The following is a 57,304-nucleotide window of genomic DNA, read 5'->3' on the forward strand; positions in this document are numbered from 1 at the left end:
TGAGGGTGTTGTTTGTCCAGTTGCCGGTGCCGTTGATGGCGTTGCCGATCAGGATCAGTTGCTCGACGTTGGCCCCGAGGGTGTAGTCGATGGAGGAGAACACCTGATCGATTGCGGTCAGCGACGTATCGGTCTCGATGACGACATCGCCGATGTTGTCGACGTAGTAGGTGTCGACGCCGTCGCCGCCGATCATGGTGTCAGCGCCGAGGCCGCCGTTGAGCGTGTTGGCTGCGGCGTTGCCGGTCAGCGTGTTGTTCAGTGTGTTGCCGTTACCGTTGATGGCCGTGCCGGTCAGCACCAGGTTTTCCAGATTGGCGCCCAGGGTCCAGTCCACCGAAGAACGCACGGTGTCGATTTCACTGATCAGGGTGCTGTTTTCACTCACGTTGTCGTAGATGTTGTCGACGATGTAGGTGTCGTTGCCCAGACCGCCGACCAAACTATCGGCACCCAGGCCACCGTCGAGGACGTTATCGCCATCGTTGCCGATGATGCCGTTGTTCACCGAGTTGCCTGTGCCGTTGAGGTTGGCATTGCCGGTCAGTGTGAGGTTTTCCAGGTTGGCGCCCAGGGTCCAGTCAATCGAGGCGCGTACGGTGTCGATTTCGCCCGCCAGTGTGCTGGTTTCAATCGTGCTGTCGTAGACGTTATCGACGATATAGGTGTCGTTGCCGAGACCGCCAATCATGGTGTCGCCACCAAGACGGCCGTCTAGCACGTTATCGCCGCCGTTACCGATGAGGGTGTTGTTTGTCCAGTTGCCGGTGCCGTTGATGGCGTTGCCGATCAGGATCAGTTGCTCGACGTTGGCCCCGAGGGTGTAGTCGATGGAGGAGAACACCTGATCGATTGCGGTCAGCGACGTATCGGTCTCGATGACGACATCGCCGATGTTGTCGACGTAGTAGGTGTCGATACCGCCGCCGCCGATCATGGTGTCAGCGCCGAGGCTCCCATTCAGCGTATTGTCCAGTGCGTTACCGGTCAGGATGTCGTTGAAGGCAGAGCCGACCGCATTCTCGATCTTGGCGCCATAGGCAATCGCCAGCCCGTCATTGATAGCTGTCTGGTTGTTGTAATCAATAAAGGCTTTGCCGATCTGGCTGTACGCGCCTTCGTTGAGGTTGATACTGACGGGCGCCAGTTGATTGCTGCCATCAATCGTGTCGTTGCCACCGGCGTCCCAGATGGTCTCGAAAACTGACTGATTAGCTCCCCAGTTGTAGACGGTGTCGCCTGCCTGCCACGCCATATTGGCGCCATACAGACTCTGGATTGCGATGATGTCCAGTACCATCGGCGTGGTCGGCTGATAGGAGTAGTTGCTGTTGTAACTCATCACCGTGAAATGAACATCGTCCAAAGCCGGTGTGAGCAGGGTTTTGTTGGTCGCACTAGTATCGAACGGGTGCTTGAGACCTAGCGCATGCCCGATTTCATGCACGAACGTCATGTAGTCGTAAGTGCCTTTGGCTGGGTTCGGATCATTGGTTTGCGGGCCGACCCACACATCTCCGGCGGTCGGCGTGTTGGCAGGGAAATACGCCCAGGCAGCGGTTTTGTCGTCCATCAACCGGTAGCCGCCGAAACGTAGATCACCCACGTTGGCGAGGTTATCTGTGGTCAGCGTGAAAGTCAGATTGGCGACGGCGCTCCATGAGGCTAGAGAGCTGGTGATGGCAAGCTTCTGTCCGGCAGTCAGCTCGTAAAGTGCGTTGTACTCGTTGTCGGGACTGTAATTAGTGATGAAGTAAGACGTCACCGGCGCCATGAAGCTGTAACTCAGGCTGGTCGGCCCAGACGAGTCCCAGTTTGCTCCCAGCCAGTAGGTTCCGGAAATAAGACTGTCGACCACGGCGTTGCCGGTCAGTGTGGCTGGGAGGCTAAACGAGTAAGTCTGGGGCATCGGCATGCGAAGTATCCTGAGTACGCTGCGGCCCTTCCTGGTGCGACCGCTACAAAAGTGAGATTTTGCAACAGAACATAAATATTTGACATCATTTGGCCACTATTTTTTTATTAGTGGCGTCAAATTACTGACCTGGCGTTCTGTATCGGCGAGTGCAGTAGAATCCTGAAGCAAAACAATCGCCGTCTGTCCAGGATTACTCATGACCGTTCCAAGCCCAGCGCTTATCCGCGAAACCTTCCCCGTCGGCCCATTGCAGTGCAACTGCACGATCATTGGCGACCCGATCTCCAAAAAAGCCATCGTTGTCGACCCGGGCGGCAATCCTGATCTGATAATGTCCCGCCTCGATGCGCTGGGCCTGAAAGTCGTCAGCATCATCCACACCCACGCCCATCTCGATCATTTCCTCGCTTCCGGGCAGATGAAGGAGAAGACCGGCGCGACGCTGCATTTGCACAAGGAAGATCAGTTCCTGTGGGACAACCTCGAGATGCAATGCCAGATGTTCGGTGTGCCCTACGTGCCGGTGCCATCACCGGATCGCTGGCTGTCCGACGATGAGGAACTTGCCTGCGGTTGCGGGGTGGCACTGCATACGCCGGGTCATACGCCCGGTTCCATGAGCTTTTGGTTTTCCGAGGCTAAGCTGTTGATTGCCGGCGACACGCTTTTTCGTCGCGGGGTAGGGCGCACGGATTTATGGGGTGGCGATCAGGCTACCATCGTGCGATCGATCAAGCAGCGGCTGTACACCCTCGACGAAGACGCAACGGTGGTTACCGGGCATGGTCCGGACACGCGTCTGGGTGACGAAATGCGCGAAAACCCTTTTGTGCGGGCGTAAATATTTTGTCATGGGTGTGCGGCGGAATTTTTCTCCATTGTCATGATCCAACGCCCGCAGAGGTTTATTGCCAACCGGCCGCTGCACCTCAGAATGCAGAAAAGTAGGAGCTCTTCATGTTCACCAAGCGTCGTTTGATTATTGTCGCTACTGCCGTGGCTTTGTTGTCCGGCTGCGCCTCGCCTAACCCTTATGACAATCAGGGCCAGGCCGACGGTGGCTCCCAAGGCATGAGCAAAACCGCCAAATACGGCGGCCTCGGCGCTCTGGCCGGTGCACTGGCTGGTGCTGCCATCGGTCACGATAACCGTGGCAAGGGCGCGCTGATCGGCGCTGCTGTGGTCGGTGCTTCCGCTGCCGGTTACGGTTACTACGCCGACCAGCAAGAGAAGAAACTGCGCGCGAGCATGGCCAATACCGGGGTTGAAGTGCAGCGTCAGGGCGATCAGATCAAGCTGATCATGCCGGGCAACATCACTTTCGCTACCGATTCGGCGAACATCGCTTCGAGCTTCTACCAGCCGCTGAACAACCTCGCTGGTTCGCTGAAAGAGTTCAGCCAGAACCAGATCGAAATCGTCGGCTACACCGACAGCACCGGCAGCCGCCAGCACAACATGGACCTGTCCCAGCGTCGTGCGCAGAGCGTGGCGACCTACCTGACGTCGCAAGGTGTCAGCGGCGCCAACCTGTCGGCCCGTGGCGCCGGTCCGGATAATCCGATTGCCAGCAACGGTGACGTCAATGGCCGCGCTCAGAACCGTCGGGTTGAGGTCAACCTGAAGGCGATTCCGGGTCAGCAGTATGGTGGTCAGCAACAGCCGGGCACGGTTCAGCAGTATCCGTAACTGATTGCCTGAATGAAAAAATGCCCGATCCTGTGATCGGGCATTTTTTTTGTGTGGCCGGTGCTGACTCCATCGCGGGCAAGCCCGCTCCCACAGGGTTATGTGTGGAACACTGATTTTGTGTACACCAAATAAACCTGTGGGAGCGGGCTTGCCCGCGATGGGGCCGGTGCATTCACCGTAAAATCATCAGATACAAAAAAGCCCCCGGACACTTCACTGTCCGGGGGCTTTTTGCTTGTCGCGACGACTGATTACTTCTTCAAACCATAATGCTCATCGAGCATGCCTGGTGCGTTTGGAGTCTTCGGCGCGTAATCGCGTGGCGGCTCCTGATCGCGTGGTGGCGTCAGACGCTCGCGTGGAGCCTGCACCGCTTCAGAGTGCAACGAGGCGAGCAAGCGCTGGCGAGTCTGCTCGTCCAGGGCCAGACGATTGGCGCCCTCGGCGAGATGATCCTGCACTTCCTGATAGCTTTGGGTCAGTTTCTTGACCAGCATCGCGGTGCTGTTGAAGTGGGTGACCACTTCGTTTTGATAACTGTCGAAACGCTCCTGGATATCATCCAGTTGACGCTGCGTACGGCTCGGCGCAGCGTTCGGCGCAACGCGCGCGATCAGGAATCCAATGGCGACACCCACAACCAGGGCAAGAGTCGGTAACAACCAAACTAAGAGCGAGTGTTCCACGAGTCCTTCCTCTATAAACGGCTTTGCTTTACGTTAACGGCTCGAACCTGCGCTGTATACCGCGATTCACTCGCAATAGATTGGCACAGACAATTTGCTAGACGAGTCGACCCGATTCGAGGTCACGGAGTTCCTTCCTTGCTGATGCGTGAAACCCCTGTAGTGATTGATGGCCCCGTCGGCCAAATTGAAGCTCTTCACCTGGATAACGAGCAGCCGCGCGGCATCGCGCTGATCTGCCATCCGAACCCGGTGCAGGGCGGCACCATGCTCAACAAGGTCGTCTCGACCCTGCAGCGCACGGCCCGCGACGCCGGTCTGATTACCCTGCGCTTCAACTATCGCGGCGTCGGCGCCAGCGAAGGTAGCCACGACATGGGCACCGGTGAAGTCGACGACGCTCAAGCCGCCGCCGCATGGCTACGGGAAAAACACCCGAATCTGCCGCTGACCCTGTTCGGTTTCTCCTTCGGCGGATTTGTTGCAGCAAGTCTCGGCGGTCGTCTCGAAGCCCAGGGCGTGCAGCTCAAGCACCTGTTCATGGTTGCGCCGGCGGTGATGCGTCTGGGCGAGCAGGATCAACTGCCGCAGCACGGCGAGCTGACCGTGATCCAGCCGGAAACCGACGAAGTCATCGATCCGCAACTGGTTTACCAATGGTCTGAAAAACTCCAGCGCCCCCATGAGCTGCTGAAAGTGGCAGAATGCGGACACTTTTTTCATGGCAAGTTGACCGATCTCAAGGATCTGATCCTGCCGCGTCTCTCGAATTGATTGCAGTCTGACAAGCGATTACCCATGACGAACCGTACCCGCATCCTCACCGGCATCACCACCACCGGCACGCCACACCTTGGCAACTACGCCGGCGCCATCCGTCCGGCGATCCTCGCCAGTCGTGACAGCAATGCCGATTCGTTCTACTTCCTGGCCGACTACCACGCCCTGATCAAATGCGATGACCCGCTGCGCATCCAGCGCTCGCGTCTGGAAATCGCTGCGACCTGGCTGGCCGGTGGCCTTGATGTCGACCGCGTGACCTTCTACCGTCAGTCGGACATCCCGGAAATCCCCGAGCTGACCTGGTTGCTGACCTGTGTCGCCGCCAAAGGCCTGCTCAACCGTGCGCACGCCTACAAGGCCTCGGTGGACAAGAACGTCGAAACCGGTGAGGACCCGGATGCCGGCATCACCATGGGCCTCTACAGCTATCCTGTGCTGATGGCCGCGGACATCCTGATGTTCAACGCGCACAAGGTGCCGGTCGGTCGTGACCAGATCCAGCACGTGGAAATGGCCCGCGACATCGGCCAGCGCTTCAACCACCTGTTTGGCCAAGGCAAAGAATTCTTCACCATGCCTGAAGCGCTGATCGAGGAAAGCGTGGCAACGTTGCCAGGCCTCGACGGTCGCAAGATGTCGAAAAGCTACGACAACACCATCCCGTTGTTCTCCAGCGCCAAAGAGATGAAGGACGCGATCTCGCGGATCGTCACCGACTCCAAAGCGCCAGGCGAAGCCAAGGACCCGGACAACTCGCACCTGTTCACTCTGTTTCAGGCCTTCGCTACGCCAGCACAGGCTGACGAATTCCGCAGTGAACTGCTCGGTGGCCTGGGTTGGGGCGAGGCGAAGAACCGCCTGTTCCAGTTGCTCGACAACGAACTGGGCGAAGCGCGTGACAAGTATCACCAGTTGATCGAGCGTCCGGCGGATCTCGAAGACATCCTGCAGATCGGTGCCAAAAAGGCCCGTGCCGTGGCAACGCCGTTCCTCAACGAACTGCGCGAAGCCGTTGGCCTGCGTTCGTTCGTCAATCAGGTGCAGGTGGCTGCCACCACCAAGAAGAAAGCCGCGAAAGCCGCGCGCTTCGTAAGTTTCCGCGAGGACGACGGCAGTTTCCGCTTCCGTCTGCTGGCGGCCGATGGCGAGCAATTGCTGTTGTCGCGCAACTTCGCCGATGGCAAAACCGCCGGCCAGGTGACCAAGCAACTGCAATCCGGTCAGCCTCTGGACGTGCGCAACGAAGACCTGAGCTTCAGCGTGTGGCTGGAAGGTGAGTGCATCGGCGACAGCCCGGCATTCGCTGACAGCACGGCGCGGGACGCGGCCATCGAGGCCTTGCGCATCGCGTTGACCCCGGTACAGGAATAATCAGCGGCTCGGCCCGACCAAGGGCTGATTGCCATTCCCATGGGCCGTCGCTACAGTGACGGCCCGTTTTTGTTGCCTTGCTAACGAATTATGACGCCCCTAGAACGATACCAAGCTGATCTGAAACGCCCGGACTTCTTCCATGACGCCGCGCAGGAAACTGCTGTGCGTCATTTGCAGCGCCTGTACGAAGATCTGATCGCCGCCGATCAGAACAAGCCGGGCCTGTTGAGCAAACTGTTTGGCAAAAAGGATCAGACGCCGGTCAAGGGTCTGTATTTCTGGGGCGGCGTGGGTCGCGGCAAGACTTACCTGGTCGACACCTTCTTCGAAGCGCTGCCGTTCAAGGAAAAGACCCGCACGCACTTCCACCGCTTCATGAAGCGTGTGCACGAAGAGATGAAAACCCTCGGCGGCGAGAAAAATCCGCTGACCATCATCGCCAAGCGTTTCGCGACTGAATCGCGGGTCATCTGCTTCGATGAGTTCTTTGTCTCTGACATCACCGACGCAATGATCCTCGGCACGCTGATGGAAGAGTTGTTCAAGAACGGCGTGACCCTGGTCGCGACCTCGAACATCGTTCCCGATGGTCTGTACAAGGACGGCCTGCAACGCGCGCGCTTCCTGCCGGCCATCGCGCTGATCAAGCAGCATACCGAAATCGTCAACGTCGACAGCGGCGTCGACTATCGTTTGCGTCACCTCGAGCAGGCGGAACTGTTCCACTATCCGCTCGACGAAGCCGCTCACGAAAGCCTGCGCAAGAGCTTCAAGGCACTGACACCGGAATGCACGGCGGCGGTGGAAAACGACGTGCTGATCATCGAAAATCGCGAGATCCGCGCCCTGCGCACTTGTGATGACGTTGCCTGGTTCGACTTCCGCGAACTGTGCGACGGCCCGCGCAGCCAGAACGACTACATCGAACTGGGCAAAATCTTCCACGCCGTGCTGCTCAGCGGTGTCGAGCAGATGAGCGTCACCACCGACGACATCGCTCGGCGCTTCATCAACATGGTCGACGAGTTCTACGACCGAAACGTGAAGCTGATCATTTCTGCTGAAGTCGAGTTGAAGGATCTTTACACCGGCGGTCGCCTGAACTTCGAGTTCCAGCGCACGCTGAGTCGCCTGCTGGAGATGCAGTCGCACGAATTCCTGTCGCGGGCGCATAAGCCTTAAACAGAATCGCCAATACAGAAAAAGGGCCTGCAATTGCAGGCCCTTTTTTTTGCGCGTTTTGGTCAGTTGATTTGATCGAGGTAAGACGCCAGATCCTTTTGCTGGTGGCACCCGACCAGCAGCCAGAGCAAAATCCTAGCTTTGCGGGGGCAGACAAACCCCGCCATCAAGGCCCCCTTACGCTGCAAATCGATTTCGCTGCCCTCAAAACCGTAGGTTGACCGTGCCGTGGAGCCGCAGCCGGTGCGTGTCGCGATGATTACCGGGATGTGTCGGGCGATGTTTTCGATGACTTTGGCCCAGTGTGCGGAAACATGACCAGCGCCGAATCCGGCAATCACCAGCCCTTCGTAACCCAGCTCGATGACATTTTCCAGCAGCAGGCTGTCCGCAGAGAGCGACGCTTCCAGTAAGGCGATCGTCTGGTGGGTGTTTTGCGGCAGGGGCAAGACTTGACGTGCAACAGGCGGCTGCAAATAGTGCACAACCCCTTCCATTAAAACGCCGGCAGGACCGGTCACAGGCGATGCGAACGCGTGCAGCGCCATGGAGTCGACTTTGCGCACAGCGCTCGCCCGGTGAATCTGCCCGTTGATCACCACTTGGGCGCCGCGCCCCCGACTGCATTGCGCCAGTGCGACGCGGCCGGCGTCCAACAGGTTTGCCGGACCATCGGCACCGGCCTGGGCTGCCGAGCGCATCGCACCAGTCAGCACCAGTGGCTCGTCGTGTTCCCACAGGTGGTCAAAAAAAGTAGCGGATTCTTCCAGCGTGTCCGTGCCTTGAACAATGATTACTCCTGCCGCACCTTGATTGATCTGAAAGTTCGCCCAGCACAACACGCTCAGCAGGTATTCGAAATCAAGTGAGGCGCCAGGCAATAGGCCGAGTGTCTCGACGGTCAACTGCGCGAGCGTTTTCAGTTCCGGCACCGTGTTCAGTAGCGTCTCGCCGGACACCGATGGAACGACACCTTCGCCGCTTTTTACCGATTGCATGCTGACAGTGCCGCCGAGTGCGGCAATGGCCAGTTTGGGCAAGTCCATGTGATACCTCGCAAAGGAAACCGGCGGCTCCTGAATCGGATTCAAGAGCCCGCCGGGGAGGGGGCGTCAGTGGGTTGCCAGCCAGCCGACGAGCGGAAGGATCAGCAGCGTGCTGATGGCCATCGACAACACATTCCCGATGAAACCGTGCATGTGCCCCGGCACTCGTTGCGCGAGGGCGCAAGCCAGCGGTGGCGCGATCAGGGCGCCGAGCAATGCGCTTGAGACAATCACTTGCCACTCGCCGCCGTAGGTCAAAATAGCTGCCGGAACGACTGATACCAGCGGTACATAGGTCGGGTACCAGCCCCGGACCATCCATTGTTTGCGCCAGATCAGCACGCCCAGTGCCGAGGTCAAAGCCTGGCCCGCCAGCAGTTGCGGCAGCAAACCTGTGCCGTAGACAGGGCTCATCGGGTTCAAGGTGAACGCCAGCAATGCGCCGACAATCAGCCCAAGACTGGCCCATTCGTTGCCGAAAAAAGGAGCTTCGGAGAAGTCCGCCAAGACCCGGCGAATGCTCCAGACCACACCATAATCCGGAGCCTTGGCGGTCACCGGGATGCGGGCCTCCTCGGCGACCTGTTCGGGCGCCGCGGATGTCACCAGACTCGGTATGTAGCGGCAGAGTACGAAGGCGCCGATGCTGGCGATTGCCATGCCCGATACATTGCCGATCACGACGGGCAGTCCGAGGGGATTGCAGACGTAATTCACTATCAGCATGCACATGGGCGTCACGAAAAGGGCTCCCATGATTGCGCCATTGACCGCGACCTTCCAGCCACCCCCAAACATCAGCACCATGGCCGCAGGCAACGACACGAACGCCGCAAACGTTGGCTGCCAGCTCGTGGCGGTGACCGTCCAGCCCCACACGAGATTGCTCAATACCAGGCCCAGTAGCGAACTGGTGACGAGCCACGGCCATAGTCCGCTGCCGTAACAAATGGTAAAGCCTTGCCAGGATTTTCCCGTTCGATTCGCCCAGTAACCCAGATACGCACCCGCCAGAAGGCCAATGGATGCGAACTCGTGTTTATAAAATGCCACCTCGCTGATATCTCCCAACACCCAGCGCAGCCAGGCGGTCGGCTCGGGAAGATTCGAGACCATGTGGCCGTAATCCGGCCAGCGTGCTGACCACAGTGAGTGATTGGTCATTGAGAGCCAGACAATCAGCGCAGTAGCACCCAGCAGCAATCCAATGATCATGCTGTCCAGCATTGTTCTGGCAGCGATTTGTTTCCGTGGTTTTGCGTGGATAGTTCCCATTGCATGGCCCCCCGGTTAGCGCGGAAGGCACGGATGCTGGGTATAACCGAGCATTCGGTCGTAGACATCGCAGCGACGATCCCGATGCAGGTCGTTCAAGTCGTTCCAGATAGGCGCACTGCGAGCGCTGGTCAGGTCAATATCGGCATAGAGGATTTCCTGTTGGTCGGCAGATGCCACGCGGCCGATCGGCCAGCCGTTGGTCCCAGCGATCAATGAACATCCAAGATATCGGGCACCGCGCTCCTCGCCGATTCGGCTCGCCGCCGCGATAAACACATTGTTGACGTGTGCGGCGGTCATGGTCAGATAGGATGCCATGCATTTGCCGGCGTCATCGAACAACGGTGGTGGAGTCCAGACCCAGTTGTTAAGGCTGCAAATGATGTCTGCGCCTTGCTGACTCAGAATCCTCGGGACTTCGGGAAACCAGATGTCCCAGCAGATCAGCAATCCAATGCGACCGATAGGCGTATCGAAGACCGGGAATCCCGAGTCGCCGGCAGTAAACCAGAGCTTTTCCAGGTTCCAGAGATGAGCCTTGCGATACTTGCCGATAAAACCGTCAGGCCCTACCAGTACGCCAGTGTTGTACAGCCTCGAACCTTCACGCTCGGTCAGCCCGGCTACCAGATAAACCTGATGATGACGGGCAAAATCTTCCCAGCTGCTGACACACGGCCCGTCGGGAACCGCTTCGGCATGATCAAACGCATCCTGCCGGTTCTGGAAGTAATAACCGGTACTGGTCAGCTCGGGCAAAACGATCAGATTTGCACCGTTATTAACCGCTTCCAGCGCCAACTCCAGGCTGGTACCCAGGTTTGCCGCGCGGTTCTGCGTCCCGACCTGTGGATCACATTGCACAACTGCGACACGAACGGGGCTTGTGGACTCACTCATTTTCATGACCTCTTATTATTGTTTTCACACCGTTGAATGGCGGGGTCATAAGAGTCGAGTCGAGAGCAAAGCGTAAGTCGGCGCTTTCCGGTTAAGTTGTAGTCCGTCTCCTAGGACGCGGATGCTGCGCCCGGACAATCAGGCATCGTGTTGATAATGCGGGTAGTCATTCATGGTGAAGCCACCGTTGAAACTGGCACCGGTCTTGTCGCAAATATGGATGACTGCATCGACGGCACCGCGAAAGCAGGGTTCTGTCCAGCCTGCATCAACCGAAAAAGACTCTCCAGACAAATACAGTCCAGAAGCCCTTGAGGAGTCTCGGTTGTATTTCAACAAGCGAACGGCATCGTGGTAAGCACCGGGACGATAGAGCTTGGCGCAGCCCAATGAATTCTTATCAGTCATCCAGCGCTGCACGATGGCTTGTTCGAGGCCAATGTACGGGGATATCCGTTGTTGGATATTGCTGGAGTTCATGAGGATTCGATCTAGTTCCTCTGCGCACTTTGCGACCAGTTCTTTGTCGCTGAAGCAGGAAAGTTTGGTTGCATCGTCCTCCCAGGTGTAACTCAAAAGAATGCAGTCGTAGCTGTAGTTCTCGTTGTAGCGGTAGGTATAAACGTCGTGGATAAAGCTGTCCGTGACGATCGCCTGGGGGATGGTGGTATTGCCGGATAAAAAGGATTTCTTCAGCGGCGCGAAGACTTTACAGCTGGTTTCCCAGTGCGCAGTTTTGTAGGCGTTAATCGTTTCAAACGGCAGCATCTGTGGCGTGAAGTTTTCCAGCTTGATTCTTGTCTCGATCAACCATGAGGGCAGCGTCATGATCACTGAATCAAAGTCGTTGAAGTGTTCCTGGGTTAACTCGGGCTTGCTCTGTTTCCAATTGAAGTAGACGCGGGTTCTTCCGCTGCCGAGTTTTTTCAATCTGTTGACGGAGCAGTCGGTCAGCAGGCCTTCGCTGCTTTGCTGGCAGTGCTCATAAAAAGATTGAGTGGACTCCTCGGGCTTCATGAACATCAGGCATTCACTCAGTGCCGCGAGCCCCAGATAGCGTGGTTTATCAAACTGCAGACCAGTCGAATCGAAAACAGCATTGCTGTTCAAAAGGGGCGAGTCAGCTAACGGGTCACCTTTTTCATCGACTCGGCCATGCACCAATTGCAGCTGGCTGCTGAAGCCAAATATTGCAGTGCGCAGTGGGTATAAAGCGCATACGTCGTAGAAGGCGCCCCAACTACCGTCACCAATCCCGATGGCATAGAAAATGGTCGACTCCTTTGTTGACATGCCCATCCCGCCAAAGTCGCCGGGACTGTCGCGATTCCAGCTCTGCAAGGCAGGCATGCCAACCAGTTCGCGGAAGGAAACGGCGTGGTATTTTTCGACGATTGCGGCCCACGCGTCCTCCCAGTCCTTACCCGCGTACATTTCGGCAATGTGCCGGGTCATGCGGTCGGCGAAAGCTCGCCACTTGGTATACACCGCTTGCAGTTCGCCACTGGGTGGAGGCGTCTGACTGTCGGCATTTTTCCAGATCAGCATTTGCGGTGTGGACTCGCCCGACAGGCTACCCTCGCGCAGGTAAATGCCGGTTGATTTGACCCATTGGCTGCCAGGGTTGGCGAAGTCCGAAAGCGCCAAGTCAAAGGTCTTTGCGTAATAGGCCATGAGCGACCGGCCTTCAGTCGGCAACTCGCCTTCGAGGTTGAACAGAGGCATGCGCATCGCGCCCATTTCAAAAGGGGTATGGCTCGCGCTGGATTGAGGGCTTCCCGGAACGGTCAGGTGCCTGCCGCCTATTCGGGAGGATTGCTCGATGAGCGTGATATGCCTGAAGCCGCAGCGCAGTAACTCTCTGGCGGCTGTGAGACCGGTGATGCCAGCGCCAATGATGCAGATTCGGTGGTGTGGGTCAGTGGCGCAAGCGATGCCGCCTTTTTGCTCGACCAGTGCGCGATAGTCAAAGCACAAGTCAGGAGGATTGGGAAAGCGGGCCTTCCATCTCGATGGCGTAGAGCGTTTTGTTCTTGCCTCAACGCCGGTGGCCTGTGATGGATAGTTGTAGCTGGATCCGATGGTCACTGTTCATCTTCCTTGATGCGATGTGCATGTGAAGGAGTCTGTACGGCGAATCAATGCATGGACAGTCGTAAAACAGGTCGAGAAGCTGATCTGTTTTCGCTGATTTTTGTGGGAAAAAACATGCCGGTTAGAGCAGTCCATGTGAAAGGACTACTCGCACATGGACGTCTGTCTGATGTGTTTATGCAGCCTGCTGAAACTGCTGCCGATACTGGTTCGGTGACAGTTCAGTGTGCTGACGGAACAGCCGCGCGAAGAAGCTCGCGTCGTCATAACCGACTTCATAACTGATGGTCTTGATGCTCTTGCGGCTGGCGGACAACAAGCCCTTGGCGGTTTCGATGCGCAGCCGTTGCAGATAGTGCAGGGGCTTGTCGCCGGTGGCGGTCTGGAAGCGGCGCATGAAATTGCGGATGCTCATGCCGTGCTCGCGCGCGACGTCCTCGAAGCGGAACTTGTCGGCGAAGTGCTCTTCGAGCCAGTGCTGGATCTGCAGGATGATCACGTCCTGATGCAGCTTCTGCCCGCCAAAACCGATGCGGCCCGGCGAGTAGCTGCGCTGCACTTCGTAGAGGATGTCGCGGGCTACAGCCTGCGCGACGTTGGCGCCGCAGAAGCGCTCGATCAAGTAGATGTAGAGGTCGCAGGCCGAGGTGGTGCCGCCGGCACAGTAGAGATTGTCTGCATCGGTCAGGTGTTTGTCCTGATTGAGGTAGACCTTCGGGAAACGCTCGGTGAAAGCGTTGAAAAAGCGCCAATAGGTCGTTGCTTCCTTGCCATCGAGCAGGCCGGCCTCGGCCAGCCAGAACACCCCGGTGGCTTCGCCGCACAGGACGGCGCCGCGAGCATGTTGCTCACGCAGCCACGGCAGGACTTGCGGGTAGCGGCTGCACAACGTGTCGAAATCGTCCCAGAACGCCGGGAGGATGATGATATCGGTATTTTCCAGGCCGCCGTCCACTGGCATGACCACATTACTGAAGCTTTTGACCGGCTTGCCATCGGGGCTGACCAGGCGGGTTTCGAACGCCGGGGTCAGGCCTTGGCCCAGTTGTTTACCGTAACGCAGGCTCGCCACATGGAAGAAGTCCTTGGCTTGCATAAGTGTGTAGGCGAAAACCTGGTCGATCGCCAGGATGCTGACGCGCCGCAAGGGCGTGGAGACGTGCTTGGACATAATTCAACTTTTGTTTTGTTTTTATAAGGGAAAGTGGTCACCAGACGGCTGGATCGTCTTATTTTTTGTCGGATGTGTCCAGTGTCCTCTATCGGAGGGGAGGCTTAGTCTCTGAAGGACACAGCCCTCCAACAAGAAAGAAAGGTGCCGCATGATCCCCAGAACCTTGTTCAGCTCCGAGCACGAATTGTTCCGCGACAGCGTACGAACCTTCCTCGAAAAAGAGGCCGTGCCGTTTCACGGGCAATGGGAGAAACAAGGCCACATCGACCGCAAACTCTGGAACAAGGCAGGGGAGGCGGGGATGCTCTGCTCGCATCTGCCGGAAGAGTACGGAGGCTTGGGGGCGGACTTTCTTTACAGCGCGGTGGTGATCGAAGAGGTTGGGCGATTGGGCCTGACCGGCATCGGTTTCTCGTTACATTCGGACATTGTTGCACCGTACATCCTGCATTACGGCAGCGAAGCGCTGAAGCATAAATACTTGCCGAAACTGGTGTCCGGCGAGATGGTCACGGCCATTGCCATGACTGAGCCCGGCGCGGGTTCCGATCTGCAGGGCGTCAAGACCACCGCCGTGCTGGACGGTGACGAGTACGTGATCAATGGTTCGAAAACCTTCATTACCAACGGCTTTCTCGCTGATCTGGTGATTGTCGTCGCCAAGACCGATCCAAAGGCCGGCGCCAAGGGCACCAGCCTGTTTCTGGTGGAAGCGAATACGCCGGGCTTCGAGAAGGGCAAGCGCCTGGAGAAGGTCGGAATGAAGGCGCAGGACACGTCGGAATTGTTCTTCCAGGACGTACGCGTGCCGAAGGAAAATTTACTGGGGCAGGCCGGGTCGGGGTTTGCTTACCTGATGCAGGAGTTGCCGCAAGAGCGTTTGACCGTGGCGATTGGTGGCCTGGCTTCCGCGGAAGCAGCGTTGCAATGGACGCTGGATTACACCCGTGATCGCAAGGCGTTCGGCAAGGCGATTGCCGATTTCCAGAACACCCGCTTCAAACTGGCGGAAATGGCCACGGAGATTCAGATTGGCCGGGTCTTCGTTGACCGCTGTCTTGAGCTGCATCTGCAAGGCAAGCTCGACGTGCCGACGGCGGCGATGGCCAAGTACTGGGGCACCGACCTGCAATGCAAGGTGCTCGACGAATGCGTGCAGTTGCACGGCGGTTACGGCTTCATGTGGGAATACCCGGTAGCCCGGGCGTGGGCGGATGCGCGCGTGCAGCGGATTTATGCCGGCACCAATGAAATCATGAAGGAGATCATTGCGCGGTCGCTTTGAATGGCTGAAAAGATCGCAGCCTGCGGCAGCTCATACGGGTGTTCACCTACCCTGTGTAGGAGCTGCCGAAGGCTGCGATCTTTTATTTACGGCGCAGGATTCGGATGATCCTTGTGAATCGCCTCGATCCCTTCCAGCACTTCGTCGGAAAGCTTCAGATCAAAACTGGCAATGTTGCTGTCCAGTTGCTCAAGCGTCGTCGCGCCAATGATGTTGCTGGTGACGAACGGCTGCTGAGTCACGAACGCCAAAGCCATTTGCGCCGGATCCAGTCCGTGTTCACGGGCCATTGCGACATAACGGCTGCACGCTGCTTCCGATTGCGCATTGAAATAGCGGCTGAAGCGGCTGTAGAGGCTCAGACGACCTTTTGGTGGGCGCGCGCCACCTTCGTACTTGCCCGAAAGGAAACCGAACGCCAGCGGCGAATAGGCGAGCAAGCCGCATTGTTCGCGGATGGCGATTTCTGCCAGGCCCACTTCAAAGCTGCGGTTGAGCAGGTTGTACGGGTTCTGGATCGACACGGCACGCGGCCAGCCCCTTGCTTCGGCCAGGGCGAGGAAGCGCATGGTGCCCCACGGCGTTTCGTTGGACAGGCCGATGTGGCGGATTTTGCCGGCCTTCACTTGCTCGTCGAGTGCTTCGAGGGTGTCTTCAAGTGGCGTCAGGTTGGCTTCGATCTTGTGTTTGTAGCCCAGTTGTCCGAAAAAGTTGGTGCTGCGCTCCGGCCAGTGCAGTTGGTAAAGATCGATGTAATCGGTCTGCAGGCGCTTGAGGCTGGCATCCACCGCTGCGGTGATGTGCTGGCGGTTGTGGCGCAGGTTTTTGTCGCGGATATAGTCGATGGTGTTGCCGGGACCGGCGATCTTGCTGGCCAGTATCCAGTCGGCACGATCGCCACGGCTTTTGAAGTAATTGCCGATATAACGCTCGGTGGTGGCATAGGTTTCGGCTTTCGGCGGTACCGGATACATCTCGGCGGTGTCGATGAAATTGATCCCGGCCTCTTTGGCCCGTTCGATCTGGGCGAAGGCTTCAGCTTCAGTGTTTTGCTCGCCCCAGGTCATGGTGCCGAGGCAGATTGCACTCACGTTCAGGTCGGTACGGCCTAGCTGGCGATAGTCCATCGGGTGCTCCTTGGGCAAAACAATCATAAAAGCAGGTTGAAATATTTTTCGCAATCTGCATAATTGCCGACCTCTTTCTGCAGTGGAAGTGATGCGCCGCCGCCGAAGAATCTTGCCGTTGAACGGACGCGCCGACCCGAGCCCCCGAAAGCGTCTGTATCCGGCTGCCTTTGACTTGTCAAAGTACGCACTATTCAGTAAGATCCGCCGTCTAATTTACAGGGCGGCCCCTGAGGCTATAAAGAATGAAAACTTTTACTGCTAAACCAGAAACAGTAAAGCGCGACTGGTTTGTCGTCGACGCTGCTGGTCAGACCCTGGGTCGTCTGGCCACCGAAATCGCGAGCCGTCTGCGTGGCAAGCACAAGCCTGAGTACACTCCTCACGTTGACACCGGCGACTACATCGTCGTAATCAATGCTGAGCAGATTCGTGTTACCGGTGCTAAAACCACTGACAAAATGTACTACTCCCACTCCGGTTTCCCGGGCGGCATCAAGTCGATCAACTTTGAAAAGCTGATCGCTAAAGCCCCTGAGCGCGTGATCGAGACCGCGGTTAAAGGCATGCTGCCTAAAAACCCACTGGGTCGCGACATGTACCGTAAGCTGAAAGTCTATGCGGGCGCTGCACACCCACATACTGCTCAGCAGCCCCAAGAACTGAAGTTTTAACGGAATAGTACATTATGTCGGCGACTCAAAATTACGGCACTGGCCGTCGCAAGACCGCAACCGCACGCGTTTTCCTGCGTCCGGGTACTGGTAATATCTCCATCAACAATCGTTCGCTGGAAAACTTCTTCGGCCGCGAAACTGCCCGCATGGTAGTTCGCCAGCCGCTGGAGCTGACTGAGACTGTCGAGAAGTTCGACATCTACGTCACCGTGATCGGTGGTGGTGTAAGTGGTCAGGCTGGCGCAATCCGCCACGGCATCACTCGCGCTCTGATGGACTACGACGAAACCCTGCGTGGCGCTCTGCGCAAAGCCGGCTTCGTTACTCGCGACGCCCGTGAAGTTGAACGTAAGAAAGTTGGTCTGCGTAAAGCGCGTAAGCGTCCGCAGTACTCGAAGCGTTAATTCCGCTTCCGCGTTCAAAAGAACGCCCGCCTCCTCACGGAAGCGGGCGTTTTTTTATGCCTGCGATTTATCAAAAGAATTGCGCTGTGACAACTTGCCTCATTCGTAGAACCCCTATACTGCAAGGCTTGAGGGGGAGAGCTCCGGGTAATTCCCTTGTCAGAACTGGGGCTTTTCATTACCATCTCGGCAAAATTTTTATAAGTAACATTGATTTATTTAGTAGACGCCTGATTTAACAGGCCACAAAAGCTGATGGGAGAGGACTGAATGAGCAATGACGGCGTGAATGCAGGCCGGCGTCGCTTCTTGGTAGCAGCCACATCCGTGGTGGGTGCTGCAGGAGCGGTGGGGGCTGCGGTCCCGTTCGTGGGGTCATGGTTTCCCAGTGCCAAGGCGAAAGCCGCTGGTGCACCGGTGAAAGTGAATGTCAGCAAAATCGAGCCAGGGCAGCAGATGATTGCTGAATGGCGCGGCCAGCCGGTGTTCATTGTCCGCCGTACCGAGGAAATCCTGGGGAATCTTAAGAAGATCGAGGGCCAGCTCTCTGATCCGACCTCCAAAAACTCCACGCAACCCACCTATGTCGACCCTGAAGTGCGTTCGATCAAGCCGGAAATTCTCCTGCTGATCGGGATTTGCACACACTTGGGTTGCTCACCGACCTTCCGTCCCGAAGTGGCACCTGCGGATCTGGGTAAAGACTGGGTAGGCGGTTATTTCTGCCCTTGCCACGGTTCCCACTACGATCTGGCTGGCCGCGTCTACAAGTCGCAACCTGCGCCTTTGAACCTGCCAGTTCCCCCGCATTCCTATGAGACCGATGACCTGATTGTCATTGGCGTCGATACGGAGAAAGCGTGATGAGCAAGTTCATGGATTGGGTTGATGCGCGCTTCCCCGCCACAAAAATGTGGGAAGACCATCTCAGCAAGTATTACGCTCCAAAGAACTTCAACTTCTTCTACTTTTTCGGCTCGCTGGCGCTGCTGGTTCTGGTCAACCAGATCGTCACCGGTGTCTGGCTGACGATGAGCTATACCCCGTCGGCAGAAGAGGCGTTTGCTTCCGTCGAATACATCATGCGCGACGTCGAGTACGGCTCGATCCTGCGTCTGCTGCACTCGACTGGCGCTTCGGCGTTCTTCATCGTGGTCTATCTGCACATGTTCCGTGGCTTGCTCTACGGTTCGTATCAGAAACCGCGTGAGCTGGTCTGGGTGTTCGGCATGCTGATCTACCTGGCGCTGATGGCCGAAGCCTTCATGGGTTATCTGCTGCCGTGGGGGCAGATGTCCTACTGGGGGGCGCAGGTGATCATCTCGCTGTTCGGTGCGATTCCGCTGATCGGCGACGACCTGACCCAGTGGATTCGTGGTGACTACCTGATCTCCGGGATCACCCTGAACCGCTTCTTCGCCTTGCACGTTGTGGCCTTGCCGATCGTGATCCTCGGTCTGGTGGTGCTGCACATTCTGGCGCTGCATGAAGTGGGTTCGAACAACCCTGACGGCGTTGATATCAAGAAGCACAAAGACGAAAACGGCATCCCGCTGGATGGCATTCCTTTCCATCCGTACTACACCGTGAAAGACATTGTCGGCGTAGTGGTGTTCCTGTTCATCTTCTGCTTTATCGTGTTCTTCTTCCCGGAAATGGGCGGCTATTTCCTCGAAAAGCCGAACTTTGAACCGGCCAACCCATTCAAGACACCAGAGCACATTGCACCGGTTTGGTACTTCACCCCGTTCTACGCGATCCTGCGGGCAATCCCGGACAAACTCATGGGCGTTATCGCCATGGGCGCGGCCATTGCAGTGCTGTTTGTCCTGCCGTGGCTTGATCGCAGTCCGGTCAAGTCGATGCGTTATAAAGGCTGGCTGAGCAAAATCTGGCTGGTGGTGTTCTGCATTTCGTTCGTGATCCTCGGCGTTCTAGGCGTTCTGGCGCCAACCCCGGGTCGCACGCTGCTGTCGCAGGTCTGCACCTTCCTGTACTTCGCCTACTTCATTCTGATGCCGTTCTACACCAGGCTCGAGAAGACCAAACCGGTTCCGGATAGGGTGACTGGCTGATGAAAAAGTTATTTTTTGCTCTGATTTTTGCTGCTTTGCCTGTCCTGTCTTTCGCCGCTGAACACGGCGGTCCGGAGCTGGAAAAAGTCGATATTGACGTCGGTGACAAGGCTGCCCTGCAAGATGGTGCGCGTACCTTTGCCAACTATTGCATGGGTTGCCACAGTGCCAAGTTCCAGCGTTACGAGCGGGTTGCCGATGATCTTGGCGTGCCCCACGAACTGATGCTGGAGAAGCTGGTGTTCACTGGCGCCAAGATCGGCGACCACATGAACATCGGCATGCAACCGGCCGATGCCAAGACCTGGTTCGGCGCAGCGCCGCCGGATCTGACCCTGGTGGCTCGCGTTCGTGGCACTGACTGGCTCTACGGTTACCTGAAGTCGTTCTACGAAGATCCTGCGCGTCCATGGGGCGTGAACAACAAGGTCTTCCCGAACGTCGGCATGCCTAACGTGCTGGTCGGCCTGCAAGGTCGTCAGGTCGTAGGCTGCAAACAGGTGCAGATCGTGGAGGACGGCAAGAAGCAATATGATCCGCTGACCGGTACGCCTCTGACTCATGAAGCGTGCGATCAACTGACCATCGTGCCGAAGTCCGGTGCTCTGAATGAAGAGCAGTTCGATGAGAAGGTCAAGAATCTGGTAACCTTCCTGGCTTACTCGGCTAACCCGGTTAAGCTGCAACATCAGCGCATCGGTACTTACGTTTTGCTGTACCTGGCGTTCTTCTTTGTGTTCGCCTATTTGCTCAAGCGTGAATACTGGAAAGACGTGCACTGATACGCTTCAAGCATTGCTGTTAATCGCGCGCGCCCAAGGGCGCCTCCGACAGCGTAGCGCCTGGTAAGCCAGGTGTTACGGGAGGCGCCCTCTGGGCGCGCGCGTTTTTCCGGTTCCGATAATTTCAACAAGCGAGGAGGATCGCCATGGGCGTGACCAATCGGTTGGCCTGTTACTCCGACCCCGCCGACCACTATTCCCACCGAGTGCGCATTGTGCTTGCAGAGAAGGGTGTCAGCGCCGAGATCATTTATGTGGAAGCTGGTCGCCAGCCGCCTAAACTGATTGAGGTGAACCCTTACGGAAGTCTGCCGACGCTGGTCGATCGTGACCTGGCGTTGTGGGAGTCGACCGTGGTGATGGAGTATCTGGATGAGCGTTACCCGCACCCGCCGTTGCTGCCGGTTTACCCGGTGGCACGTGCCAACAGCCGACTGCTGATTCATCGTATTCAGCGCGACTGGTGTGGTCTGGTGGATCTGATTCTGGATCCTAAAAGCAAGGAGGCCGCGCGCGTCGTGGCGCGCAAGGAATTGCGCGAAAGCCTGACCGGCGTGTCGCCGCTGTTTGCCGACAAGCCGTTTTTCCTCAGTGAGGAACAAAGTCTGGTGGATTGCTGCCTATTGCCAATACTCTGGCGTTTGCCGATTCTGGGTATTGAACTGCCGCGGCCTGCCAAGCCGTTGCTTGATTACATGGAGCGCTCTTTTGCGCGTGAGGCTTTCCAGGCGAGTCTGTCTGGTGTCGAACGCGACATGCGCTAAGGCTTAAGGAGCCGCTATGAACTCCAGTCGACCTTATCTGGTCCGCGCGCTCTACGAGTGGATTGTGGATAACGATTGCACCCCGCACATGCTGGTTAATTCCGAGTACCCAGCCGTGCAGGTGCCGCAGGGTTTTGCCAGTGACGGGCAGATTGTCCTGAACATTTCGCCGAGCGCTGTGCGTCATCTGCACATGGACAACGACGTGGTGACCTTTGAGGGTCGCTTCGGTGGTGTTCCGCACAGTCTCTACGTGCCGATCAGCGCCATCCTGGGTATTTATGCCCGGGAGAACGGTCAGGGCATGGTGTTCGATATCGAGTCGCCGATGGGTGACGAAGACGATATCGAGCAGGACGATGACCTGCCGCCCCCGGACAGCGAGCCACCGCGTCCAAGCGGCCGGCCAAGTCTGAAGGTTGTGAAGTAATAAAAAAGGCGATCCAGATGGATCGCCTTTTTTATGACCTGTTTTTCCCCTGTAGGAGCTGCCGAAGGCTGCGATCTTTTGATCTTGTTTTGAGAATCAAAAGATCGCAGCCTTCGGCAGCTCCTACAGAGGGAGGGTAAGTCAGTCGATGTACTCGAACAGCTTCACAATCTTCTGCACGCCCGATACGCCCTGCACCAGATTGGTCGCCTGAGCGGCTTCCTGCTTGGTCAGCAGGCCCAGCAGATAGACGATGCCATTCTCGGTCACGACCTTGATGCGCGAGCCGGGAATGCTGGCGTCGGTGAGCATCTGGGTCTTGATCTTGGTGGTCAGCCACGTGTCGTTCTGACGCGCCAGCAGGGAGGAGGGTGGCAGCACTTGCAGTTCGTTGTGCACCTTCTTCACGCGCTGAACGTTGGCAGCGGCCTGTTCGGCCTTGGCCTTGAGGTCTTCACGCGGTGTCTGGCCAGCCAGCAGCACGACGCCGTTGAAGCTGGTAACGACAACATGCGAATCGTTGTCCAGCGCCGGGTCGGCCTTGGCTACGTTAACGCCCACTTTGGTTTCGATCAGCGAGTCATCGATCTTGCTGCCGAAGGTGCGAGTGCCGCGGTCGTCATCAATCGGCGCTTCACGGCTGGCATTCACCACCGAGGTGCAGCCGCTGATGCCGAGGCACAGAGTCAAGGCCAGAAGGCCAAGGCGATTAGGGGTCATTCTTCACTCCCGAACAGTTGGCTGTCGATCAGATCGCAGAGGCAATGGATCGCCAGCAAGTGGACTTCTTGAATACGTGCAGTGACGTTGGCCGGTACGCGAATCTCGACGTCCTCGGGCAACAGCAATGACGCCATGCCGCCGCCGTCGCGTCCGGTCAAAGCTACGACAATCATTTCGCGATCATGTGCGGCCTGGATCGCTTGAATAATGTTCGCCGAGTTACCGCTGGTCGAAATCGCCAGCAAAACATCGCCTGGCTGACCGAGTGCGCGGATCTGCTTGGAGAACACTTCGTTGTAGCTGTAGTCGTTGGCGATCGAGGTGATCGTCGAGGTATCGGTGGTCAGGGCGATGGCCGGCAGGCTCGGGCGCTCGCGCTCGAAGCGGTTGAGCAGCTCCGAGGAGAAGTGCTGGGCGTCGCCGGCAGAGCCGCCATTGCCGCACGAAAGCATTTTGCCTTCGTTGAGCAGGGCGTTGACCATGATCTGGCTGGCTTGCTCGATGTGCGGTGCAAGTACGTCCATCGCCTGTTGCTTGGTGTCGATACTGGCCTGAAAAAGCTGGCGAATTCGCGATTGCATGTCCATCTGTGTGACCTTAAGTAGCGCGGCTGTTCGGCACATGAATGTGCAGCCCGCAAAGCAAAGAGCAAAAGTTGTCGGATGAAAAAGTCCGGGTTGGGTGCAGGTCAACTGTCGAAAGCATTCTGCAACCAGTTCAGCTGACTCGGATGGCTGTCGATGGCCACCACGTCGAAGCGGCAGGGGGAATTGGCCCAACGCGACTCGCGCTGAAGAAAATACTGCGCAGCGAAAATCAGTTTCTGCTGCTTGCGCCCATCGATGCTAGCGAGCGCGCCACCCCATTGAGTGTTTTTTCTGTAGCGAACTTCAACGAATACTACTGTATCGCCATCAAGCATGACCAGATCAAGCTCGCCGCGTTTACACAACCAGTTCTGCGCCAAGAGGCGCAGGCCCTGATTTTGTAGATGCTCGAGCGCTTGGCGCTCGGCATCCTTACCGCTTTGCGAGCGTGACCTGTCAGGCATTAGCGCTGGGTGTCCGGCAGGCGCTGAACCTGGCCGCTGACGAACTGAGCCCAAGGCAACTGGCGCACAATACGCTGGGTCTGGGTCATGCTGAGGCTGCCCGACTGACCTTCGATGCGGCTGTCCGGCAGGGCTTTGAGTTGGCCCAGGCGCGGTGCCAGACGATAAGCATCGACGCCCATGGCGTACAGGCGGCCAAGGCTGCCGGCGGCTTGTGGCCACTGCGCGGTGACTTGCTGGCGCAGCGGATCGCTGGTTTCCAGCAACCATGGCGTTTCGCAGAAGCGAATGCCGTTCATGTCGTTGTACTGGTTCACATCGCCACTGGCGCTATAGACGTGCGAGGTCGCGTAGACAGGAACGTCGCCGGCGTACTGGAAGTTCAGGGTCGGCTTGATCTGCTGCGCCTGTTGCGGGGTCGCGGCGAGGAAGATGAATTCGATGTCCTGACGGCGCGATGGCTGAGCGGCGACGTTGGTGCCTGCAGCGTTTTGCAGGCTCTTGGCGCGGGCTTCGCTCTGGCGCAGCTGGAACATGTCGGCAATTTGCTGGGCCAGTTGCACTGGCTGGTCGACACGCTCGGTGGCAACGATGCTGCCGCCATTGGCTTGCCAATCCTGGCTGAACGCACGCAGGACGCGGTCACCCCATTCGCCTTTCGGCACCATGATCGCGGCGCGGTGCAGACCGTCGGCGCGGGCGCGGCGGGATACTTCACGGGCTTCGTCTTCAGCGGCCAGACCAAACTGGAACAGCTGCGCCGGACCTTGATCGCCTTCGCTGTAGTTCAGCGCGAGGGTGGCGATCGGCAGTTGCGGGCGGGTGCTCAGTTGTTTGACCAGGGGCTTTTCCAGAGGGCCGACGACCAGTTGCACGCCGTCAGCCTGAGCCTTGCGGTAGAACTCGTCCATGGAGGTCAGTTTCGAGCTGTCATAGAACTCGATCGCTGGCGGATTCTGCCCGGCCTGTTGAGCCTGATAGTGCGCCGCCATGAAACCTTCGCGCAGTGCTTTGCCGACCGACGCCAGTTGGCCATCCTGTGGCAGCAGCAGGGCGATTTTGCTCAGCGGCTGGCTGGCCAGTTCCTTGAGCTTGGTCAACGGCAGCGGCAGGTTGATTGCAGCCGGGTGCTTTGGATTCTGGGTGCGCCAGGTGTCGATTGCGGCTTGTTGCTGTTCGAGCGTGCCGGCGGTTTTCACGGCCAGCGCCAGACTCATCCAGCCGCCAAGGTCGTCGGTGGTGTTGGGTTGCAGTTGATCGGTGGGCAGCGATGCGATCAGTGTCCAGATCGCTTCATGGTTCTTGCTCGCCGCTTCGTCTTTGAGCATCGGCGCAATGAAGATGCGCTCGCGGGCGGCAGGCAGCGTCTGGCCATCGGCTTCAAGGGCGCGGGCGTGAACGGTGCCAGTGCGGACCTGTTGCTCTTCCGGCATTTCGCCCAGCTTTTGCAGGCTTGGATGGCTCAGGGCGGTCAGTGCCGCTTTCGGCTGATTGCGCGTCATCGCCAGTTCAGCGGAGAGCGTGTTGGCAAAAATCTGCTGGCCCGGCTTGAGTTGCTCCACCGGCACTTGTTGCAGGATTTGCGCAGACTGCCCGGCATTGCCTTGGCGATAAGCCAGGTCTGCTGCGCTCAGGCGCAACAGGGCAGCTTTTTCCGGGGTTTTAGCCTGGGAAGCCTGTTCGAGCAGTTGCTCGATGCTGGCATCCGGAGTCCGTGGAAGTTCGCCAAGGCTGGAGGAAGGGGAGCTGGCGCAAGCCGCCAAAAGGGCAGCGAGGCAGAGGGCAGTGAACAGCCGCAGGCAAGCGATCATGTAAGTGTTCCTGATACTCGATCAAATTAGCGTGGAATTGTACCCAAGCACTGGCCGGGGCGCGATGTTGCTGGCGTTAATCGGTCAATTTAGCTGAAGTAAATGTTGCGGCGTCGCACAACTGCGCGCAAAAACCGCACGTTAGCAGAGGACGTCGCAAGCCTCGTGACGCGCTACAATGCCGGTTTTTACCGATCATGAGGTGTGCGCTTTGACTGCTCCAGGTTCCCTGAATTCCGCTGCCGGCTCGCTTTATGTGGTGGCGACGCCCATCGGCAACCTGGACGACATCAGCGCCCGGGCACTGAAAATCCTCCGTGAAGTGGCGCTGATTGCTGCCGAAGATACGCGTCACTCGCAGCGACTGATGCAGCACTTCGGTATTTCGACGCCGTTGGCCGCTTGTCACGAACATAACGAACGAGATGAAGGTAGCCGCTTTATCACCCGTCTGCTGGCTGGTGATAGTGTCGCGTTGATTTCCGACGCGGGCACGCCGCTGATTTCCGATCCGGGTTATCACCTGGTGCGTCAGGCCCGTGCTGTCGGGATCAATGTGGTGCCGGTGCCGGGTGCCTGCGCTTTGATCGCAGCATTGTCGGCAGCGGGCTTGCCGTCTGATCGATTCATCTTCGAAGGTTTTCTGCCGGCCAAGTCGGTAGGGCGCAAGGCGCGACTCGAAGCGGTCAAGGAAGAACCACGTACGCTGATTTTCTACGAAGCCCCACACCGCATTCTGGAATGTCTACAGGATATGGAAGCGGTGTTCGGTGGCGAGCGGCAGGCACTGCTGGCCCGTGAAATTACCAAGACCTTTGAAACGCTCAAGGGGCTGCCACTGGCTGAGTTGCGCGCATTCGTCGAGTCCGACAGCAACCAGCAGCGCGGTGAATGCGTGGTGTTGGTCGCCGGCTGGACTGCCCCTGAGAGCGAGGACGCGGTCAGCAGCGAAGCCATGCGCATCCTCAATCTGTTGCTCGAAGAGATGCCGCTCAAGCGTGCCGCCGCGCTGGCAGCGCAGATTACCGGTGAGCGCAAGAACGTCCTGTATCAGGTCGCGCTGGATAAGCAGAAAGACGTGTAAGCCGTCGCCCATAGCGGTCTTGAGGCTTTTAGCGCTTGTTCTTCGGCCGCTCTGCCGTTAACCTTCGCGGCGGAGAGTCGATCGGACAGTCGCTGCCCTCTATGAAAATTAGGGGGGGGAGGAAAGTCCGGGCTCCATAGGGCGAAGTGCCAGGTAATGCCTGGGAGGCGTGAGCCTACGGAAAGTGCCACAGAAAATAACCGCCTAAGCGCTTCGGCGCCGGTAAGGGTGAAAAGGTGCGGTAAGAGCGCACCGCACGTCTGGCAACAGTTCGTGGCTAGGTAAACCCCACTTGGAGCAAGACCAAATAGGGTCCCAAGGCGTGGCCCGCGCTGGGACCGGGTAGGTTGCTAAAGATGTCCAGTGATGGCCATCGTAGACGAATGACTGTTCAAGACAGAACCCGGCTTACAGATCGACTCTCCACCTTTTTCTTTCCCTGCTTGAATCAATGGCATCGGGGCTGTGTAATATCAGCAGGCCTGCTCTGAAAGTTCGGCAGCGGCAATTGCAGTAATAGCCTTTTCCCACCTTGCTTCAATCAACAGCAGAAGCGCTTTTGTAATACCGAAAAAATCTTACTCTTAACAAATTACTTTAACTTTCGAGCGCAGCTTTCAGTGCTGCATCAAGTTATGGGTCAAAAGTCTCCGCCAGATTCTCGTTACTCCTCCTTTTATGCTCCTAAATCTCCGTTCTGTAAGGCTTTTCCTTTAATCCGCGCCTTGACGGTGTGGTGGCCGCATTCCTATAGTGTGCACAAGTGGCGGAAAGTGGCATGAAGTGGGTTTTTTGAGCTCAAAACGATAAAAATTGGAGAAACGCAGACGTGTTTCGCGGAGCTAACGCTATCAGTCTCGATGCAAAGGGCCGTCTCGCTATGCCGAGCCGGTACCGTGACGAGCTCGATTCGCGTAGTTCCGGCCAATTGATCGTCACCATTGATGCCGTTGATCCGTGTCTTTGTGTCTACCCGCTCGACGAGTGGGAAATTATTGAAACCAAGTTGCGCGCGCTCCCTTCGCTTCGTGAAGAGAACCGCCGCTTGCAGCGTTTATTGATTGGTAATGCCGTCGACCTCGAGCTCGATGGCAGTGGTCGTTTTCTGGTTCCACCGCGTCTGCGCGAATACGCAAAGCTTGATAAGAAAGCGATGCTGGTGGGCCAACTGAACAAGTTCCAATTGTGGGACGAGGATGCATGGAATGCGGTATCTGCCGCTGACCTTGCTGCCATTCAACAACCGGGCGCGATGCCTGATGAACTGCGTGATTTGATCTTGTGACTATTGATAGCGGCTTTAACCACATCACCGTACTGCTTGACGAAGCCGTCGAGGCTCTCGCCGTACGTCCTGATGGCTGCTATCTGGACGGTACGTTCGGGCGCGGCGGACACAGTCGATTGATCCTCAGCCAGCTCGGGCCGGATGGTCGACTCATCGGATTCGACAAAGATCCACAAGCGATTGCCACCGGGCAAACGCTAGCGGCCGAAGACGGCCGCTTTGTCGTTGTGCAGCGCAGCTTTGCCGAGCTCGGTTCGGAAATCGCCGAACGCGGTCTGGCCGGCAAGGTCAGCGGCATTCTGCTCGATCTGGGCGTGTCCTCGCCGCAGCTCGATGACGCTGAGCGCGGTTTCAGTTTCCTCAACGACGGCCCGCTGGACATGCGCATGGATCCGTCCCGTGGCATCAGCGCCGCTGAATTCGTCAACACCGCGCCGGCTGAAGAAATCGCCCGGGTGTTCAAGGAATACGGTGAAGAACGTTTCTCCGGTCGCATGGCGCGTGCCGTCGCCGAACGTCGCGATATCAAACCTTTCGAGCGCACCGCCGATCTGGCCGAAGTGCTCAAGGTCGCCAACCCGGCATGGGAAAAGGGCAAGAACCCGGCCACCCGTGCGTTCCAGGGGCTGCGCATTCACGTCAATAACGAATTGGGCGATCTGGAAGCCGGCCTCGAAGCCGCGCTGGAAGCTCTGGAAGTGGGCGGCCGTCTGGTCGTGATCAGCTTCCATTCGCTGGAAGACCGCATCGTCAAGCTGTTCATGCGCAAGCTGGTGAAGGGCGAAGCCGATAACCTGCCGCGCAACCTGCCGGTTCGCCATGTGGCGTTCGAGCCGAAAATCAAAGTCCATGGCAAAGCGCAGACGGCCTCCGACGCCGAACTCAAAGCCAACCCACGTTCCCGTAGCGCCGTCATGCGCGTCGCGGAGAAATTGCGTTGAGCAAGCTTTTCGCCAAGCCACTGCCCGGCGGCAGCTTTTTCATGCTGCTGCTGTTTGTAGGCGTGCTCGTCTCGGCCATCGCTGTGTCGTACAGCGCGCACTGGAACCGCCAGTTGCTGAACAATCTTTATAACGAACTCAGCGTGCGCGACAAGGCGCAGGCCGAGTGGGGCCGCTTGATTCTCGAGCAAAGCACCTGGACCGCGCACAGCCGCATCGAAGTGCTGGCCACCGAACAACTGAAAATGCATATCCCTGGCGCGGCTGACGTGAAGATGGTGGCGCCATGATGAAACTTGAAGGCGCACTGTTCCCGTGGCGCTTCCGCCTGATGGTGGCCCTGCTCGGTTTGATGGTGGCTGCGATCTGCTGGCGCATCATTGACCTGCAAGTGGTTGACCGTGACTTCCTCAAAGGTCAGGGCGATGCGCGCAGTCTTCGTCACATCCCGATTCCTGCTCACCGTGGTCTGATCACCGACCGTAACGGCGAGCCTTTGGCCGTCAGTACCCCGGTGACCACCCTGTGGGCCAACGCCAAGGAAATGCAAACAGCCAAAGAGAAGTGGCCAGCACTGGCCGCCGCGCTGGGTCAGGACCCGAAAGCCCTGACCGAACGCCTTGAGGCGCAGGCCAACAAAGAATTCATTTATCTGGTGCGTGGGCTGACCCCCGAGCAAGGCCAGTCTGTGCTCGACCTGAAAGTGCCGGGCGTCTACGGCATCGAAGAATTCCGCCGGTTTTACCCGGCCGGTGAAGTCACCGCGCACATGGTCGGCTTTACCGACATCGATGATCACGGTCGCGAAGGCGTCGAACTGGCCTACGACGAATGGCTGGCCGGAGTGCCGGGCAAACGACAAGTCATCAAGGATCGGCGCGGTCGGCTGATCAAAGATGTTCAGGTCACCAAAAACGCCAAGGCCGGCAAGCCCTTGGCGTTGTCCATTGACCTGCGCCTGCAATATCTGGCCAACCGCGAGCTGCGTAACGCGATCATCGAGAACGGCGCCAAGGCTGGCAGCCTGGTGATCATGGACGTGAAGACTGGCGAGATCCTCGCCATGGTCAACCAGCCGACCTATAACCCGAACAACCGTCGCAACCTGCAACCGGCGATGATGCGTAACCGCGCGATGATCGACGTGTTCGAACCGGGTTCGACCATGAAAGCCATCTCGATGGCCGCCGCGATCGAAACCGGTCGCTGGAAACCGAGCGATACCGTCGAGGTTTATCCAGGCACGCTGCAGATCGGCAAATACACCATCAAGGACGTTTCCAGGTCCGAAGGTCCGGTGCTCGACCTGACCGGCATCCTGATCAATTCCAGTAACGTCGGCATGAGTAAGGTCGCGTTCGATATCGGCGGCGAAACGATTTTCCGCCTTGCGCAAAAAGTCGGTCTCGGCCAGGACACCGGCCTCGGCTTCCCGGGCGAACGTGTCGGCAACCTGCCGAACTACCGCGATTGGCGCAAGGCCGAAACCGCGACACTGTCCTACGGCTACGGTATTTCCGTAACCGCGATTCAACTGGTTCACGCCTTCTCGGCGCTGGCCAACAACGGTCGCCTCGCACCGTTGACGCTGATCAAAACCGACAAGATGCCGCAGACCACGCAAGTGCTGCCGGAAGCTGTCGCGAAAACCATGCAGGGCATGTTGACCCAGGTGATCGAAGCCCCGCGCGGTGTGTTCCGTGCGCAGGTGCCGGCGTATCACGTGGCGGGCAAGTCGGGTACTGCGCGCAAGACTTCGGTGGGCACCAAGGGCTACGCCGAAAACTCCTACCGTTCGCTGTTCGCCGGCTTCGGCCCGATGAGCGATCCGCGTTACGCCATCGTTGTGGTGATCGATGAGCCAAGCAAGGCCGGTTACTTCGGTGGTCTGGTTTCCGCGCCGGTGTTCAGTCGCGTGATGTCCGGCACCCTGCGCTTGATGAACGTGACCCCGGATAACCTGCCGACCACTCAACAGGCCAACGCCACCCCGGTCGTTCCGCTGAAAGCCAATGGAGGGCGCGGCTGATGTCATTAAGTCTGAACAAGATATTCCCCCACGCCGGCCACGATCTGTTGATCCGTGAATTGGCACTGGATAGCCGTAACGTACGCGCGGGCGACCTGTTTCTCGCGGTGCCGGGCGGCAAATTCGATGGCCGTGCGCACATTGCTGACGCGCTTGCCCGTGGCGCCGCGGCCGTTGCTTATGAAGTCGAAGGCGCCACCGTGCTGCCGATCACGGACGTGCCGCTGATCCCGGTCAAGGGGCTGGCGGCGCAGCTGTCGGACATCGCCGGACGTTTTTACGGTGAGCCGAGCCATCACCTGAATCTGGTGGGCGTAACGGGCACCAACGGTAAAACCAGCGTGACCCAACTGGTCGCGCAAGCGCTGGATCTGCTCGGCCAGCATTGCGGCATTGTCGGCACCCTCGGTTCCGGCTTCTATGGCGCATTGCAAAGTGGTCTGCACACCACGCCGAATCCGATCGCCGTGCAAGCGACTTTGGGCGACCTGAAAAAGGCCGGCGCCAAAGCCGTGGCCATGGAAGTGTCGTCCCACGGTCTGGATCAGGGCCGCGTTACCGCGCTGGCGTTCGACGTTGCCGTGATGACCAACCTGTCCCGCGATCATCTGGATTATCACGGCACGATGGAGGCTTACGCGCAGGCCAAGGCCAAGCTGTTCGCCTGGAATGATCTGAAATGCCGAGTGGTCAACCTCGACGACGATTTCGGCCGGCAACTGGCCGCCGAAAAACGTGAGTCGCGTTTGATCACCTATAGCCTGCTCGACAGCAGTGCTTATCTGTACTGCCGCGAAGCACAGTTCGACGATCACGGCGTACGCGCCACATTGGTCACGCCGCAGGGCGAGCATCATCTGCGCAGCACGCTGCTCGGCCGTTTTAACCTGAGCAACGTACTGGCAGCCGTCGGCGCCTTGCTCGGCCTGGATTACGCGCTCGACGAAATTCTCAAGGTACTGCCGAAACTCGAAGGCCCGGCCGGACGCATGCAGCGTCTTGGCGGCGGCACTCAGCCGTTGGTGGTGGTCGATTACGCCCACACCCCGGATGCGCTGGAAAAAGTCCTGACGGCTTTGCGCCCGCACGTCAAAGGCCAGTTGCTGTGCCTGTTCGGCTGCGGCGGTGACCGTGATCGTGGCAAGCGTCCGCTGATGGCCGAAGTGGTCGAGCGTCTGGCCGATCAAGTGGTTGTCACCGATGACAATCCGCGCACCGAAGACCCGGCAGTGATTTTCGATGACATCCGCGCCGGTTTCACGGTTGTGGATAAAGTCACCTTCGTCGCCGGCCGTGGTCAGGCGATTGCGCAATTGATTGCCGACGCTTCGGCGGATGACGTGATCGTTCTGGCCGGTAAAGGTCACGAGGACTATCAGGAAATCAACGGCGAGCGTCATGCCTTCTCTGACCTGGTCGAAGCAGATCACGCGCTGACCGCTTGGGAGGTGGCCCATGCTTAAGGCCCTGACACTCAGCGAGCTGAGCAACGCGCTCGACGCACGCCTGATCAGCTCCGATGCCAGTTTCGACGGCGTGAGCATCGACAGCCGTGGGATTAAACCCGGCCAACTGTTTATTGCCCTGACTGGCCCGCGTTTCGACGGTCATGATTATCTGAACGACGTCGCCGGCAAAGGCGCCGTTGCTGCACTGGTCGAGCGCGAAGTCGCCGACAGCACCCTGCCGCAATTGTTGGTCAAGGACACCCGTCAGGCCCTGGGCCAGTTGGGTGCCTTGAACCGTGCGGCGTTCACTCAGCCAGTGGCTGCCGTGACCGGTTCCAGCGGCAAGACCACGGTCAAGGAAATGCTCGCCAGCATCCTGCGCACGCGCGGTCCGGTGCTGGCAACACGCGGCAACCTGAACAACGACCTCGGCGTTCCGCTGACCCTGATCGAGCTCGCGCCGGAACACACCTCCGCCGTGATCGAACTGGGGGCCTCGCGTCTGGGCGAAATCGCCTACACCGTCGGGCTGACCAAGCCGCACGTAGCGATCCTCAACAACGCCGGTACCGCTCACGTTGGTGAGTTCGGTGGCCCGGAAAAAATCGTCGAAGCCAAAGGCGAAATCATCGAAGGGCTGGCGGCCGATGGCATCGCCGTGCTCAATCTCGACGACAAGGCCTTTGGTATCTGGAAGAGCCGCGCTGCCGGTCGCAAGGTGCTGACCTTCGCCCTGAGCAACACTCAAGCGGACTTCTACGCCAGCGACCTGAGCACTGATGCACGCGGTTGCCCGGCCTTCAATCTGCACACGCCTGAAGGTATGGAGCGCGTTCAACTGAACCTGCTCGGCACCCATAACGTTGCCAACTCCATGGCTGCCGCCGCTGCTGCCCACGCCTTGGGTGTGTCGCTGTTCGGCATCGCCACTGGCCTTGGCGCGGTGCAACCGGTCAAGGGCCGCACCGTCGCGCAATTGGCGAAAAACGGCATGCGCGTGATTGATGACACTTACAACGCAAACCCCACCTCGATGTGCGCGGCCGTTGATATACTCGCCGGCTTTTCCGGCCGCACCGTCCTGGTGCTCGGAGATATCGGCGAGTTGGGCGATTGGGCGGAGCAGGGGCACCGCGACGTGGGCGAGTACGCCCGGGGCAAGGTATCCGCGCTTTACGCAGTTGGACCGAACATGGTTCACGCCGTCAACGCATTCGGTGAGCAGGCGCATCACTTCGGCACACAAGCCGAACTGATCCAGGCCCTGGACGCCGAGCAGGACACAAACACCACCATTTTGATCAAGGGTTCGCGCAGTGCAGCGATGGAAAACATCGTTGCGGCTCTGTGCGGGTCCAGTCTGGAGAAACATTAATGCTGCTGCTGCTAGCGGAGTATCTGCAACAGTTCCACAAAGGCTTCGCGGTCTTTCAGTACCTGACCCTGCGCGGGATCCTCGGTGTGCTGACCGCGCTGGTTTTGTCGCTGTGCTATGGCCCGTGGATGATCCGCACTCTGCAGAACCGTCAGATCGGCCAGTCCGTTCGTAACGACGGTCCGCAATCGCACCTGTCGAAGTCGGGTACACCGACCATGGGCGGCGCGCTGATTCTGTCGTCCATCGGCGTCAGCACTTTGCTCTGGGCTGACCTGAGCAACCGCTATGTCTGGACTGTGTTGCTGGTGACCCTGTTGTTCGGCGCTATCGGCTGGGTCGACGATTACCGCAAAGTCATCGAGAAGAATTCGCGAGGCTTGCCGAGCCGCTGGAAGTATTTCTGGCAGTCGGTGTTTGGTCTGGGCGCGGCGATCTTCCTTTATATGACCGCTTCGACGCCGGTGGAAACCACGCTGATCCTGCCGATGCTCAAGGACTACAGCATTCCGCTGGGCTTCGGTTTTATCGTGCTGACCTACTTCGTGATTGTCGGTTCGAGTAACGCGGTCAACCTCACCGACGGCCTCGACGGTCTCGCGATCATGCCGACCGTGATGGTTGGCGGCGGTCTCGGCATCTTCTGCTACCTGTCGGGTAACGTTAAATTCGCTGAATACCTGTTGATCCCGTATGTGCCGGGCGCAGGCGAACTGATTGTGTTCTGCGGTGCGCTGATCGGTGCCGGTCTGGGTTTCCTCTGGTTCAACACCTATCCGGCCCAGGTCTTCATGGGCGACGTCGGCGCACTGGCGCTGGGTGCTGCACTGGGCACCATCGCGGTGATCGTCCGTCAGGAAATCGTCCTGTTCATCATGGGCGGCGTGTTCGTGATGGAAACCCTGTCGGTGGTCATCCAGGTGGCGTCCTTCAAGCTGACCGGTCGCCGCGTATTCCGCATGGCACCGATCCACCACCACTTTGAACTCAAGGGCTGGCCCGAGCCGCGCGTGATCGTCCGTTTCTGGATCATCACCGTGATTCTCGTGTTGGTTGGCCTTGCCACCCTGAAGCTGAGGTAGAACGAGTGTCTCTGATCGCTTCTGACCACTTCCGCATCGTTGTCGGCCTCGGCAAGAGCGGCATGTCCCTGGTTCGCTTCCTGGCGAACCGGGGCACGTCGTTTGCCGTGGCCGATACGCGGGAGAATCCACCGGAACTGGCCACGCTCAAGCGTGACTATCCGCACGTGGAAGTGCGTTGTGGCGAGCTGGACGTCGAATTCCTCTGCCGTGCCGACGAGCTCTACGTGAGCCCCGGCCTGGCGCTGGCGACCCCGGCCCTGCAAGCCGCTGCGGCCCGTGGCGTGAAACTGTCCGGTGACATCGAGCTGTTCGCGCGTAACGCGAAGGCGCCGATTGTGGCCATCAGCGGTTCCAACGCGAAAAGCACGGTCACCACCCTGGTCGGCGAGATGGCGGCTGCGGCCGGCAAACGTGTGGCGGTGGGCGGCAATCTCGGTACCCCGGCGCTGGATCTGCTCAGCGACGACGTCGAGTTGTACGTGATGGAGTTGTCGAGCTTTCAGCTGGAAACCACCGATCAGCTCAACGCTGAAGTGGCGACTGTGCTGAACATCAGCGAAGACCACATGGATCGCTACAGCGGTCTGCCGGCGTACCACCTGGCCAAGCACCGGATTTTCCGGGGTGCCAGGCAGTTCGTGGTCAATCGTCAGGATGCACTGACCCGTCCGCTGATCGGCGAGGGCCAGCCATGCTGGACGTTCGGCCTGACCAAACCTGATTTCAAGGCATTCGGTATCCGCGAAGAAGATGGCGAGAAGTATCTGGCCTTCGAATTCCAGAACCTGATGCCGGTACGCGAGCTGAAAATTCGTGGCGCGCACAACCAGTCCAACGCCCTGGCGGCGCTGGCGCTCGGCCATGCGGTCGGCCTGCCATTCGACGCAATGCTTGCGGCCCTGCGCACCTTCGCCGGTCTCGAACATCGCTGCCAGTGGGTGCGTGATCTGGACGGCGTCGCTTACTACAACGATTCCAAAGCCACCAACGTTGGCGCCGCACTGGCGGCCATCGAAGGCCTGGGTGCGGACATCGACGGCAAGGTCATTCTGATCGCCGGTGGTGATGGCAAAGGTGCCGAGTTCAACGACCTGCGTGATCCGGTGGCAGCCAACTGCCGCGCCGTGATCCTGATGGGCCGCGACTCCGACAAGATCGGCGCGGCCATCGGCGATGGCGTGCCACTGATTCGCGCAACCTCCCTGGTCGATGCTGTCGCGCAATGCCGCGCTGCCGCCCAACCGGGTGATGTGGTGCTGCTGTCGCCGGCCTGTGCCAGTTTCGACATGTTCAAGAATTACGAAGACCGTGGTCACCAGTTCGTCCGCGCCGTGGAGGAATTGGCATGAACCTGAGAAATATCATCAAGCCGTACCCGTCGCCGCTGATTACCGGACGCGGCATCGATCTTGACTTCCCGATGCTCGCCGGTTGCCTGGCGCTGCTCGGCCTGGGTCTGATCATGATCGCTTCGGCCTCCACCGAAGTGGCGGCCGCGCAGTCGGGCAGTCCGCTGTATTACATGATCCGCCACCTTATCTATGTGGTGCTGGGATTGGGCGCGTGCATCATCACCATGATGATTCCGATCGCCACCTGGCAACGTCTCGGCTGGTTGATGCTGCTCGGCGCATTTGGCCTGCTGATCATGGTGATCATCCCGGGGATTGGCCGTGAGGTTAACGGTTCGATGCGCTGGATCGGTTTCAGCTTCTTCAACGTGCAGCCGTCGGAGATCGCCAAGGTATTCGTGGTGATTTACCTCGCCGGTTATCTTGTGCGTCGCCAGAAAGAAGTGCGCGAGAGCTGGATGGGTTTCTTCAAGCCGTTCATCGTGCTGCTGCCAATGGCCGGCCTGTTGCTGATGGAGCCGGACTTCGGCGCCACCGTTGTAATGATGGGGGCTGCGGCGGCGATGCTGTTCCTTGGCGGGGTCGGCCTGTTCCGCTTCTCGCTGATGGTGGTGTTGGCGGTCGGGGCCGTGGTCCTGTTGATTCAGATGCAGCCGTACCGGATGGCGCGTCTGACCAACTTCGCCGACCCGTGGGCCGACCAGTTCGGCGCCGGTTATCAGTTGTCGCAAGCGCTGATCGCGTTCGGTCGTGGTGAGTGGCTGGGCGTGGGCCTGGGCAACAGCGTGCAGAAGCAGTTCTACCTGCCGGAAGCGCACACCGACTTCGTGTTCTCGGTACTTGCCGAAGAGCTCGGTGCGGTGGGTTCGCTGTGCACCGTCGCCCTGTTCGTGTTCGTGTGTATCCGCGGCATGTACATCGGTCTGTGGGCCGAGAAAGCCAAGCAGTTCTTCGCTGCTTATGTGGCATACGGCTTGTCGTTCCTGTGGATTGGTCAGTTCCTGATCAACATCGGTGTGAACGTCGGCCTGCTGCCAACCAAGGGTCTGACCTTGCCGTTCCTCAGTTACGGCGGCAGCTCGCTGGTGATCTGCTGTGCCTGTCTCGGGTTGTTGCTGAGGATCGAGTGGGAGAGTCGAACCCACTTGGGCAGTGAAGAGATGGAATTCCATGAGAGCGACTTCGCCGAGGAGCCGAATCATGGGCGCTAACGTATTGATCATGGCCGGCGGAACCGGCGGCCACGTATTCCCGGCGCTGGCCTGTGCCCGCGAGTTTCAGGCGCGCGGCTATACCGTGCACTGGCTCGGCACGCCACGCGGGATCGAGAACGAACTGGTACCGGCCGCAGGGCTGGAACTGCACCGCATCAACGCCAGTGGTCTGCGCGGCAAGGGCAAGCTGTCGCTGCTCAAGGCACCGTTCATGCTGCTCAAATCGGTCTGGCAGGCGCGGGCGATCATTCGTCGGCTGCGTCCGGTGTGTGTGGTCGGCTTCGGTGGTTACGTGACCGGCCCCGGCGGTCTCGCGGCGAAACTGGCCGGTGTGCCGGTGATCGTTCACGAGCAGAACGCCGTCGCCGGCACCGCCAATCGGTTGCTGGTGCCGTTCGCCGCCCGAGTGTGTGAAGCGTTCCCCGACACCTTTACTCTGTCGGACAGCCGCCGCACCACCGGTAATCCGGTGCGCAGCGAGCTGTTCCTCGAAACACCGCGACCTGCCCTGGCCGGTCGCAAAGCGCGTTTGCTGATCCTGGGCGGAAGCCTTGGCGCAGAACCGTTGAACAAGTTGCTGCCTGAAGCGCTGGCGCAAGTCGCTGCCGATTTGCGTCCGGAAGTGTTCCATCAGGCCGGCAAAAACCACGATGAAGTGACTGCAGAGCGCTACCGCGCCGCCGGCGTGGAAGCGCAGGTGCAGCCGTTCATCAAAGACATGGCCCAGGCCTATGGCTGGGCTGACCTGGTGGTGTGCCGTGCAGGCGCGTTGACCATCAGTGAGCTGGCTGCCGCCGGTCTGCCCTCGATGCTGGTGCCTTTGCCCCACGCAATCGACGATCACCAGACCCGCAACGCCGATTATTTGGCCCGGGAAGGCGCTGCCTTCCTGATGCCGCAAAGAACGACTGGTGCCGCGGATCTTGCCGCGCGCCTGACAGAGGTCTTGATGCAACCGCAACGACTCGAAGAAATGGCCCAAGCGGCCCGCCGTCTGGCGAAACCCGATGCCACCCGTAGCGTGGTCGATACCTGTCTGGAGGTGGTCCATGGTTGAGAATCAGAAAGCCATGCCGCAACCGGAAATGCGCCGCATCCGTCGCATCCACTTCGTCGGTATCGGCGGCGTGGGCATGTGCGGCATCGCTGAAGTGTTGTTGAACCTGGGCTATGAAGTGTCCGGTTCCGACCTGAAAGCCTCGCCGGTCACCGAGCGTCTGGAATCGTTCGGCGCGAAGATCTTCATCGGCCACCGTGCCGAGAACGCCGCTGCCGCCGATGTGCTGGTGGTGTCGAGCGCCGTCAACACCTCCAACCCGGAAGTCGCGACCGCACTGGAACGCCGCATCCCGGTGGTACCGCGCGCCGAAATGCTCGCTGAGCTGATGCGCTATCGCCACGGCATCGCCGTTGCCGGTACCCACGGCAAAACCACCACGACCAGCCTGATCGCGTCTGTGTTCGCCGCCGGTGGTCTCGATCCGACGTTCGTTATCGGTGGGCGTCTGAACGCTGCCGGCACCAACGCGCAACTCGGCACCAGCCGTTACCTGATTGCCGAAGCCGATGAAAGCGATGCGAGCTTCCTGCACTTGCAGCCGCTGGTGGCCGTGGTCACCAACATCGACGCCGATCACATGGCGACCTACGGCGGTGACTTCAACATACTGAAGAAAACCTTCGTCGAATTCCTGCACAACCTGCCGTTCTACGGTTTGGCGGTGATGTGCCTGGACGATCCGGTGGTGCGCGAAATCCTGCCACTGGTCAAACGTCCGACCGTGACTTACGGCTTCAGCGAAGACGCCGACATCCGTGCGATCAACGTGCGTCAACAAGGCATGCAGACCTTCTTTACCGTGCTGCGCCCTGACCGCGAACCGCTGGATGTGTCGGTGAACATGCCGGGCAACCACAACGTGCTCAATTCGTTGGCAACCATCTGCATCGCCACCGACGAGGGCGTCAGCGATGAAGCCATCGTTCAGGGCCTGTCGGGCTTCCAGGGTGTTGGTCGTCGCTTTCAGGTCTACGGCGAACTGCCGGTCGACGGCGGCAGCGTGATGCTGGTCGACGACTACGGCCACCATCCGACCGAAGTCGCAGCCGTGATCAAAGCCGTACGTGGTGGCTGGCCGGAGCGTCGTCTGGTGATGGTTTACCAGCCGCACCGTTACAGCCGCACCCGCGATCTGTACGACGACTTCGTCAATGTACTGGCTGACGCCAACGTGTTGCTGCTGATGGAAGTCTATCCGGCCGGCGAAGAGCCGATCCCGGGCGCCGACAGCCGCAAGCTGTGCAACAGCATTCGGCAGCGCGGTGCACTCGACCCGATCTACATCGAGCGTGGCGTCGATCTGGCGCCTCTGGTCAAGCCGCTGCTGCGCGCCGGCGACATCCTGCTGTGCCAGGGCGCTGGTGATATCGGCGGTCTCGCGCCGAAGCTGTTGAAAAGTGAATTGTTCGCTGGCGCCGTGGCTGCGCCGGTCGAGGGGAAGTTGAAATGACTGCTGCCTACGCCAATCTGTTCTCCACCATTGCGCCGAAAGACTTCGGCCGTGTCGCCGTGCTGTTTGGTGGCCTGAGTGCCGAACGTGAGGTTTCGTTGAAATCCGGTAACGCCGTGCTCGCGGCGCTGCAAAGCGCTGGTGTGGACGCGTTCGGCATCGATGTCGGCGACGATATCCTGCAGCGTCTGCTGAGCGAAAAGATCGATCGCGCGTTCATCATTCTCCACGGTCGTGGCGGTGAAGACGGCTCCATGCAGGGCCTGCTCGAAGTGGCGGGCATTCCGTACACCGGCAGCGGCATTCTGGCTTCGGCACTGGCGATGGACAAACTGCGCACCAAGCAGGTCTGGCACAGCCTCGGGATTCCGACGCCGCGTCACGCCGTGCTGTGCAGCGAAGCCGATTGTATTTCGGCAGCGACGGAACTGGGCTTCCCTTTGATCGTCAAACCGGCGCATGAAGGTTCAAGTATCGGGATGGCCAAAGTGAGTTCTGCGTCCGAGTTGATCGACGCATGGAAAGCGGCCAGTACCTACGATTCGCAAGTGTTGGTCGAGCAATGGATTCAAGGTCCGGAGTTCACCATCGCCACCCTGCGTGACCAGGTGTTGCCTCCAATCGCCCTGGGTACACCGCACACGTTCTACGACTACGACGCCAAGTACATCGCCAACGATACCCAGTACCGCATTCCGTGCGGGCTGGATGCCGCCAAAGAGCAGGAACTCATGGAACTCACGGCCAAGGCCAGTGAGGCGTTGGGTATCGCCGGTTGGGGCAGGGCAGACGTGATGCAGGACGCCGACGGGCAGTTCTGGTTCCTGGAAGTGAATACCGCACCGGGCATGACCGATCACAGTCTGGTACCGATGGCGGCCCGTGCTGCCGGTCTGGATTTCCAGCAACTGGTACTGGCCATTCTGGCTGCCAGCGTTCAAGAGTCGAGAGGTTAAGAGCATGCAAGGCGCTCAGCTCAGACATCAGCCACCCGCACCCGGCCGCAAGCCGGTGCCGCGGGGTGCCAGCCGAATGGTGGCCAAAGAGCCGATGTCCGCGCGCCTGCCAAAAGCCAACTTCGGTTTTGTGAAAAGCCTGTTCTGGCCAGTGCTGCTGGTGGTGCTCGGGTTCGGTACTTATGAAGGTGCGCAGCGGTTGCTGCCGTACGCCGACCGGCCGATCACCAAGATCGCCGTGCAGGGCGACCTGAGCTACATCAGCCAGCAAGCGGTGCAGCAGCGAATCGCCCCGTTCGTCGCGTCGAGCTTCTTCACCATCGACCTGGCCAGCATGCGCAAAGAGCTTGAGCAAATGCCCTGGATTGCCCACGCCGAAGTGCGTCGGGTGTGGCCGGATCAAGTGGTGATCCGCCTCGAAGAGCAACTGCCGGTAGCGCGTTGGGGCGACGAGTCATTGCTCAACAACCAGGGCCAGGCGTTTACGCCCAGGGAGCTGGCGAACTACGAACACCTGCCACAGCTGTTCGGCCCACAACGGGCTCAGCAGCAAGTGATGCAGCAATACCAGGTGCTGAGCCAGATGCTCCGGCCTATGGGCTTCTCGATTGCACGCCTGGAATTGCGTGAACGAGGTAGCTGGTTCCTGACCACCGGTGCCGGCAGTTCCGGCCCCGGCATCGAGTTGCTGCTGGGACGCGGCAACCTCGTGGAAAAGATGCGCCGCTTTATCGCCATCTATGACAAGACGCTCAAAGAACAGATTACGAACATTGCGCGCATCGATCTGCGCTACGCCAACGGCCTTGCTGTTGGCTGGCGGGAACCAGTAGCGCCGACGGCAGCGCAACCCGCTGTCGCAAAGAATTAAGAAGAGGCAGGACCCATGGCAAACGTGCAAAGCGGCAAAATGATCGTCGGTCTGGATATCGGCACCTCCAAGGTGGTGGCGCTGGTAGGCGAGGTCTCGGACGACGGCACGCTGGAAATCGTCGGTATCGGTACACATCCGTCCCGCGGCCTGAAAAAAGGCGTGGTGGTGAATATCGAGTCCACCGTGCAATCGATCCAGCGCGCGATCGAAGAAGCCCAACTGATGGCGGGCTGCCGCATTCACTCGGCGTTCGTCGGCGTGGCGGGTAATCACATCCGCAGCCTGAACTCCCACGGCATCGTTGCGATTCGTGATCGCGAAGTCAGCTCGGCCGACCTTGAGCGCGTGCTCGACGCCGCTCAAGCTGTGGCGATCCCGGCTGATCAGCGCGTGCTGCACACCCTGCCGCAGGATTACGTGATCGATAACCAGGAAGGCGTTCGCGAACCTCTGGGCATGTCCGGCGTACGTCTGGAAGCCAAGGTTCACGTGGTCACCTGCGCCGTCAACGCCGCACAGAACATTGAAAAATGTGTGCGTCGCTGCGGTCTGGAAATCGACGACATCATTCTTGAGCAACTGGCGTCCGCGTATTCGGTGCTGACCGACGACGAGAAAGAGCTGGGCGTGTGCCTGGTCGACATCGGCGGCGGTACCACCGACATCGCGATCTTCACCGAAGGCGCGATCCGCCACACGGCCGTGATCCCGATTGCCGGTGATCAGGTGACCAACGACATCGCCATGGCGTTGCGCACCCCGACCCAGTACGCCGAAGAGATCAAGATCCGTTACGCCTGCGCCCTGGCCAAACTGGCCGGTGCCGGCGAAACCATCAAGGTGCCAAGCGTTGGCGACCGTCCCCCGCGTGAACTGTCGCGTCAGGCCCTGGCCGAAGTGGTCGAGCCACGTTACGACGAACTGTTCACGCTGATTCAGGCCGAACTGCGCCGCAGCGGCTACGAAGACCTGATCCCGGCCGGCATCGTCCTGACCGGCGGTACGTCGAAGATGGAAGGCGCCACTGAGCTTGCCGAAGAAATCTTCCACATGCCGGTACGCCTCGGTGTCCCGCACGGTGTGAAAGGTCTGGATGACGTGGTGCGTAACCCGATTTATTCCACTGGCGTTGGCTTGTTGATGTACGGCCTGCAAAAGCAGTCCGACGGAGTTTCGTTCTCCGGCATCGGCAGCCGCGACAGCTACAGCAGCGAAGAGCCTCAGGCGCCGCTGCTCGACCGACTGAAAAAGTGGGTCCAGGGCAATTTCTAAAGATTTACCGCAACACCGCAACAAAAAGCAGTAGGCGAAAAAACTAGAGAATGTAAGGAGAGGGAAAATGTTCGAACTCGTAGACAACATCCCCGCAAGCCCGGTAATCAAAGTTATCGGTGTTGGCGGTGGCGGCGGCAACGCTGTCAATCACATGGTCAAGAGCAACATCGAAGGCGTTGAATTCATCTGCGCCAACACTGATGCTCAAGCGCTGAAATCCATCGGCGCGCGGACCATCCTGCAACTGGGCACCGGCGTGACCAAAGGTCTCGGCGCTGGCGCCAACCCTGAAGTAGGTCGTCAGGCCGCTCTCGAAGACCGTGAGCGCATTGCCGAAGTCCTGCAGGGCACCAACATGGTGTTCATCACCACGGGCATGGGCGGCGGTACCGGTACCGGTGCTGCGCCGATCATCGCCGAAGTGGCCAAGGAAATGGGCATTCTGACCGTCGCGGTCGTGACTCGTCCGTTCCCGTTCGAAGGCCGCAAGCGCATGCAGATCGCCGACGAAGGTATCCGTCTGCTGTCTGAAAGCGTTGACTCGTTGATCACCATTCCCAACGAGAAGCTGCTGACCATCCTCGGTAAAGACGCGAGCCTGCTGTCGGCTTTCGCCAAGGCTGACGATGTACTGGCCGGTGCCGTTCGCGGTATCTCCGACATCATCAAGCGTCCGGGCATGATCAACGTCGACTTCGCCGACGTACGTACCGTGATGAGCGAAATGGGCATGGCGATGATGGGCACTGGCTGCGCCAGCGGTCCGAACCGTGCACGTGAAGCCACCGAAGCAGCAATTCGCAACCCGCTGCTGGAAGACGTGAACCTGCAAGGCGCACGCGGCATTCTGGTGAACATCACCGCCGGTCCTGACCTGTCCCTGGGTGAGTACTCCGACGTGGGTAGCATCATCGAAGCCTTCGCATCCGAACACGCCATGGTCAAGGTCGGTACCGTTATCGATCCGGACATGCGTGACGAGCTGCACGTCACCGTGGTTGCCACCGGTCTGGGCGCGAAAATCGAGAAGCCTGTGAAGGTCATCGACAACACCGTTCACACGTCCATGGCTGCTTCTCAGGTTCAGCAACCGGCTCCGTCCCGTCAGGAAGCGCCAGCGGTGAACTACCGTGATCTGGATCGTCCGACCGTCATGCGCAACCAGGCTCAGGCCGGTGCTGCGGCTGCCGCGAAGATGAATCCGCAAGATGACCTGGACTACCTGGACATCCCGGCTTTCCTGCGTCGTCAGGCCGATTGATGGAATGTATCAGGGCTATGAAGGTGATTGGTGTTCAGCAAAGGCTCGGTCTGCTATTATCGCCAGCCTTTGTTGATACCAGTTCGCAATTTGCGCTGAAGCGGCCCAAGCCATGATTAAACAACGCACACTGAAAAATATTATCCGTGCCACAGGTGTAGGCCTGCACTCCGGTGAGAAGGTCTATCTGACCCTCAAGCCTGCGCCTGTCGACACTGGCATTGTGTTTTGTCGCGCTGACCTCGACCCTGTGGTGCAGATTCCTGCCCGCGCGGAAAACGTCGGTGAAACCACTATGTCGACGACGCTGGTAAACGGCGACGTCAAAGTGGACACGGTAGAGCACTTGCTCTCGGCCATGGCTGGCCTGGGCATCGATAACGCCTACGTCGAGCTCTCCGCGTCCGAAGTCCCGATCATGGATGGCAGCGCTGGACCCTTCGTATTCCTGATTCAATCGGCTGGCCTGGAAGAACAGGACGCCGCCAAGAAATTCATCCGCATCCTGCGTGAAGTGACAGTGGAAGACGGCGACAAGCGCGCCACTTTCGTCCCTTTCGAAGGGTTCAAGGTGAGCTTCGAGATCGATTTCGATCACCCGGTTTTCCGGGACCGCACCCAAAGTGCAAGCGTGGATTTTTCCAGCACTTCGTTCGTAAAAGAAGTCAGCCGCGCCCGTACTTTCGGTTTCATGAGTGATATCGAGTACCTGCGCAAGCACAACCTCGCACTCGGCGGCAGCGTTGAAAACGCAATCGTGGTCGATGCCGATGGCGTACTGAATGAAGACGGTCTTCGCTATGAAGACGAATTCGTGAAGCACAAAATCCTCGATGCCATTGGCGATCTGTACCTGCTGGGCAATAGCCTGATTGGTGAGTTCAAAGGCTTCAAGTCCGGTCATGCACTGAACAACCAGCTGCTGCGCAAATTGATTGAGCAGACAGATGCGTGGGAAGTGGTGACGTTCGAAGACGCCAGTACCGCACCTATCTCTTACATGCGCCCTGTTGCGGCGGTGTAAGTAAAAAACCTCTCTAGTTTTTTGAAGGCCATCCTCGGATGGCCTTTTTTTATGCCTTTTTAAAAGATCAAAAGATCGTCCGATCGCGGCCCGAGCCTGCGGCAGCTCCTACAGGGGAGCGCATTCCAAATGTAGGAGCTGCCGCAGGCTGCGATCTTTTGATCTTAAGAGACAACCACCCGATTGCGCCCACCTTCCTTGGCCTGATACAACGCCTTGTCCGCCGCGAACAGCAACTGCTCCAGCGTCATCTCGCTCGCCGTCGTCCAAGAGGCGATGCCGATACTCACCGTCATCGGCAACTCAGCCCCATCGACCAACGGCAACTGCTCCACGGCCTGACGAATATGCTCGGCAATCTGCTGCGCGCCCGCACTGTCGGTCTCGGCCAGAATCACCGAAAACTCCTCGCCGCCGTAACGTGCCACCAGATCCGCCGGTCGTCGCACATTCGCCGTGATCACTTTGGCCAGTTCGCGCAACACCTGATCCCCGGCCTGATGCCCATGCCGGTCGTTGAACGCCTTGAAGTGATCGGCATCGATCATCATCACCGTCAGTGGTTGGCCCGAGCGCTGGGCGCGAAACCATTCATGGCGCAGCGACTGATCGAGCATCCGCCGGTTGGCCACCCCGGTAAGCGCATCGGTGGCGGCCAATTGCGCCAGTTCGTGTTCGGCCCGTTGACGCAGGCGCAGTTCACGGACGAGCAGCCAGGTCAGCCAAAGCAAGCCAAGGCACAGCACGCCGGTGGCGCCACTGATCAGTATTGCGGTGCGGCGCCAAGCGGCGAATACCTCGTTGCTGGACAACGCGACGATCACCGTCAGTGGCAGGTTACCGACCCGCGAATAGGTGTAGAGCCGCTGCTGATAATCGATGCTCGACGTGCTGGTAAAACTGCCGTTACCACTTCTGTCGTTCAGAATCCGCACCACGTTGGGACGGTTGCCAAAGCTTTTGCCGACGGAGTCGCTTTGCAGGTACGGCTTCTGCGCAAGCAACACGCCATCGTTGTCGATGATGTTCAGTGTGCTGTCATTGCCGATGTCGAGGCTGTTGAACAACTGGTCGAAGTAATCGAGCTTCAACGATGCCACGGCCACGCCGACGAACTCGCCGGTGTCCGAGGAAATACGTCGACTGAAGCTGAGGCGCCATTGATTGGCCTCGTCGCAGTCGCAACGGGTCTTGAAAGGTCGGCTGATAAACATGCCGACATCGCGGTTGAAAGCATGGACGAGGAAGTAATCGCGGTCAGCAAAGTTGCCCGGCTTCGGCACGAGCTGAGATGAGTCGGCAACCACATTGCCGAGCTTGTCGAGCAACAGAATATCGCCCTTGAAGCGTGCAGTGGTCGAGCGGTCGAACAGCGCCAGATGGCGGATCTGCGGGGTCAGGTCACGCAGGTCATCGCGCTGCGAAGTAGCAATCAGGCCTTGCAGCGTCAGGTCGTACAACTCGACGGTGCGCAGAACGTCGGCGTCGATCAGTTGGGCGATGGTGGTAGCGCTGCGGGTGGCTGACTCCTGAGCGCTGGCGTGCTCACGAATCAACAGGAAAGTGACGATGCACACAATCGCGATCACGCTCAGCAGGCTGCCGAAAATCAATAGCAGCTCGGGGCGTCCGGTCTTGCCCGCAACAGGTGGGGTACGGCTCGCGATCATGGTGGGGTTATCGGTTGGGGGATCTTATGAGAGTAGTTGCACAAACAAAGGATTAACTGTGGAGAGCTTGCTGTTTTGCCACTGTAGGAGCTGCCGAAGGCTGCGATCTTTTGATTTTCAAGAGAAAGATCAACAGATCGCAGCCTTCGGCAGCTCCTACATGTCCAGTGTTAACTGACTGATCTTAGAAGACGTTGAACGGGTAGTCGACGATCACGCGATATTCATCTGCGTCCGAATCAATCACGCCATAACCTTTGCCTACGCGATGTGTCGCCCATTGCAGACGCACCGCCAGGTCTTTCGCCTGGCCGCTTTGTACGACGTACTTCAAGTCGAGATCGCGTTCCCAGTGCTTGGCGTTGCTACCGTCGGCGCTGTACCAATTGGAATACCCCACGCTGCTCGGGTCAGCCTTGGTCAAATCAACCGTCCCCCGCGAGTAGGACACTGCCGAGGTCAGTCCCGGCACGCCGACACCGGCAAAGTCGTAGGCGTACTTGAGTTTCCACGAACGCTCGTTCGGGCCGTTGAAGTCCGAGTACTGCTGGGAGTTGTCGAGGTAAACGCTGTCGCCCTGGCTGATGTAGTCGAACGGCGTGTTGCCGTTGACCCGCTGGTAAGCGGCCGTGACGCTATGGCTGCCGATGCCGACGGTGAAATGCAGGCTGTAGGTGTTGTTGTCGATGTCGCCAAGCAGCGCATCGCCGGTGTCCTGGGTGTGATAGAAGTGCAGGCCCGGGTTGAGGCTGACCAGGTCGTTCAACTGCCAGGTGTAATCCAGGTCGTAGTAGTACTGGTTCCAGATGTCCTTGAGCTCGGACGCGTAGAGGCTGCTGGTCAAGCCTTCGACACCGCTCCAGGACGCGCCGGCCCAGTTCAGGTGATGGCTATCGTCGCCATCTGCCAAGGTGCCGTACGAGGTGCCGATGCGCGTGTGGCCGCTCTGATTGTAAGGTTTGGTGAAACTGGCCTGGCCACCTTCGATCAACCAGCCGTCGAAGCTATGGTTGGTCAGGCTGACGCCACGGAACGTCTGCGGCAGCATGCGCGTGTCTCCGCCGGCAATCACCGGGTTGGTGAGAAACAGATCACCAGCCTTCAATTCGGTGTCGAACGCACGCATTTTCAAAGTGCCGCCGGCTGTTGAAAACGACCCCGGTGCCTTGCCGTTGCCATCGCTGATCGGCAGGATGCTGGAGCCGTCCGTACCGCCACCGCCGTCGAGTTTCAGCCCGAGCATGGCGTGGGCATCAATGCCGAAACCGACTGTGCCTTGGGTGTAACCCGACTGAAATACCCCGAGAAAGCCCTGGCCCCACTCGATGTTGTCGTCCGCTTTCTGCAGACGGTTGCGATTCATGTAGTAGTTGCGGGCGTTGAGGTTGAGGCTTGAGCCTTCGATAAACCCTTCTGGCGCGGGCTCATCAGCGTGAACGGCGGGGGCAATCGTTGCGGCAATTGCAATGAACAGTGGAGTGAAACGGACTGGGTAACGCACGTGCGGTAGAGCTCCTTGGGTCAACGGCACCTCAATATTCCGAGGCGCGAAATGTTTCTTGTTGTAAAAGACGCACCAAACAGCTTTCAGACCACAACGAAAAAAGGCCGCTGAAAGGCAGCGGCCTGGAATGACGACGGTTGAACGGGAAGAGCCAAACAACCGCGTCGAGGGAAACGGAGCGGTGTGCGACTCAGCTGTCTTTCTCGGAGGCCTGAGTCTGGGCTGCTGCAGCCTGAGGTGTCTGCGTCGCGTCTTTGGCCTTGGCCATCATTTCTGTCTGATGCTGATCGTACGCTTGGGCCCGAGCGCTGTTGTGCGCAACGAAGGCCTGGGACTCTTCAGCCATCGCCATCGGCGACAGGATCAATGAGGACAAAACGAAAGCGCTGGCAATACCCATACTGTTGGACATCTTGAAAACCTTCTTGCTTGGCAAGTGCTGTTTGGTGCGGGCAAAGATAAGGTTGCCGGGGGTTTGGAAACAGCGTGATTTTCATAAATGACTGTTACAGCAGAGGCAAAAATCTTTCAGACTGGGCGCGAACTTGTGGCGAGGGGATTTATCCCCGATGGGCTGCGAAGCAGCCCTGAATTCTTTGTGCAGGTTGTGTCAGGAATACCGCGATCGCTGGCTTTGGGGCCGCTTCGCAGCCCATCGGGGATAAATCCCCTCACCACAAAAGCTTCCTCACTCCAAACCACTGCCGCAGGGATTTGCCTGCACTGGGGGGCTAAGCGTCAGACAGGGAGGTGAATCCCAAAGGTATTCATCCCTCGATCACTGCGCACAAACACATCCCCGCCATGCATCAGCGCAATCGCTTTCACGATCGCTAGCCCCAGCCCATGGTTATTGCCACTGTTGCTGCGCGAAGCATCCACCCGATAAAAGCGCTCGAACAACCGCGGCAAGTGCTCGCTGGCAATCGGCAACCCGGGGTTGGCCACGCCAATGCTGACTAGCTGTTCTTCCACCTCGATCCGCACCTCGATCACCTGACCTGGCCCGGTGTGTTGCACCGCATTGCTCAGCAAATTGATCAATGCCCGACGCAAATGCGCGACCTCGATCTGCACCTGCGCATCGCCACTGACCTGCACCTGAACCTGCGCGTCTTCCAGGATGAAATCCAGATACTCCAGCGTCGTCGCCACTTCATCGGCCAGCGACGTCGAAGTCAGTTTGGTCGCCTTGTTGCCCTGATCGGCACTGGCCAGAAACAGCATGTCGTTGATGATCGAACGCAGCCGCTCCAGCTCTTCGAGATTGGATTGCAGCACTTCAAAGTAATGTTCCGCCGAACGTCCGCGCGTCAGTGCCACCTGGGTCTGGCCGATGAGATTGGTCAGCGGCGAACGCAGTTCGTGCGCCACGTCGGCGTTGAACGACTCCAGTCGCGAATAGGCCATTTCGACCCGTTCCAGCGTCGAGTTGAACGAGTCGACAAACTGCTCCAGCTCCGGCGGCAACGGTGACAGCCGCAAGCGACCGGCCCGTAACGGCGGGGCCAGACGCTGCGCTTCGTGGGACAGTTTGATCAGCGGTTTGAGGCCGATCCGTGCCACCCAATACCCCAGCGCCGAAGCCAGCAGCACGCCGACAATCGCCAGGCTGATCAAGGCGATCAGCAGGTTGTGCTGGGTCTCGTGAAATGTCTCGGTGTCGATACCGATCATGAAGCGCAGCGGCGGGCGTTGATCCTTGGCCGGCAGTTCAGTCAACAGCACTTTCAATGGATAAGCACGCTCCGGTAGCTGCAAGTCATGCATCCCCAGCGGCCCTTGGGCGAAGGCGCGGATCCGTGAATCCGGCGCACCGTATTCGTAACCCGGATCACCACTCACCACCCAGAAACGAATGCGCTTGTCCTCTTCGCCGAGCAGTTTCAACTTGGCGTTGATCTTCACCCAATGCTCCGGGGTACCGAAGCGATTGAGTGCCGATTCGAGCACGCTGTAGCGCGCTTCCAGTTCGGCTTCCGGTAACAAGCCCAAACCCTTATCCACCTGCTGATACAGCGCGCCGCCGATCAACAGAAACACCAGCAGCGCCACCAAGGTGAACATTCCGCTCAGGCGCAGGGCAATGGAATTACTGGACACCACGACTCTCCAGCACATAACCCATGCCACGAATGGTGTGCAGCAGTTTCTCGTCGAACGGCCCGTCGAGCTTGGCGCGCAAGCGTTTGATCGCCACCTCGACGACGTTGGCATCGCTGTCGAAATTGATGTCCCAGACCATTTCGGCGATGGCGGTTTTCGAGAGGATTTCACCCTGGCGGCGGGCGAGGACGCTGAGCAACGAGAACTCCTTGGCGGTCAGGTCCAGCCGCGTGCCGGCGCGAGTCGCCTTGCGGCTGATCAGATCTATCCACAGGTCGGCGATGCTCACCTGTACCGGCTCATGCCCGCCACTGCGCCGGGTCAGCGCTTGCAGACGCGCGACCAGTTCGAGGAAGGAAAATGGTTTGCCGAGGTAATCATCAGCACCGTCGCGCAAGCCTTTGATTCGGTCTTCGACGCGTTCACGGGCGGTGAGCATGATCACCGGGGTTTGCTTGCGCGCACGCAATGCGCGCAGCACGCCGAAGCCGTCGAGGCCCGGCAACATGACGTCGAGGACGATCACCGCGTAGTCGCTTTCCAGCGCCAGGTGCAGACCTTCAATGCCGTCGCGGGCCAAGTCCACGGTGTAACCCTGTTCCGTCAGACCGCGGTGCAGATAGTCCGCGGTTTTTTCCTCGTCTTCGATAATCAGAACGCGCATGACCCGCCTCAGTCTGTGGTCGCCAACGCCGGTACGGGCGCAGGTTTGGGTCTATGGAAAAGTCGCTCAAGCCACAAGTATATGACCGGCGTGGTAAACAGCGTCAGCATCTGGCTGACCAGCAAGCCGCCCACTACCGCGATCCCCAGCGGCTGGCGCAGTTCGGCGCCGGTGCCGTAGCCGAGCATCAGCGGCAGGGCACCGAGCAGCGCGGCGAGGGTGGTCATGATGATCGGCCGGAACCGCGTGATGCACGCTTCGAAAATCGCATCTTCTGGTGACATCCCGCGTTGACGTTGGGCTTCGAGGGCGAAGTCGATCATCAGGATGCCGTTCTTCTTCACAATGCCGATCAGCAAGACCAGCCCGATCAGCGCCATGATCGAAAAATCCTGGCCGCAGATCCACAGCATGATCACCGCGCCCAAACCCGCCGCCGGCAAGGTCGAAATGATCGTCAGTGGATGCACGAAGCTTTCATAAAGCACGCCGAGAATGATGTACACCGCCACCAGCGCCGCAAGAATCAGCCATGGCTGACTGGCCAGCGAACTCTGGAACGCCTGCGCCGCACCCTGGAAGTTGCCGCTGATCGCGGTCGGCATGCCGATTTCGGCCTTGGCCTGATTGAGCAGAATCACCGCATCGCCCAACGCCACGCCGGGCGCCAGGTTGAACGACATGTTGGCGGCCGGAAACATGCCGTCATGGGCAATCGACAGGGGGCCAATGGTCGGTGCATCGAATCTGGCCAGCGCCGACAGCGGCACCATTTCCCCGCTCAGCGGCGAGCGCAGGTAGAAATAGTTGAGGCTTTCGGCCTTGCCGCGCTGTTTGGTGTCCAGCTCCAGAATCACGTTGTACTGGTTGACCTGAGTCTGGAATTCATTGATCTGCCGCTGGCCGAACGCATCGTAGAGTGCCTCGTCGACGTCGCTGGCAGTCAGGCCAAAACGTGCCGCCGCACTGCGGTCGATGCTGATATGGGTGATGCTGCCGCCCAGTTGCAGGTCGTTGGAAATGTCGCGAAACGCCGGGTTGCTGCGTAGTTTTTCGGTCAGGCGCTGGGTCCAGGTGGCGAGGGTCGCGCCGTCGTTGCTCTTGAGTACGTATTGGTACTGCGCGCGACTTGGGCCGGAGCTGAGGTTGATGTCCTGGCCGGCACGCAGGTAGAGCACGATGCCGGGGACTTTCATCAGTTGCGGACGAATCCGGTCGATGAACTGGCTGGCGCTGACGTCGCGGTCGCCGCGTTTTTTCAGGGCGATCCAGAAGCGTCCGTTGGCGATGGTCTGGTTACTGCCGGAAACACCCACCGAGTGGGAAAACGCTTGAACGGCGGGATCGGCGCCGACGATTTCGGCCATGGCCAAGTGTTTTTTCACCATGTCGCCGTAGGAAATGTCCGCAGCGGCTTCAGTCGTACCAAGCACGAAGCCCGTGTCCTGCACCGGGAAGAAACCCTTGGGGATAAAGATATAGCCGGCGATGGCCAATGCGAGGGACAAGCCGAACACGCCGATCATCAATTTCTGGTGGGCGAGGGCGCGGCGCAGGCCTTTCTCGTACCCGCCGAGCAAGCGTTCGCTGAAGCCCGGTTTGGCGTGGGCGTGATGCACCGGTTTGCGCATGAACAGCGCCGCGAGGGTCGGCGCCAACGTCAGCGAAACCACCACGGAAATCATGATGGTCGAGGTCGCGGTCAGGGCAAACTCCTTGAACAGTCGCCCGACCACGCCGCCCATGAACAACAGCGGAATAAACGCCGCCACCAGCGAGAAACTGATCGAGACCACGGTGAAGCCGATCTCGCCTGCGCCTTTGATCGCGGCCTCGCGCATATTTTCGCCGGCCTCCAGGTGCCGGTGAATGTTCTCCACCACCACAATCGCATCGTCGACCACAAATCCCACGGCCACCACGATCGCCACCAGCGTCAGGTTGTTCAGGCTGAACCCGAGGATGTACATCAGCGCGAAACTGGCGATCAGCGACACACCCAGTACCGCCGAGACAATCAGCGTCGCCGACAACTGACGCAGGAACAACGCCATCACCGCCACCACCAGCAGGATCGCGATCAACAAGGTGATCTCGACTTCATGCAGCGAGGCGCGGATGGTCTGGGTGCGGTCGATCAGTACGTCGACCTGCACAGAGGCCGGAAGCATGGCTTCGAGGCCCGGCAGGGCGGCTTGAATTCGGTCCACGGTCTCGACGATGTTGGCACCCGGCTGGCGCGAGATCACCAGGTTTACCCCCGGTCGATCACCCGCCCACGCTTGCACATAATCATCTTCCGAACCGTTGACGACTTTGGCGACATCTCTTAGGTGAACCGGGGCGCCATCCTTGTAGGAAACGATGAGTTGGCTGTAGTCCTCGGGATGGAATAACTGGTCGTTGGTCGACAGCGTGGAAATACTTGATTCGCCGTACAGCGCACCTTTGGCCAGGTTGAGGCTGGTTTGCTGAATCGCCAGACGAATGTCGGCGAGGGTCAAACCGATGGCCGCGAGTTTATCCGCCGAAGCCTGAACGCGAATCGCTGGACGTTGCTGACCGGTAATGTTGATTTGGCCTACACCGTCGATCTGGCTTATCTGACGGGCCAGCAGGGTTTCCACCAGATCGCTGAGTTCGGTACCGGGCATCTGCGTCGAGCTGACACTCAGGATCAGCACAGGACTGTCGGCCGGGTTGACCTTCCTCCAGGTCGGCAGCGTCGGCATGTCTTTGGGCAATTTGCCGGCGGCGGTGTTGATCGCCGCTTGGACTTCCTGGGCGGCGGTGTCAATGCTTTTGTCGAGGGTGAACTGCAGGGTCAGCAGGGTCGAACCCAAGGCACTGCTGGAGGTCATCTGGGTCATGCCGGGGATGGCGCTGAATTGCACCTCCAGCGGCGTGGCCACGGACGAGGCCATGGTGTCGGGGTTGGCGCCGGGCAATTTCGCGGACACCTGAATCGTAGGAAATTCCGCTTCCGGCAGTGGGGCAATCGGCAAACGCGGGAAGGCAATGATTCCGACCAGCACCAGCGCGATGGTCAGCAGAATGGTCGCCACCGGGTGATCGATGCACCACGTCGAAACCCCTTTGTGCGCCTTCATGGTTTCGGCTCCGCCTGCACCACCTGCGGCGGCTCGCTCATGACTTGCACCGTCGAACCGGGTTTGAGCCGCGACTGGCCATCGGTCACCAGCACGTCACCGGCCTTCACGCCTTTGATGATGTCCTGACCGCTGCCCTGATAAACCATCTGCACTTGCACGGCTTCAACCTTGTCGCCGTTCACTCGGTAAACAAAGTGCTGGTCGAGGCCGCGTTGTACGACGGTTGGCGGGACGACCAGCGCATCTTTGTCGAGGGCCGTCTGAATTTTTACCGTCACCAGCAGGCCCGGCCAGAGCTTCTGGCTGGCATTGGCGAATTCGGCTTTGGCGCGGATGGTGCCGGTGTTGGCGTTAATCTGGTTGTCGATCAGGGTCAGGTGACCTTCGCCTAGCAGGTTGCCGGTTTCGCCGTCGGTGTCGGCGCCGATGTAAGCCTTGACCTGTGCATGTTGCGGATCGCTGATCAGGCCTTGCAGGGTCGGCAGCATTTGTTGTGGCAGAGAGAATTCGACGGCAATCGGGTCGATCTGGGTAACGGTGAACAGGCCTTGGGTGTCGGTCATGCGCAGGAAGTTGCCCTCATCGACTGTGCGAATACCGACGCGGCCAGTGACCGGGGAGCGAATCTGTGTGTAGGAAAGTTGTACCTGCGCTGCATCAATCGACGCTTGATTGCCTTGGGCGCTGGCCTTTAGTTGGTTGACCAAGGCTTGTTGCTGGTCGTAGGTCTGCTTGGAAACGCCGTCATCGACGCTGAGCAGTTTGTAGCGTTTGAGATTGACCTGGGCGACTTGCAGTTGCGCCTGGCTTTCGCCGAGTTGGGCACGGGTCTGGTCGAGGCTGGCGCGGATCGAGCGGTCGTCGATGGTGGCGAGCAGGTCGCCTGCTTTTACTAACTGACCTTCCTTGACGAGGATTTTGGTCAGGGTGCCGTCGATCTGGGGGCGGATCACTACGCTGTGCAGGGACAGCACCGAGCCGATGCCGCTGGTGTAGCGGGGGACGTCTTTTTCGCTGACGGCGATCACTCGCACCGGGATGGCGGTAGGGGTGGCGAGTTTGGTCGGGGCGGGTTTGATTGCAAACCATAGGCCCATGGCTGCCAGGGCGATGAGCAGGGTGGCTAGCAGGGCTTTATTCTTTTGGATTCGCATGCTTTTTGGGCGCCGAGGTTTGGAGTTTGGGCAGATTGGGTAGGTTATAAACCTGTGTGGGGGTCAGGAGGGTGACGGCTAGCTGTCAGCGCTGTCAGTTTCGTTTTGTGTACATATCCGTTGCTGTGGTAACGGCCACTTAGGGTTCCGCCCTTACGGCGGGTCACTTTTGGCAAACGCCCCAAAAGTAACCAAAAGGTCTGTGCCCTGGCGTTCGGCCCCTCGCTGAGGCTCGGGGTCCCTTCGCTCCGGGATTGATCCGGGCGCATCGTCTCCGGTTTGCTTCGCTGCACCTCCTTTCGATGTGTTTGGCTTCGCCAAACGGTCGCTGCGCTCCCACCCCCGGATCAATCCCGGAACGAAGCCTGCCGACGGGCTCTGAGATCAAAATCAAGAGCTTTACTCGAGCTAACGCTCATTGTTGAGTGGGGCGGCATTCGCCGCGTGCGGGTTGTACCTCTCTCCTCTGTAGGAGCTGCCGCAGGCTGCGATCTTTTGATCTGGCTTTTGCTTTTTGTGGGAGCTGGCTTGCCAGCGATGGCGGCCTGCCAGCCGACCAATGTTTTGCAGACTGCATGCGAACCCATTGTAGGAGCGAGGCTGCTCGCGATGGCGGCCTGACAACTGCCCAATTTCTGGCAGGTGTACTCGGTTGAAACTGTGGGAGCTGGCTTACCAGCGATGGCGGCCTGCCAGCCGACCAATGTCTCGCAGACTGCATGCGAACCCATTGCAGGAGCGAGCCTGCTCGCGATGGCGGCCTGACAGTCGCCCAATTTCTGGCAGGTGTACTCGGTTGAAACTGTGGGAGCTGGCTTGCCAGCGATGGCGGCCTGACAGCCGACCAATGTCTCGCAGACTGCATGCGAACCCATTGTAGGAGTGAGCCTGCTCGCGATGGCGGCCTGACAGTCGCCCAATTTCTGGCAGGTGTACTCGGTTGAAACTGTGGGAGCTGGCTTGCCAGCGATGGCGGCCTGACAGTCGCCCAATTTCTGGCAGGTGTACTCGGTTGAAACTGTGGGAGCTGGCTTGCCAGCGATGGCGGCCTGCCAGCCGACCAATGTCTCGCAGACTGCATGCGAACCCATTGCAGGAGCGAGCCTACTCGCGCCATCTACGCTTCTAAAGATCCGCTCCCGCCAGCGGATACACGTTGTATACCCCAGCCATTATCGCTGCGGGTCTCTTCGGGAGTGTCCTGCAATGAAGCTCAAAACTGTCATTTCCAGTGTGCTTGTTTTACTTCCGCTAACGGTCTGCGCCGCGCCTCAGACCCTCTCTGGCGAGATCCGCTTCACCGGGCAAATCGTCGATTCCGGGTGTGACGTCGGGCAAGTAGGTGCGTTGGCGACCAGCGAATCCCGGCAGATCGAACCCGCGCCAGGCGTTAAAGTTGATGTCGACACTTACCGCAACGCTTGCAGCCGTGGGGCGTTGCCGTTTTCCATGACCTATGAGCCGCTGAAAACCTCGACGGACGCAGGCATCGTGACCATCACTTACCTGTAAACCGTTCGGCGTGCGGTGCAAATCTTCAGGTGCCGAGCCACGGCGCGCAGGTATACTGCGCGCCTTCGCGGCCCACTTACCGGGCGCGACTTTTTGTTTTGCGGAGCTTTCATGACTTCCCCGATCCAACCGCCGGTTGACGACGCCGTGAGCGATGTCCCGGCCGATATGGCCGACGCCAGCGATTCCAAAGCCGAGATCCCGGCATTCAAGTTCCCGTTCAAACCGGGCGAACTGGCGGGTGCCAAAGGCTCTAACCAGCCGTGGTACAAGAACGGCGCCAAGAACGGCCATACCAAGAGCCCAGGCATGGCACCGCCGGGCACCCGTCGTTCGATGGGCAAGCGCTGAGTTTTCCTTCGGGGAATTTGCGTTGGGTTGCGTGGGTTTTTGAGGGCGGCGACAGGTTTGGGATTGAGATCGCCTTCACTGGCCCCATCGCTGGCAAGCCAGCTCCCACAGGTTTTCCGGTTGTTCACTTATTTTGATGTACGACACAAGACCTTGTGGGAGCTAGCCTGCTGGCGATCAGGCCAGTCAGATCGCTAGATAATCCGGATCAAGCCGCCCGCAGCGATATAAACACATACGTCAGCGCCGGCTCCGTCA

52 protein-coding genes and 1 other RNA gene (1 of these 53 cut by a window edge) are annotated in these 57,304 nt (G+C 59.0%); 33 read left to right on the plus strand and 20 right to left on the minus strand.

What is annotated here, in order from left to right; all coding sequences use genetic code 11:
* Positions 1-1,915: matrixin family metalloprotease (locus ICA16_RS05490; RefSeq protein ID WP_228734148.1), on the minus strand; the 1,915-nt coding region annotated here is incomplete at its 3' end.
* Between the two features lie 199 nt (positions 1,916-2,114).
* On the opposite strand from ICA16_RS05490, the gene ICA16_RS05495 reads away from it, so the two are divergent.
* Positions 2,115-2,759, plus strand: coding sequence for an MBL fold metallo-hydrolase (locus ICA16_RS05495; RefSeq protein ID WP_210554935.1), 645 nt, complete (start codon positions 2,115-2,117; stop codon positions 2,757-2,759).
* 116 nt (positions 2,760-2,875) lie between these two features.
* Positions 2,876-3,607, plus strand: a complete 732-nt coding sequence (locus ICA16_RS05500) for a YiaD family glycine zipper/OmpA-like lipoprotein (protein WP_150616353.1) — start codon at positions 2,876-2,878, stop codon at positions 3,605-3,607.
* Positions 3,608-3,861: 254 nt separating this feature from the next.
* Here ICA16_RS05500 and ICA16_RS05505 read toward each other — a convergent pair whose 3' ends face one another.
* Complete coding sequence (locus ICA16_RS05505) at positions 3,862-4,296, minus strand: Z-ring associated ZapG family protein (RefSeq protein WP_150616352.1); 435 nt, start codon at positions 4,294-4,296, stop codon at positions 3,862-3,864.
* Positions 4,297-4,440: 144 nt separating this feature from the next.
* Between ICA16_RS05505 and ICA16_RS05510 the strand changes: the two genes are divergently transcribed.
* The 3 genes from ICA16_RS05510 to zapE all read left to right on the plus strand — a co-directional run bounded on the left by ICA16_RS05510 (position 4,441) and on the right by zapE (position 7,635).
* Positions 4,441-5,070, plus strand: coding sequence for an alpha/beta hydrolase (locus ICA16_RS05510; protein WP_150616418.1), 630 nt, complete (start codon positions 4,441-4,443; stop codon positions 5,068-5,070).
* Positions 5,071-5,094: 24 nt separating this feature from the next.
* Positions 5,095-6,450, plus strand: a complete 1,356-nt coding sequence (locus ICA16_RS05515; protein ID WP_150604365.1) for a tryptophan--tRNA ligase — start codon at positions 5,095-5,097, stop codon at positions 6,448-6,450.
* A 90-nt stretch (positions 6,451-6,540) separates the two neighbouring features.
* Positions 6,541-7,635 (plus strand): cell division protein ZapE, encoded by a 1,095-nt coding sequence (zapE, locus tag ICA16_RS05520; protein WP_042561007.1) that lies wholly within the window; start codon positions 6,541-6,543, stop codon positions 7,633-7,635.
* A gap of 62 nt (positions 7,636-7,697) precedes the next feature.
* On the opposite strand, the gene ICA16_RS05525 is transcribed toward zapE, so the two are convergent.
* The 5 genes from ICA16_RS05525 to ICA16_RS05545 form a co-directional block, all read right to left on the minus strand.
* On the minus strand, positions 7,698-8,681 hold the full coding sequence (locus tag ICA16_RS05525) for an asparaginase (RefSeq protein ID WP_210700184.1): 984 nt from the start codon (positions 8,679-8,681) through the stop codon (positions 7,698-7,700).
* 66 nt (positions 8,682-8,747) lie between these two features.
* Positions 8,748-9,956 carry a hypothetical protein gene (locus tag ICA16_RS05530; protein ID WP_210700185.1) on the minus strand — a complete coding sequence of 403 codons (1,209 nt, stop codon included), beginning with the start codon at positions 9,954-9,956 and terminating at the stop codon, positions 8,748-8,750.
* 15 nt (positions 9,957-9,971) lie between these two features.
* Positions 9,972-10,859, minus strand: a complete 888-nt coding sequence (locus tag ICA16_RS05535) for a nitrilase family protein (RefSeq protein ID WP_150604362.1) — start codon at positions 10,857-10,859, stop codon at positions 9,972-9,974.
* Positions 10,860-10,997: 138 nt separating this feature from the next.
* The gene (locus ICA16_RS05540; RefSeq protein ID WP_210700186.1) at positions 10,998-12,947 is read right to left on the minus strand and encodes a flavin monoamine oxidase family protein; all 1,950 of its coding nucleotides are present in this window, start codon (positions 12,945-12,947) and stop codon (positions 10,998-11,000) included.
* A gap of 181 nt (positions 12,948-13,128) precedes the next feature.
* On the minus strand, positions 13,129-14,025 hold the full coding sequence (locus ICA16_RS05545) for a GlxA family transcriptional regulator (RefSeq protein WP_191627683.1): 897 nt from the start codon (positions 14,023-14,025) through the stop codon (positions 13,129-13,131).
* 250 nt (positions 14,026-14,275) lie between these two features.
* Here ICA16_RS05545 and ICA16_RS05550 point away from each other — a divergent pair, with 250 nt between their 5' ends.
* Positions 14,276-15,412 (plus strand): acyl-CoA dehydrogenase family protein, encoded by a 1,137-nt coding sequence (locus ICA16_RS05550; protein ID WP_210700187.1) that lies wholly within the window; start codon positions 14,276-14,278, stop codon positions 15,410-15,412.
* A gap of 86 nt (positions 15,413-15,498) precedes the next feature.
* Here the strand turns inward: ICA16_RS05550 and ICA16_RS05555 are convergent, their stop codons facing one another.
* On the minus strand, positions 15,499-16,539 hold the full coding sequence (locus ICA16_RS05555; protein ID WP_210700188.1) for an NADP(H)-dependent aldo-keto reductase: 1,041 nt from the start codon (positions 16,537-16,539) through the stop codon (positions 15,499-15,501).
* A 245-nt stretch (positions 16,540-16,784) separates the two neighbouring features.
* On the opposite strand from ICA16_RS05555, the gene rplM reads away from it, so the two are divergent.
* The 7 genes from rplM to ICA16_RS05590 all read left to right on the plus strand — a co-directional run bounded on the left by rplM (position 16,785) and on the right by ICA16_RS05590 (position 21,671).
* Positions 16,785-17,213 carry a 50S ribosomal protein L13 gene (gene rplM / locus ICA16_RS05560; protein ID WP_007917032.1) on the plus strand — a complete coding sequence of 143 codons (429 nt, stop codon included), beginning with the start codon at positions 16,785-16,787 and terminating at the stop codon, positions 17,211-17,213.
* Between the two features lie 14 nt (positions 17,214-17,227).
* Positions 17,228-17,620, plus strand: a complete 393-nt coding sequence (gene rpsI / locus ICA16_RS05565) for a 30S ribosomal protein S9 (RefSeq protein WP_008080273.1) — start codon at positions 17,228-17,230, stop codon at positions 17,618-17,620.
* 270 nt (positions 17,621-17,890) lie between these two features.
* Positions 17,891-18,484 (plus strand): ubiquinol-cytochrome c reductase iron-sulfur subunit, encoded by a 594-nt coding sequence (petA, locus tag ICA16_RS05570; RefSeq protein WP_007917031.1) that lies wholly within the window; start codon positions 17,891-17,893, stop codon positions 18,482-18,484.
* Positions 18,484-19,695, plus strand: coding sequence for a cytochrome b (locus ICA16_RS05575; protein WP_150604358.1), 1,212 nt, complete (start codon positions 18,484-18,486; stop codon positions 19,693-19,695). The genes petA and ICA16_RS05575 overlap by 1 nt, the downstream gene beginning before the upstream one ends.
* Positions 19,695-20,477 carry a cytochrome c1 gene (locus ICA16_RS05580; RefSeq protein WP_150604357.1) on the plus strand — a complete coding sequence of 261 codons (783 nt, stop codon included), beginning with the start codon at positions 19,695-19,697 and terminating at the stop codon, positions 20,475-20,477. The genes ICA16_RS05575 and ICA16_RS05580 overlap by 1 nt, the downstream gene beginning before the upstream one ends.
* 146 nt (positions 20,478-20,623) lie before the next feature.
* Positions 20,624-21,241 carry a glutathione S-transferase N-terminal domain-containing protein gene (locus tag ICA16_RS05585; protein ID WP_047303097.1) on the plus strand — a complete coding sequence of 206 codons (618 nt, stop codon included), beginning with the start codon at positions 20,624-20,626 and terminating at the stop codon, positions 21,239-21,241.
* Positions 21,242-21,257: 16 nt separating this feature from the next.
* A complete protein-coding gene (locus ICA16_RS05590; protein ID WP_150592664.1) occupies positions 21,258-21,671 on the plus strand; it encodes a ClpXP protease specificity-enhancing factor in 414 nt (137 codons plus the stop codon).
* Positions 21,672-21,812: 141 nt separating this feature from the next.
* On the opposite strand, the gene ICA16_RS05595 is transcribed toward ICA16_RS05590, so the two are convergent.
* The 4 genes from ICA16_RS05595 to ICA16_RS05610 all read right to left on the minus strand — a co-directional run bounded on the left by ICA16_RS05595 (position 21,813) and on the right by ICA16_RS05610 (position 25,256).
* Entirely contained in the window at positions 21,813-22,391 is a 579-nt protein-coding gene (locus ICA16_RS05595) for a BON domain-containing protein (RefSeq protein WP_150604356.1), read from the minus strand.
* Positions 22,388-22,981 carry a phosphoheptose isomerase gene (locus ICA16_RS05600; protein ID WP_008082788.1) on the minus strand — a complete coding sequence of 198 codons (594 nt, stop codon included), beginning with the start codon at positions 22,979-22,981 and terminating at the stop codon, positions 22,388-22,390. The genes ICA16_RS05595 and ICA16_RS05600 overlap by 4 nt, the downstream gene beginning before the upstream one ends.
* A gap of 101 nt (positions 22,982-23,082) precedes the next feature.
* Positions 23,083-23,445 (minus strand): YraN family protein, encoded by a 363-nt coding sequence (locus ICA16_RS05605; protein WP_150592666.1) that lies wholly within the window; start codon positions 23,443-23,445, stop codon positions 23,083-23,085.
* Positions 23,445-25,256 (minus strand): penicillin-binding protein activator, encoded by a 1,812-nt coding sequence (locus ICA16_RS05610; protein ID WP_210554941.1) that lies wholly within the window; start codon positions 25,254-25,256, stop codon positions 23,445-23,447. Before ICA16_RS05610 ends, ICA16_RS05605 begins: the two co-directional genes overlap by 1 nt.
* A gap of 178 nt (positions 25,257-25,434) precedes the next feature.
* Between ICA16_RS05610 and rsmI the strand changes: the two genes are divergently transcribed.
* The 18 genes from rsmI (at position 25,435) to lpxC (ending at position 44,972) form a co-directional block, all read left to right on the plus strand.
* Positions 25,435-26,340, plus strand: a complete 906-nt coding sequence (gene rsmI, locus ICA16_RS05615; protein WP_210700189.1) for a 16S rRNA (cytidine(1402)-2'-O)-methyltransferase — start codon at positions 25,435-25,437, stop codon at positions 26,338-26,340.
* A gap of 73 nt (positions 26,341-26,413) precedes the next feature.
* Positions 26,414-26,767, plus strand: an RNA gene (gene rnpB / locus ICA16_RS05620) — RNase P RNA component class A.
* A gap of 402 nt (positions 26,768-27,169) precedes the next feature.
* Positions 27,170-27,625, plus strand: coding sequence for a division/cell wall cluster transcriptional repressor MraZ (mraZ, locus tag ICA16_RS05625; protein WP_042560992.1), 456 nt, complete (start codon positions 27,170-27,172; stop codon positions 27,623-27,625).
* Positions 27,622-28,569 carry a 16S rRNA (cytosine(1402)-N(4))-methyltransferase RsmH gene (gene rsmH, locus ICA16_RS05630; RefSeq protein ID WP_390896372.1) on the plus strand — a complete coding sequence of 316 codons (948 nt, stop codon included), beginning with the start codon at positions 27,622-27,624 and terminating at the stop codon, positions 28,567-28,569. The genes mraZ and rsmH overlap by 4 nt, the downstream gene beginning before the upstream one ends.
* Positions 28,566-28,859, plus strand: coding sequence for a cell division protein FtsL (ftsL, locus tag ICA16_RS05635; RefSeq protein WP_150604354.1), 294 nt, complete (start codon positions 28,566-28,568; stop codon positions 28,857-28,859). Before rsmH ends, ftsL begins: the two co-directional genes overlap by 4 nt.
* A complete protein-coding gene (locus tag ICA16_RS05640; RefSeq protein WP_210555058.1) occupies positions 28,859-30,598 on the plus strand; it encodes a peptidoglycan D,D-transpeptidase FtsI family protein in 1,740 nt (579 codons plus the stop codon). Before ftsL ends, ICA16_RS05640 begins: the two co-directional genes overlap by 1 nt.
* The gene (locus ICA16_RS05645) at positions 30,598-32,061 is read left to right on the plus strand and encodes a UDP-N-acetylmuramoyl-L-alanyl-D-glutamate--2,6-diaminopimelate ligase (RefSeq protein WP_210700190.1); all 1,464 of its coding nucleotides are present in this window, start codon (positions 30,598-30,600) and stop codon (positions 32,059-32,061) included. Before ICA16_RS05640 ends, ICA16_RS05645 begins: the two co-directional genes overlap by 1 nt.
* Complete coding sequence (locus ICA16_RS05650) at positions 32,054-33,421, plus strand: UDP-N-acetylmuramoyl-tripeptide--D-alanyl-D-alanine ligase (protein ID WP_210700191.1); 1,368 nt, start codon at positions 32,054-32,056, stop codon at positions 33,419-33,421. Before ICA16_RS05645 ends, ICA16_RS05650 begins: the two co-directional genes overlap by 8 nt.
* Complete coding sequence (gene mraY, locus ICA16_RS05655) at positions 33,421-34,503, plus strand: phospho-N-acetylmuramoyl-pentapeptide-transferase (RefSeq protein WP_047303084.1); 1,083 nt, start codon at positions 33,421-33,423, stop codon at positions 34,501-34,503. Before ICA16_RS05650 ends, mraY begins: the two co-directional genes overlap by 1 nt.
* A 5-nt stretch (positions 34,504-34,508) precedes the next feature.
* Positions 34,509-35,855 carry a UDP-N-acetylmuramoyl-L-alanine--D-glutamate ligase gene (gene murD / locus ICA16_RS05660; protein WP_210700192.1) on the plus strand — a complete coding sequence of 449 codons (1,347 nt, stop codon included), beginning with the start codon at positions 34,509-34,511 and terminating at the stop codon, positions 35,853-35,855.
* Positions 35,852-37,069 carry a putative lipid II flippase FtsW gene (gene ftsW / locus ICA16_RS05665; RefSeq protein WP_047303079.1) on the plus strand — a complete coding sequence of 406 codons (1,218 nt, stop codon included), beginning with the start codon at positions 35,852-35,854 and terminating at the stop codon, positions 37,067-37,069. Before murD ends, ftsW begins: the two co-directional genes overlap by 4 nt.
* The gene (gene murG, locus ICA16_RS05670; RefSeq protein WP_115148181.1) at positions 37,059-38,129 is read left to right on the plus strand and encodes an undecaprenyldiphospho-muramoylpentapeptide beta-N-acetylglucosaminyltransferase; all 1,071 of its coding nucleotides are present in this window, start codon (positions 37,059-37,061) and stop codon (positions 38,127-38,129) included. Before ftsW ends, murG begins: the two co-directional genes overlap by 11 nt.
* Positions 38,122-39,582 carry a UDP-N-acetylmuramate--L-alanine ligase gene (gene murC / locus ICA16_RS05675; RefSeq protein WP_150592674.1) on the plus strand — a complete coding sequence of 487 codons (1,461 nt, stop codon included), beginning with the start codon at positions 38,122-38,124 and terminating at the stop codon, positions 39,580-39,582. Before murG ends, murC begins: the two co-directional genes overlap by 8 nt.
* The gene (locus tag ICA16_RS05680; RefSeq protein ID WP_150604349.1) at positions 39,579-40,538 is read left to right on the plus strand and encodes a D-alanine--D-alanine ligase; all 960 of its coding nucleotides are present in this window, start codon (positions 39,579-39,581) and stop codon (positions 40,536-40,538) included. Before murC ends, ICA16_RS05680 begins: the two co-directional genes overlap by 4 nt.
* Before the next feature lie 4 nt (positions 40,539-40,542).
* Positions 40,543-41,409: a cell division protein FtsQ/DivIB gene (locus ICA16_RS05685; RefSeq protein WP_150604348.1), complete on the plus strand. Its 867-nt coding sequence runs from the start codon at positions 40,543-40,545 to the stop codon at positions 41,407-41,409.
* A gap of 15 nt (positions 41,410-41,424) precedes the next feature.
* Complete coding sequence (ftsA, locus tag ICA16_RS05690) at positions 41,425-42,684, plus strand: cell division protein FtsA (RefSeq protein WP_047303071.1); 1,260 nt, start codon at positions 41,425-41,427, stop codon at positions 42,682-42,684.
* Positions 42,685-42,751: 67 nt separating this feature from the next.
* The gene (gene ftsZ / locus ICA16_RS05695) at positions 42,752-43,948 is read left to right on the plus strand and encodes a cell division protein FtsZ (RefSeq protein WP_042560977.1); all 1,197 of its coding nucleotides are present in this window, start codon (positions 42,752-42,754) and stop codon (positions 43,946-43,948) included.
* A 112-nt stretch (positions 43,949-44,060) separates the two neighbouring features.
* On the plus strand, positions 44,061-44,972 hold the full coding sequence (gene lpxC, locus ICA16_RS05700; RefSeq protein ID WP_007939852.1) for a UDP-3-O-acyl-N-acetylglucosamine deacetylase: 912 nt from the start codon (positions 44,061-44,063) through the stop codon (positions 44,970-44,972).
* Between the two features lie 164 nt (positions 44,973-45,136).
* Here the strand turns inward: lpxC and ICA16_RS05705 are convergent, their stop codons facing one another.
* The 7 genes from ICA16_RS05705 to ICA16_RS05735 form a co-directional block, all read right to left on the minus strand.
* Positions 45,137-46,642: a sensor domain-containing diguanylate cyclase gene (locus ICA16_RS05705; RefSeq protein ID WP_210700193.1), complete on the minus strand. Its 1,506-nt coding sequence runs from the start codon at positions 46,640-46,642 to the stop codon at positions 45,137-45,139.
* Between the two features lie 184 nt (positions 46,643-46,826).
* On the minus strand, positions 46,827-48,143 hold the full coding sequence (locus ICA16_RS05710; protein WP_150616341.1) for an OprD family porin: 1,317 nt from the start codon (positions 48,141-48,143) through the stop codon (positions 46,827-46,829).
* A 193-nt stretch (positions 48,144-48,336) separates the two neighbouring features.
* Complete coding sequence (locus ICA16_RS05715) at positions 48,337-48,558, minus strand: hypothetical protein (RefSeq protein ID WP_115148185.1); 222 nt, start codon at positions 48,556-48,558, stop codon at positions 48,337-48,339.
* Between the two features lie 326 nt (positions 48,559-48,884).
* The gene (locus ICA16_RS05720; RefSeq protein ID WP_210700194.1) at positions 48,885-50,249 is read right to left on the minus strand and encodes a heavy metal sensor histidine kinase; all 1,365 of its coding nucleotides are present in this window, start codon (positions 50,247-50,249) and stop codon (positions 48,885-48,887) included.
* Positions 50,239-50,916 carry a heavy metal response regulator transcription factor gene (locus ICA16_RS05725; RefSeq protein ID WP_090180292.1) on the minus strand — a complete coding sequence of 226 codons (678 nt, stop codon included), beginning with the start codon at positions 50,914-50,916 and terminating at the stop codon, positions 50,239-50,241. The genes ICA16_RS05720 and ICA16_RS05725 overlap by 11 nt, the downstream gene beginning before the upstream one ends.
* An 8-nt stretch (positions 50,917-50,924) precedes the next feature.
* Positions 50,925-54,026 carry a multidrug efflux RND transporter permease subunit gene (locus tag ICA16_RS05730; RefSeq protein WP_210700195.1) on the minus strand — a complete coding sequence of 1,034 codons (3,102 nt, stop codon included), beginning with the start codon at positions 54,024-54,026 and terminating at the stop codon, positions 50,925-50,927.
* Complete coding sequence (locus ICA16_RS05735; protein ID WP_210700196.1) at positions 54,023-55,183, minus strand: efflux RND transporter periplasmic adaptor subunit; 1,161 nt, start codon at positions 55,181-55,183, stop codon at positions 54,023-54,025. Before ICA16_RS05735 ends, ICA16_RS05730 begins: the two co-directional genes overlap by 4 nt.
* A 1,206-nt stretch (positions 55,184-56,389) precedes the next feature.
* Between ICA16_RS05735 and ICA16_RS05740 the strand changes: the two genes are divergently transcribed.
* Positions 56,390-56,695, plus strand: a complete 306-nt coding sequence (locus ICA16_RS05740) for a type 1 fimbrial protein (protein ID WP_210700197.1) — start codon at positions 56,390-56,392, stop codon at positions 56,693-56,695.
* Positions 56,696-56,806: 111 nt separating this feature from the next.
* A complete protein-coding gene (locus tag ICA16_RS05745) occupies positions 56,807-57,046 on the plus strand; it encodes a hypothetical protein (RefSeq protein WP_047303058.1) in 240 nt (79 codons plus the stop codon).
* Positions 57,047-57,254: 208 nt separating this feature from the next.
* Here the strand turns inward: ICA16_RS05745 and ICA16_RS05750 are convergent, their stop codons facing one another.
* A protein-coding gene (locus ICA16_RS05750) for a YkgJ family cysteine cluster protein (protein ID WP_210700198.1) crosses the window boundary here: on the minus strand, positions 57,255-57,304 show its final stretch. The gene runs 700 nt beyond the window's last position; the window shows 50 of its 750 coding nt (coding positions 701-750); its start codon lies off the right edge, out of view — the gene reads right to left on this strand; its stop codon occupies positions 57,255-57,257.

It is taken from the genome of Pseudomonas anatoliensis (assembly GCF_017976235.1).
Lineage (GTDB): Bacteria > Pseudomonadota > Gammaproteobacteria > Pseudomonadales > Pseudomonadaceae > Aquipseudomonas > Aquipseudomonas anatoliensis.

Coding starts and splice junctions, on each gene's coding strand:
- ICA16_RS05495 (WP_210554935.1), top strand. CDS start 2,115: ATGACCGTTCCAAGCCCAGCGCTTATCCGCGAAACCTTCCCCGTCGGC.
- ICA16_RS05500 (WP_150616353.1), top strand. CDS start 2,876: ATGTTCACCAAGCGTCGTTTGATTATTGTCGCTACTGCCGTGGCTTTG.
- ICA16_RS05510 (WP_150616418.1), top strand. CDS start 4,441: ATGCGTGAAACCCCTGTAGTGATTGATGGCCCCGTCGGCCAAATTGAA.
- ICA16_RS05515 (WP_150604365.1), top strand. CDS start 5,095: ATGACGAACCGTACCCGCATCCTCACCGGCATCACCACCACCGGCACG.
- zapE (WP_042561007.1), top strand. CDS start 6,541: ATGACGCCCCTAGAACGATACCAAGCTGATCTGAAACGCCCGGACTTC.
- ICA16_RS05525 (WP_210700184.1), bottom strand. CDS start 8,681: ATGGACTTGCCCAAACTGGCCATTGCCGCACTCGGCGGCACTGTCAGC.
- ICA16_RS05530 (WP_210700185.1), bottom strand. CDS start 9,956: ATGGGAACTATCCACGCAAAACCACGGAAACAAATCGCTGCCAGAACA.
- ICA16_RS05535 (WP_150604362.1), bottom strand. CDS start 10,859: ATGAGTGAGTCCACAAGCCCCGTTCGTGTCGCAGTTGTGCAATGTGAT.
- ICA16_RS05550 (WP_210700187.1), top strand. CDS start 14,276: ATGATCCCCAGAACCTTGTTCAGCTCCGAGCACGAATTGTTCCGCGAC.
- ICA16_RS05555 (WP_210700188.1), bottom strand. CDS start 16,539: ATGGACTATCGCCAGCTAGGCCGTACCGACCTGAACGTGAGTGCAATC.
- rplM (WP_007917032.1), top strand. CDS start 16,785: ATGAAAACTTTTACTGCTAAACCAGAAACAGTAAAGCGCGACTGGTTT.
- rpsI (WP_008080273.1), top strand. CDS start 17,228: ATGTCGGCGACTCAAAATTACGGCACTGGCCGTCGCAAGACCGCAACC.
- petA (WP_007917031.1), top strand. CDS start 17,891: ATGAGCAATGACGGCGTGAATGCAGGCCGGCGTCGCTTCTTGGTAGCA.
- ICA16_RS05575 (WP_150604358.1), top strand. CDS start 18,484: ATGAGCAAGTTCATGGATTGGGTTGATGCGCGCTTCCCCGCCACAAAA.
- ICA16_RS05580 (WP_150604357.1), top strand. CDS start 19,695: ATGAAAAAGTTATTTTTTGCTCTGATTTTTGCTGCTTTGCCTGTCCTG.
- ICA16_RS05585 (WP_047303097.1), top strand. CDS start 20,624: ATGGGCGTGACCAATCGGTTGGCCTGTTACTCCGACCCCGCCGACCAC.
- ICA16_RS05590 (WP_150592664.1), top strand. CDS start 21,258: ATGAACTCCAGTCGACCTTATCTGGTCCGCGCGCTCTACGAGTGGATT.
- ICA16_RS05595 (WP_150604356.1), bottom strand. CDS start 22,391: ATGACCCCTAATCGCCTTGGCCTTCTGGCCTTGACTCTGTGCCTCGGC.
- ICA16_RS05600 (WP_008082788.1), bottom strand. CDS start 22,981: ATGGACATGCAATCGCGAATTCGCCAGCTTTTTCAGGCCAGTATCGAC.
- ICA16_RS05605 (WP_150592666.1), bottom strand. CDS start 23,445: ATGCCTGACAGGTCACGCTCGCAAAGCGGTAAGGATGCCGAGCGCCAA.
- ICA16_RS05610 (WP_210554941.1), bottom strand. CDS start 25,256: ATGATCGCTTGCCTGCGGCTGTTCACTGCCCTCTGCCTCGCTGCCCTT.
- rsmI (WP_210700189.1), top strand. CDS start 25,435: ATGCCGGTTTTTACCGATCATGAGGTGTGCGCTTTGACTGCTCCAGGT.
- ICA16_RS05640 (WP_210555058.1), top strand. CDS start 28,859: ATGAAACTTGAAGGCGCACTGTTCCCGTGGCGCTTCCGCCTGATGGTG.
- ICA16_RS05645 (WP_210700190.1), top strand. CDS start 30,598: ATGTCATTAAGTCTGAACAAGATATTCCCCCACGCCGGCCACGATCTG.
- ICA16_RS05650 (WP_210700191.1), top strand. CDS start 32,054: ATGCTTAAGGCCCTGACACTCAGCGAGCTGAGCAACGCGCTCGACGCA.
- mraY (WP_047303084.1), top strand. CDS start 33,421: ATGCTGCTGCTGCTAGCGGAGTATCTGCAACAGTTCCACAAAGGCTTC.
- ftsW (WP_047303079.1), top strand. CDS start 35,852: ATGAACCTGAGAAATATCATCAAGCCGTACCCGTCGCCGCTGATTACC.
- murG (WP_115148181.1), top strand. CDS start 37,059: ATGGGCGCTAACGTATTGATCATGGCCGGCGGAACCGGCGGCCACGTA.
- murC (WP_150592674.1), top strand. CDS start 38,122: ATGGTTGAGAATCAGAAAGCCATGCCGCAACCGGAAATGCGCCGCATC.
- ICA16_RS05680 (WP_150604349.1), top strand. CDS start 39,579: ATGACTGCTGCCTACGCCAATCTGTTCTCCACCATTGCGCCGAAAGAC.
- ICA16_RS05685 (WP_150604348.1), top strand. CDS start 40,543: ATGCAAGGCGCTCAGCTCAGACATCAGCCACCCGCACCCGGCCGCAAG.
- ftsA (WP_047303071.1), top strand. CDS start 41,425: ATGGCAAACGTGCAAAGCGGCAAAATGATCGTCGGTCTGGATATCGGC.
- ftsZ (WP_042560977.1), top strand. CDS start 42,752: ATGTTCGAACTCGTAGACAACATCCCCGCAAGCCCGGTAATCAAAGTT.
- lpxC (WP_007939852.1), top strand. CDS start 44,061: ATGATTAAACAACGCACACTGAAAAATATTATCCGTGCCACAGGTGTA.
- ICA16_RS05705 (WP_210700193.1), bottom strand. CDS start 46,642: ATGATCGCGAGCCGTACCCCACCTGTTGCGGGCAAGACCGGACGCCCC.
- ICA16_RS05715 (WP_115148185.1), bottom strand. CDS start 48,558: ATGTCCAACAGTATGGGTATTGCCAGCGCTTTCGTTTTGTCCTCATTG.
- ICA16_RS05725 (WP_090180292.1), bottom strand. CDS start 50,916: ATGCGCGTTCTGATTATCGAAGACGAGGAAAAAACCGCGGACTATCTG.
- ICA16_RS05730 (WP_210700195.1), bottom strand. CDS start 54,026: ATGAAGGCGCACAAAGGGGTTTCGACGTGGTGCATCGATCACCCGGTG.
- ICA16_RS05735 (WP_210700196.1), bottom strand. CDS start 55,183: ATGCGAATCCAAAAGAATAAAGCCCTGCTAGCCACCCTGCTCATCGCC.
- ICA16_RS05740 (WP_210700197.1), top strand. CDS start 56,390: ATGAAGCTCAAAACTGTCATTTCCAGTGTGCTTGTTTTACTTCCGCTA.
- ICA16_RS05745 (WP_047303058.1), top strand. CDS start 56,807: ATGACTTCCCCGATCCAACCGCCGGTTGACGACGCCGTGAGCGATGTC.